Origin of the sequence: Salmonella sp. SAL04162 (genome assembly GCF_046551535.1) — a bacterium.
GTDB lineage: Bacteria > Pseudomonadota > Gammaproteobacteria > Enterobacterales > Enterobacteriaceae > Salmonella > Salmonella enterica.
Map to the genome: position 1 here is coordinate 15697 of NZ_JBGDVX010000019.1, position 51660 is coordinate 67356.

Genomic DNA, 51660 nt, shown 5'->3' on the forward strand with positions numbered 1-51660 from the left:
GCTGTTGCGGCTGTTGCGGCTGTTGCGGCTGTTGCGGCTGTTGCGGCTGTTGCGGCTGTTGCGGCTGTTGCGGCTGTTGCGGCTGTTCAGCCTGCGCTTCTGCTGCTGTCGGCGCAACCGCTTCTGTATCCGGTTCAAACAGGCTGGACATCTGACGTCCCTCGGCTTCCCTTGCAGCCAGAACGGCGCTCAGACGGGCTTCCGCCTCCGGATTCATTTCCCGGGGAATAAACTCCGGCGCCACTTTGGGACGTTCCTGGTATTTCAGGGACAGCTTCACTGCCGGATAGGGTCCGGGCAGCGTGACATAACAGGTCAGGTCGGGCAGTGACTGAATATCGGAGTAGCTGACCAGTGTGACACGCTCCATCTCCTTACCGGTCGACACCCCGTCACGAACGGGATCGGCACCATAGGAATACTGCTCACTGGCTTTCAGGATCTCTTTTTCACCAATCTCATGGGCGACATAGTCGGCAATCTTATAACTGGGTGAGCGGAAAAAGGCCCTTGTGTTCATCACATCCAGCAGGGTTGCCGCCGCTTTCTCGCCATAGATATCCTCCATCTGTGTACTGGACTGAATACCAAAGACATAGCAGCCCCCGAATTTACGGGCTTCCGGGACAATTTCTACGAGGTCGGGCAGCTTGTGCAGCGTGGGCAACTCATCACAGAAGAACCACACCCGACGGTTACGGTTCTCTCCCATCGCCAGCAGGCCCCGGATGGCAATGGACAGCCACATGGAAATAACCGGCTTCAGGGAAGAATGTGTGTCAGCGTTTGAAGAAATAAACAGCCAGCCGTTTTTTTGATCCTCCCGGACGCCACGCATCCAGTCACGGATGGTGAACGGTTCACCGTTACGCTCGATCCCCTGAAGATAGCGGACGGCTTTTACATAGTTGGTCAGCACAGCCCGGATGGAAATGGCCGTCTTCTCGATTTTTTCTTCCACCAGGTTGGCCGCCGGGGAATCACGCAGGTAGGTTCGCAGTTTTTCAATCTTGATTGAGAGCAGAGTGTCAACCAGCTTGCTGTAGCTGCGATCGCTGTCATTACGCATCAGGTATGCCGCTTCAGCAAAAATGGTCCGTCCGGAACCCTGCCAGAACGGATCTTCCTTCGTGCCCATCGGGATCAGGGTATTCGCCGCATTATCAAAATCCGGCAGGGTGAGGCATTCCCGCCATAAATCCCATGCGGCACACCGCGCGTCACAGGGGTTGAGAATTTTATCGATGGACGGGTCGTAGTAGCTTTTGACAAACTCACAGGAACGATCGTACATCACCACCATGTCGCCGCGCTGACGGGCATAGTTAGCCAGCCGACGAATTATTTCAGACTTACCGGTACTGACTGTCCCGTGGAGCAAAAAGTTCTGAATCTCTGAATCCTTAATGATTGGCAAATCGCCAATCAGGATATCGGACGCTTTTCCGTCTTTTTTCAGCATCCGGGCAACGTCTTTCGGGTTGTCGGTAAGCTGGCGTCCTCCGGTAACATCATCCTCACTCTGCTGTTTTCCCTGACGTCCCAGAATCCATGTGGCCATAAAAAATGTAATCAGGCAGATAACCAGCGCCACACAGGCGGCCAGAACAAAGGCCGACCACAGTTGCTCCCCACACCAGACCGTGTATTTGTCCTGCAGAACCTGGGCGGCGTTCATCCGGAATGTCTGGCCGTAATACCGGATCTCATAGACAGGCTGGGATTTAATTAAATCCCGCATCCCTTCAAGCGTGGTACACCACCAGTAAATACAGCCATTCACAAACGTCTGCCAGCTGAGTTTTACCCATAACACCAGGCCGACGAGTATCCAGAAGAAAATAAACAGACAGTAGAAAATAATATTGGCGATCTGGCTGAACATGCGAATACGCATGCTGGCAATCTGACCACCCTGGGTCATATCCTTCGCACTAAAGCTCATAGATGTTATTCCAAAGAAAGATTATCAGTCCGGACGGGGGATTATTTTGAACAAATGACTAACCGTTACTTTCGCTTTTGCAGAAAATAAAGAACAGCAGCACAGACTGCCACCACAGCAAACAGCCAGAAAAACGGATTGCCGTTAGTCATGTGACAAAGAAGTTCTGATAATGGCATTCCGTACCCTTATTATTCCCGCTTCGCGGCAACACTTCACGGTCGCACAAAGAATTTGCACAACCGCTCAGTGTTTTCATATTTATTTCGGAAACGCCGGAGAGAAATGAAATTTATTTCATTACTTTCCGGGCCTGGACAACGAGCAAAGCGAGGCGTCAGTCAGGAGGCCAGTCAGACCGGCCTCCTGAAGATGATTAAAGAATATTTGCAATTGATTTGGCCAGTTGTTCTTCCAGAACTGGTTTTGCCTCTTCAAACTTCAGGTTAACCTTGTTGGCATTCGATACCACACGGGTCTGGTATTTATGCTGATTACCGGTTTCGGTGCTGGTCTGGATTTTGGCACCCGAGGTTCCCTGGCGAAGTGCGGCCACGTTATCGGTTGTGACCGTCGCTTTTGTCCGTTCGGCAATCTGCACATCCGTAATCATGGTGTAGTTGACATCCTCAACCAGTGCATCGGCAGCCATACCCGCCAGCCCGGCAGCAAGCCCTACCCCCAGAGTGGCACCTGCTGAGTTAGAGTTATACGCTGTGATACCGGCCCCGAGCGCTGCCCCGGAGAGCGCACCTTCATAACCACGGTTCAGCCATCCCTGGGACTCACGCAAATCCATCTTGTCGGCTTTCAGCACGTTGGCCTGAATCCAGTAGTATGCCTTATCCGGCGAGTTCACTACGGTATAGCCTTTCGCCTGAATATCTTTTGCAATCAGGCTCTGCAGGTCACTCATATCCTTATCGGAGGTGTTTTTCACCTGCAGATACACCGTCCGTTCACTGGACGGGTCAAGCCAGATGGTCTGGCTCATCTGGGTTTTCACTTCAAGATTACGCTTTTTGATTGCTGTGCTCATCGCACCACACCCTGACAGGGCCAGAGTGGAACTGACCAGTGTAACCATCATTATTTTTTTCATTTTCATCAAGATTTCCTTTTCATTTCATCAGTTACCTTTCTTATTTTTAAATGACTCAATCAATGAAGTCAGGGCTGACAGTTGATATCGACCGAAGTCAACATTCATTATAATGGCCATTATCACCATAAGAATCATTGAGAGGGCTATAAACCATATAACCGAAAAGTAAATAGAGCTAATATATACGGCCAGCATGGCATATAACGCAGCATAACTAATCAGATATATCCACACTTTCCTCCCCCAGAAAGCATATAGTTTTGAGTTACGCCTGAATTTTCTAGGAACAGAGAGAAACAAAGCTCTTGCATTACCGATTGATGCAAAAAAAACAACACTCAAAAAACAACCAAAAACATTTACTGCAATTAAGTCAATGTCATCCGTATAAATATCATGAGAAAACAGAAAAAAAGGAACACCAGTAAAAATTAGAGCAAAAAATATAGCAGGCCATATACAACTAAAAAAAGATGGTATTTCCAATTCATTTAATATCAAATTTTTCCTTAAATCTTCAATTTCTTTTTTTATGACTTCATTTGTTATCATGAATCCCCCTTACCACCCCTATGTTTTTTCTGCATATCCTCCGCCATCCTGGTTAATTCCTCTTTAGAATAACCTCCTGGTATATGTCCTTGGCTCTCCATTTTCTCATTATACATTTTTTCATGTTTATTTTTTTCTAAATTATACTGTTTTTCCAGCTCAGAGTTCTGATTTTTAATGTCACTTGACTGATTGGTGATCTGAGTTTTATCAGCATCATGGCGCTGTTGGTTTTGGTCGATAATATTATCTACCTCACCACTGATATCACTCCTTATACCTGATGTCCGAGTATGGTGATCTATCACACCTGAATTGGTAGTATAATCGTTTACGACATCGCTACGGGTACCACCATTCGAGCTTGTAGGCATTCCCATACCAATATTCTCATTAGCGCCACTATACGCACTATCTACTCCAGGTTGAACTTGTTCCTGAACAAATGCCCAGGCCATTGCCCGACGTCTTTCCGCCACGTCAGGGGAATTTGTGTTCGTCAGTATGGATTCTGCGTCATTAGGCGCATGTTTCTGTACATAATTCACAAACTGCTGTGACAAATCTTCACTCATCTGTCCACTCATGCTTTCAGTCCGGGACGCCATTTCAGCATATTCATGACTGCGGGTGAGGTTTGTCGTGTACTGATCATAACTCTGCTTAGCATTATTAAGTGATGCTGAAAGCTGATCCACACGAGACTCTGCATTATTATCTGTATGGCTGGCTGACTGGCTGGTTTTACGACTACTAAAATAGTCCAAGCTCTCTTTGAAATCCCGAGCTGTCTGAGCGCTGGTATTATGTTGATTGTCATGAGTTTCACGCCCTGATTCACTCGTCGAGTCAGTCGAACCAGAACTACCACTCAGGCTACCCGAAAATTTTGCACCGCCACTAATACTGGCTCCCGTTGCCCATTTACCCAATTTTCCAGCCAGTTGATCCCCGGAATCCCATTTTCCTCCAACATATACTTCCCCTGAAGCTGATCCGCGACGAGTTTTATCCATAAGGTTCTGATAGGATTCATCGTTTGAAATATTGTTAGCTTTAGCATTACTGACTACAGCATTCCACATTTTGTTTATCATGGTAGAGTCTTGTGACGATTGAGTATTATCAGCACCACTGATCTTGGATGAACTGTGTCCTATATTAGCTCCGTACTGACTCAGGGTATTCCAGGCACTGGCAATACTGCTGCTATACCCGTGCAGGGCATTTTCTGCCTGCGTGCTGGCCTCCCGCGCCATCTCCTGCTGTGCCGCCGCTATTTGCCGGGTCGCGTTGATATTCACCGGCAGTCTGGACTGCGCACCGCTGGCATCCATGACCATATTGCCGTCCCGGGTCTGCGTGGCGGTTGCTCCGCTACCGGTCTGGTAAGTCATCTGGCCAAATGACGTCGTACTGTTGGTACTCCAGCTGAAGCCATTGACGTTCTCTGTCTGCATGTTGCCGTAGGAGTAATTGCCGTCCACCACGCCGGCAGCCGCACTGGCTGTCGGGCTGATCGCCGAAGAGGCAAAATGGCTGTACACCCCGGAGAATCCCGCTCCGAGTCCTTTCACCATCGCCCACGACAACGGTGGGATCATCATCGAGATATACCCTGCTGTCGTGGCCAGATCGGAGTATTTCAGCTGTATCTGTGACATTTCAGACAATACCACCGGTACACCGTTCTGCCTGGCATAAAAGGTCATGGCGCTGTTCAGAATGGCATACAGCAACGGCCAGCTCTGCAGCCACATCAGGGCAAACACATACCCTTTCAGCACTGACAGCGTCAGTTTATTAAAGACAGCGGCCAGAACCAGCAACGGGAAAATCCCGATGGCTATCCCCAGCAGAATGGTCTGTGTCATTGGCAGGGTACGCATCGCCACCTGCCCGATGCTGGCATGCGCCAGACGCTGTTTTTCCATTGAAGATGTGGTGGCCAGGTTCATCAGGCTGGCCGTATCACCACTCCGGGCGGCATAACTGGTTATTCCATCCCTTAAGGCGTTAATCGTGACGTTCTGGCGGATAATCTGGCTGGCTGACTGGCTGGAGCCGTAGAAATAGCTGTAACTGTCCCCGAGCATCGTACTGAACAGCAGGTTCGGGTCCGGACGTCCACCAAATAACTGTTGTACATAATAATGCCAGGTCCTGCCTCCTGTATTTGTATCAAGATTCAGTTTGTCTTTCAGCGTGACCGACGCATCCTTACAGGTGAGAAAATGATTATTTTTGTCAAAGACACCCCGTAATGGACTGGGATTTGAAAAAATCAGCGTATAGGGATCACCGGATTCCATCAGTTCTTCCAGGGAATATTTGTGATTGAGGTAAATATCGCCCATCACACAGTTCTGGACATAGTCCTGAAAAAGGCCGGTAATTTCCGGATTGCGTGACAGAAAGTCGGTACTTTTCGTCACCAGCCCCGCGCCGAACAGCATACCTGTCTTGCTGTAGGTGACGCTGTCAGGCTGGGCAAAAATCATCTCATAGCTGGCCACCATCGCATGCCCGATCCGGGTTGTCAGCGAAAGGGGAAGGGCCAGACCGACCGGCACATTATCCACCCGGTAAACCCTCACCAGATCGCTGTTATCAATTATCTGTACCGATGTCCGTATGGTCACCAGAAGTGATATCAGCACAAACACCGCCACCCAGCCCAGCAGATCCATCACGTTATGTCGCTGTACCCACATAACGGCCACCGCGAGAACGGACAGGGTCAGCGCAATTTTCTCAATGGAGTCCCACGTCCGGCTGCTCATGAAGGCCGCAATGGCGTTCAGGTTATTACTCAGCCATTCTCCGCCGGCAATGACATAGACCTCGTTCACTGCGCACCTCCGCCAAAATGATAGTTGTTCTGGTAACGGCTGAGCATGCGGGCTGACAGCTCCTGGCGCATGTAGCTCATCTGACGGTCGACAACCAGCAGCGCATCCTGCTGCACCTGGACCTGCGCCTGGAAGGACGCTATCTGCCGGGTCGCGTCATTCATGTTGTCGGTGATGTGTTCAATAACCGCCTCGTCATAATTCCCTGTGGCCACCATCGCCCGGGCCTGCTGGATCAGTTCCTGGATATACTGCAGCAGGATGTCGTACCCGATATAATCCGTCAGCTGATAAATCATGCTGGTTGACACGCCGAGCATCTGCGGGTCAACCAGGTATTTGAAGACCGGGATGGTGGTGCTGGAGATAAACCCTTTTTCCTTATTATCCAGGGGAGTGTCGCTGACAGCTTTGTTCTGAATACTGGTCAGCAGCTTCGTAATCTGTGATTTGAGCGCGTTGTCGCGGCTGATGGTTACCGGCGTGTCGGCCACCACCTTCAGGCATTTATCCGAATCATTGCAGTGGTATATCTTCGCCGTTCCGCCTTCCATTAATGCCCGGACAATAGCCCGGTCGGTGGTTCTGGCAGGCAGGGGCGTGATTTCGCCGTTGGGTCCAAAAACCAGTGAACCGGTCAGCGTCATCACGAACTCTTTCAGCTCTTTGTTGCCGTCAAACATCCTGTTTTTGGACAAAGCATTCCACATGATGTTGATATTTTTGGTCACCCGCTCCTTATCCCTGTCACTGGCTTTATCCCTGACGCTGTCGGATTGCCCGCCCACAGTACATCCCTGCCGGGACGCCGCCCAGTCGGCAAAGATGTTGCTCTCACCGGCAATGTCCTGGCAGACCTTCTGTTGGGAAACCTGAGTCCGGGGAAAAAGCCCCCCGACAATTCCCTGTGCCGCCTGGCAGGAGCTGAGGTTCATGCTGTTAATGTCGGAGGCCATTTTCTGCAGAAAATCCTTTGCCGTTTTGATTTCCGGTACTGTCGTCTGCAGCGCAAGGTCAAAAAAGTACCCTGCGGCGTTACTCATAATCTGCTTCACAAAACGCTGCAGCTGCTCGCCGTTAATGAAACTGAATGAGCCGAGATAGGCATCGATGCCCCCGCAACCGGCATTGATATCCGGCAGGGTCATGGAGACCAGCTGGACATTTTTTACCTGTGTTCTGGCGTATAAAGAACCGCCGGAGGCATATCCTGCCGCCTGTCCCTGCCAGACGGAGGGCTGTGTGGTATTGGCAGCAAAGCCCAGCTTATTGAAGAACTGGTTCATGTCGCTGTTCACATCGGCAGAGACGGCGGGGGCGACGGTCAGCAACGCCGCACATAATATGAAAAGCGGTTTAATTCGCGTTTTACCCTGCATGTTTTTCTCCGTACATCTGCAGAACGGTATCCACCCGGGCCATAAAACCGGCGGCGTCGGTGGCCCCCTGCAAAAGAGGTAATGCTTCAAGTGTGTTCACGTTAACCAGAAATGTTGTCGGGGTGGCGACGGGAATGTTGGGGAAGAAGGTCTGCATCACTTCCGGCGGTGCCGGCAGCGCCTCCGGAAACGCGGCATCCCCCTGACCGTCCAGGGTGTAAGGGAATACCGAAAATCCATACTGCTGCGCCACCTGCTTCAGTACCGGGTCAAACTGGTGGCACCAGGGGCAGCTTCTTTGCATGAACAACACCACTTTCCAGTTGGCGAGGTTAACCGTTTTACCATTGCTGAGACGAAACCAGCGGGGTGCCGGCGTTACCTTCTGCAAGCCCTGTTTATCTGCAGGCAGTACCTGCTCAGGCTGTACGGACTGTGTGGCCATCCCGTGCGGGTTATACAGTCGTTCAATCTCTTCCCGCGTGGAAGCATCAGCACCCGCTCCCACCAGGAGCAACATAAACAGCAGAGTTTTACTGAGAGACATGTGGTTCATCCCCGTCATCCTCTTTTTCTGCGGCCAGAATGGCAGCCTGGCGGGCTTCCAGCGCTTCCCGCTCTTCCCGGCTGACGCGGGCTATCCAGGCATCGAGTACCTGATAAGCGCCGGCCAGCACCAGAATGACGGCAATCAGCTCTGCGAGGAAAAACGCCATCCGGGGACTGCGGTAAACCAGCCGCCCGACAATGTGAAACCAGACGCCCAGGGAGAAAACCCATACTCCCGTAATATCCAGCCCGGGTAAAAAGAATCTGTGTTTACTTATCATGTTAAACTCCGGTTATGATTTACATGAAAGTATTCATGTCTGTAATATTCGTGTTCCTGTAAAATTAATCAGAAGTACAAATGGGAAAACTTTCTTTTAAAGAAAAACGGGGAATAATCAGGAATATAATAAGAAAGTCGTCACCGGGAAATGCGGCAATTATTGCTCTGATATATGCAGCATCACATTCATTACCGGTTGATAACACCCCTGACTATCCTGTAATGATTTTATTAAGTATCGCGGCAGGCATTGTTGTATTATGGTTGTTTTTAATCACCTGTATTTATTTTTGTGAACTGTTCAGAAGTCACTGGGTTGCGGCATGGTTTATTATCTGGCCTTCAGTAATTAACCTCATTATTGTGTACGGTTTTTATGAGAACTTTACAGCACCTGCCCTTTCACAAGTGTTTTTATAAAAAACCACATCACTCCGGACCATACTGGATACCTGTAAACACATTCAAATAATACGCACTCATAAATATAATCCCGATTAGAAATTCGGTTTAAAATCTTCTGAAACATTCAGGAACTGTTTTGCCAGGTCGTCCTGCGTAATAAACCCGTATGATAACGGACGGACACTGCCCTGTTTCGGGTCTACCAGCATCATGGCCGGGAAATATTTCACGCCAAGACGCTGCGCCTGCCCCTGGTCAGGACGCGTATCCGGCAGCATCGGGTTAATCACCCCGTCCACGGTCACCGGGATAACGCTCAGACCGTAAGTGGCACGGAAGCCATTAATCACCTGCGCCAGCTGGCCGTCAATGGGGTCCTGCCCCCGGTAAAAGAACATGATACCGTAGTGTTCAGCCAGCTTTGATATGGCCTGCCGTTGCTGAGCCTGGTCTGCGGCCAGCTGGTTACGTACTGTGCCGTTGTAGTGGCTGTACTGCAGGTTATAGTCCAGCTCCGGATGCGCCAGCATGGCTTTTTTGGCGCTCATGCTGAAAAGACCCGCCTGCTGCGTCCAGTAATTCTGCAGCCGGAAATATTTCACAAAATTATCCACGCCGGGATACAGAATGGCTTCATAAAGCGCCCGCTTTGTTGCGGTCTGCAGCGCAGATAATTTCTGCATAATATCCGGCTCCTGATGTGGTACAGCAGCAGGTTTTTCCGTCATTCCGGGTTCGGGTAATTTTACCGGGTCGTTATACCACTGCCATCCGGCATCTTTCCCGTATGCGGTCAGGTGGCCACAGAGTAACGCTGCCACCCATACGGTCTGTATTTTTCGCATCATGCGCCCCCTTCAACTGGATTCATTATCATGCTGCAGTAGTTTCGCCAGTGCATTCACGAAACAGAACAGCAGCGTGAACATCAGACCGTAAGCGGAAATAATGAGTACCGCCAGCATGATATCGTCCGCTGTGGTTGTGCTTACCGCATCCCACGACCAGTACACCACCGGGGATATCACAATAAGCGTCACCACCACCCGAACCAGAAAAGACATTATATTCATCTGACTGTCCTTATTTCCCGGCCTGCCTGAGTTGGTCTGCAGTTTGTTCTTTCACTTTCTCCGTCAGCGCGCCACTGTCCGGGATTTTCTGGTTATTCATCAGGTCTTCGTAGAAGTTCGTGAAGTCCAGCTGGTCGAATTTAATCTGCTGCAGTTCGTCCACGGTGATACCCCGGCAGTCAGGATGTTTTGAACTGCCGAAACTGATATGCAGCTGGCCGTTACGCCCCTGCTGCTGCACTATCTGCGCCAGTTTCGAATCAAACTGGCAGTAGCTGCGTTTCTTCTCCAGACAGACACCCAGAACCTTTTTCGAACAGAATTCCCCGACACTGACCGTCAGCTTATTCGTTTTTGCTTTGGCCAGAGCTTTTTCGTCACTACTGCATTTAGCCAGACCGATATCCTGCCCCCAGCCGCTGTCCTTACAGCAGTTGCTGTACCCGGCTGCGGCCTTCTTACAGAATTTCGCCTGGCCGGTGAATGCACGGACGTCAATGCCGTTCAGGGCCGCGACATCTTTACCTGCCGCCGCCAGCGCCGCCAGTTGTGATACCGCCTCGCCAAAATCATTGCTCTTTCCGCTCTGCGCCTTATCGCATTCCCCATCGAGACAGAACACATCACCGCCGCAAACCATGACCTTCCCGGCGGTTTTAGACTCACAGGAGTACGTGGCGTATTCATGCAGGCAGGTGCCCTCACCGGAATAAAACGCGCACTGTCGGGCGGCAAGAGTACAGGCCGGATTATCGACATACGCCTGACAGGTGCCGTTGTCCGCAGACTGGGTGACATATTTATCGCGGTATGCCCAGCAGGCTTCCGTCAGGCTCCAGGGTTTTCCTTCCATCACCCCGGTTTTCGTTCCCCCGGGTTCGGTACATTCGGTATTTTTCAGAACACCATCCACCTTATTGAACGGGCAGCTTTCCATCCACTCCACCCGCGGTATCCACTCCCGGTCCTTAACCTGCATCACCAGTGTCAGCGTGAACTTCGCCCTCCCGCTGGTCAGCTCGTTAAAAATGCGGTCATCCAGCGACCCGGTACAGCTACCGTTCCCGCTGCAGCTTGTCCCGCTCAGAATCTGGCCTTTGCTCAGCATCATTCCTGTCGCGCCACCCAATGTAATGGTACTGCCCCACGTCATGTTGAAGGTGGTATTCATAAAGCCGGCGCGGGAGTTCCACAGATAATTCTGTGTGGTCACATTCAGGCTGGCGCTGCTTATCGTACCCGCTTCCGGCACGGTCACGCTGAAAACGATCTGCTTACCGGAACGGCTGAAACTAAAGGCGGTCAGGGTGTACGTTTTTATCTCCGTTGTCTCTCTCCAGTCGCCGGTGATGTTGGCCGTCCGGGTACAGTATTCCTCCACCGTGGTGTCACGCTCACAGGTGTGGTTTGTGAACTCACTGCGGTTGATCTCCTGCGCACTGCACTGCTGACCGGTGTTGCCGACAATACTGTCTGCCCGGTTCACCACATCCCTGCCGGTCTGAATAAACGGCGCATCCGGTGACAGAATATCTTTGGGCTTGTTCATGAACGATTCTGTAATGGTTTTACCGGTTTCGCCTGTGGCCCACTGCATCGTGCCGTCATTCTTCAGACCACTGTCGCCGCCGGCGGTCACGCCACCGTAATACTTCGTTTCATCCGGATTCGCGTTATAGCCGGGAATACTTTCCTGCGGATTAAAACTCTGGATACTGCCGGTGCCCTGGCCTTTAATCTGATGGGAAAAATCTGAACCCGCACGATAATCACTGTTACTGTCAGCCTGTGCCTGGCCGGCTGCCAGAAGCAGAAACAGAGGTAACACACGTTTCATTCATTCTCCCCCTCGTATTGCTCAAACCAGAAAACAACCGGTTTATTCACCACACTAATCAGCCCAAAACGCTCTGCCGTCCGGAAGTTAACGCTGCTCCGGCGCCCCCGCTCAACCTGCAGGGACACCTGTTTTCTGAACATCTCCAGCGAATATGTCGTTTTCAGCCTGAAAATGCCCTTTTCAGCCGCCTTCATGCACTGCTCTGATTTGCGGAGTACTGCCTGAATGTGGTCGGCATGCCAGCCCTTCTCCGGCAGTTCACAGCCACAGTAAGCACAGCGACCGCCGAATTTCATACGCAGTTTTTCCCGCTGTTTTCTGGTCAGCGCCATAACATCTCCCCCCTGCTGTTTATTCCCGCAGGGAATGTCATTCTGGTTTATCTCCGGCACCATCAAGTAATCCTGCCGCCACCTGCCTGCAGTCTCCGTCAGTGGCCACTTTCTCCAGCGCCTGTTTCACCCGCAGATTGCCCCGGATAACGTCATATCCCTGGCGGCAGTACACCACCAGAGCCGGTACGCTGCGGATGCCATATGTCGTGAACAGCGTCGGGTCAATCTGCACACCGTCGGTCACGCCGTCCTTCACCAGGGACAGAACGGCATCTGCCGTGGCCTTCAGGTCGTTATCCCGCATCCCCCGCAGCGTGGCCGGAATACCGTAGCGACGGGTTTCGCCCAGCATGCGCTTCAGTCCCTCTTCCGGAATGGAAAACGAGATAAAGTACACCGCGCCCTGCTCCGGTTTATCCGCCTGAGAAGTCTGCTGCTTTCGGGCAAGGTCATCCAGGAAATGCCGGTCTGACTGTACCAGGGGGTTCGCCTGTACCTGCTGCTCTGTCCAGGCTTTCAGTTGATGGTCCGGTTTTTCACGCAACTGCCTGCTTAAATTTTCCTGCTGCTTCAGGAACTGGCGGTTTTCAGGGGTATTAGCGACTCCGCCGGCTGATACCGTCCCGCTTATGACCATAATCAGAATGGTCAGGTATTTTATTTTCCTGCGCATCGCTTTCCCCGGTACATAAATAAAAGAGAAGAAGACGCGAGGGACAGCATAAATGTTGCTTCCAGGTAAAGTTTAATGAGCGATATTTTTCCGGACGTGTCTGTTTCCATCCACGAATTAACAACATCAGAGATGATACGCTCCGGAAGAAAATAAAACGCCATCAGTGCAAACATCATCAGCGCAAACGGAAACAGCTTTACGCTGTTATTCAGTATCTGCACTGCCGTCACTGAAACACTCCATATCACGGGTGAGTAATTCTGCCCCTTATAAATAAAGCGCATAAACAGTCCCTCCTCGTATATCGTTTTATAAAAATACACAGTTGCGTTTACGCCACATCAGGTAACCGAAATTTTTCTTTGTGTTGGGCGGATTTTTTCCGGTTTCCCAGCGCATCACACTGCGTCCGAACGGGTGGCACTGCCCGCTGTCCGGGTACATATTCACCATCTGATAACGCCAGCGCTCTTTAGGGAGAATGGGCGACGGATATTCATTACAGACAGCGTTATTTTTCCCGATGGTTTCCATAATCATGCCCTGACGGTGAAGCTTGAAGGCCATCCGCTCACTGACCAGCAGGGAGGACTGCAGCGGACTGGATTCGTTACTCACCCAGCCGTTAAACGGATACATGGAGCCCTGGGAGCCTGCACACCAGAACAGGACATCCAGCGGTTTATTGAAGGCGCTGGCAATGGCATCTGCCGCGCACGCCCCCTGAGCTATAGGATTGGCAAAAATTACCGCTTCCGGATTGAGAATGGTGGTCAGGCTGCTGTCCGTCCACGTGGGGTCGATTTCGGAGAGGTACGCAATGTCCAGGTCACCGCCCTCCAGACACCCCAGCGAGGTGATGATATTCAGCCAGTACGTCAGTGGGTATTTGTACCAGTGAACATGGTAGAACGCCCCGTTCACCTGTTTATCCTCCTTCTTCGCCGTACCCTGTGCCGTTTTCCCGAAGGCCGGCAGGCTGAACCCCAGATTCACCATGCAGCCCGGAGAGCGGGTGACGTCCGTCAGCGCCATTGGCTCCCAGTAGCCAATCGCCAGTCCGGGACGCTTAAAAATGGGCGGCGGCGCCGGACAGAACTGGAGCGGCATTGAGGGATTGGCCGTATCCGGCAGCTTTCCCTGGCTCACTTTTGTACTGCCCAGCGACAGCGGAAAAAGACAGCTCCAGCAGATATCCGTGATCGGGTTTACAAAACGACTTTCACAGGCCGCATCAGCCGATACCGTGGGGACATGACCAGCCAGCAGAATCAATAAACACAGCCACAGACACCGTTTCATTTTCTGCCGTTCTCCGCCGGAATAAACTCCACTTTCAGGAAACGCCCGTCTGTTGCGGCCGTCACCCTTACCGGAACCTGGTCGATCCCGAGGCGCTGACACAGCACCCCGTTCTGGTCAAAGTAAATCCGGCTGTCCAGCGCCTTCTCCATCTCAGGGATACTGCCCTGCACCAGAATAATTTTGCTCTCCAGCGTCGGCGGCGTCTGGCGTTTCATCCACGACACCTGTTCCGGATCATCGCCGTTAATGAAATACAGCGTCTGGTTAAAGGGCACATACTGCAGCGGATTCATCACCTCCCCCTGACGGGCAAACACCCGCCCTTCGTTATCCCGGATATCGGCCGCCAGTCTGACCGACGGATCAAACAGCCGGCTGCGGTATTTCTCCGCGCGCACGATACCCGGCACCGCCGGTGGCCGCAGACTGTTGTGGATCACCCGTTCCTTAAAGGCCTCCATCCGGCGCCCCATCTCACCGGACTGCTGCAGGGCTTCCAGCCGGTGCATAATCACCGCCAGCATGTCCGGTTCCTGTACCGGCCACAGATCGCCCCAGGTACCCAGGTCTGCGGCCGCCACGCTCTGCCCCCATATCAGCAGGGCTGTCAGCCCCCGCCATTTCACGGCTCTGCCCTCATCCGCCGGGCAATATCCTGCTGGATCTCCCGGGTGATATCCGGCGCGCCCTGTACCACCGCCGGTGAAACCAGAATGACGGCATGGTGATCCCGCTGCCACGCCTGCAGGCTGGCTTCCAGGGCCGCATTAAAGCGCCCGGACAACGCTTTCGACTGCGCTTCCGTCAGTTTTTTTTGACCGGCGCTGTCAAAAAACGCATCCACGGTCTGTTTCATGTTGAATGCCACCGTCACCGGCGTGTTCAGCCGGGCTATCCCGTAACTGATGGCGGCGTTAAGTACCACCATCCCCAGGCATCCCGGTATCATCCACAGCCCGTCACGCTTACGCACTCCCGTGCCGTCAGTCTGTTTCTGCTCTGTACTCATACGCCCCCCCTGAATGTCTCATGCTCCTGCAGCCAGGCCTCCAGCGAGGCCATCTCCGGTCCTGACTTTTTCCACGCCAGTTGCCAGACCGCCTCGTGAATACTCAGCCCCTCTTTCCGCTTCTGCTGTACAAACTCAAAGTCCGGACCGTCTGAGCTGTACATGGCGCGGCTGAGCGGGTCGACAAACAGACGGTGCCAGGAGGAATGGTTTTCCACCTGCAGCAGGAACGAGCTGAACCACTGGTCTTTCGCGGCGCCGAATTTCTCAATCATCTCCCGGTGTAGCTGCGGGAACTGATCCGGATACAGCTGGTTGTATTTCGCGAATTCTTTGGCGCTCTGTTTGAGGATAATTTTGTAGGAAGAGTTACCCCATGCCGCGCGGGCGGCGCTGGACGCCTTGTCGGAGTCAAAGTCGACGATATTCTGCGTGATGGTGATATACGCGCCGGTGTGACGGCGGGCAGTACGGTAGCCCTTCTCGATGAAGTCCCCGACCTTGCGGTTTTTGAAGTCCAGCAGACGCCAGCCTTCGTCGATCACGTTCAGCTTTTTGAGGTTACGCGGCGTGCGGTACATCCGGTTTTCGATGTAGATAATCAGGCTGAACATCACCGCAACCAGCAGGGACGGGCGGTCTTCCAGGCCACCCAGCTCCAGCACCACCATCCTGGCATCATCGCGCAGGGAGGGTTCATCGGAGTTGAAGTATCTGCCGTAAGTGCCTGCTGCCGTGTACTGGTTCAGCAGGACAATCATTTCATCCAGGCGGCTGCGGATAGTGGGTGACTCCGCATACTGTTCGCTCGTGCGGGCGTTTTCCAGAAAATCCACCACGTCATCAATACGCGCCCGGTTCTTTTTTGTCAGCCAGGCTGCCCTGACCGCCTGCAGCAACAGGCCCTCATGGACTTCGTCAAGGTTGCCGTTGGGGCTGGCCATCACCGACAACTGGTCGCGGATACGTTCGGCCGACTGGTCAATATTGGTGATATTGGCGAAGGGGTTAAAACGCAGGGTCTCCCCGTCCAGGTACACCCCGCCCATATTTTCGCACAGGGACTTGTACCCGTCCCCCATGTCAAACACCACCGCAAAGCCGCCGGAATCCAGCACGCTGCGGATAAGCGGCTGTATCAGCCCGGTCTTGCCCGCCCCGGAAGTTCCGCAGACCGCCATGTTGTAGTTGGTGTTGTTCATTCCCCGGAAGAAAATATCAATAAAGGCCAGCTGGTTACGGTAGGTCGGAGCCAGCAGCCCGGCAGGCGTCAGCGGGTTATCCGCCACCAGGGGCATCAGGTTGGCCACATTGAAACTCTCCGCCCGCTGCACCACACCGGCTTCCTTCAACTGCTTAAACAGCCCCTTCCCGGCCATAAACGGCAGGCAGGCCAGGAAATTACGCATATGGTTAAAACGCGGCGAAATCAGCTCAAAACCGTTCTTGCGGAAACTGTTCAGGATATCCTGCTCCGTTTCCAGCGCCGTTTCCTTGTTGTCGCGGCAGAACGCCGTGATATTGAAAAAGTAAGACACCACCGAGGACTGGTTCGACGCCAGGCGCTGGCGCAGGTCTCCCCACTCCTTCGCTTCCTTCTCCACGGACGGGAACCATTTGGCGTAGGAGGTCTTCGACTTCTTCTCCAGGTCCATGTATTTCAGGTTGGCTTCGCTGTGGGTCTTCACCTGATCTTCCACCACCAGGGTCAGCGTCAGAATGAACGGGCAGGAGATGGACAACTCCGGGTTCAGCAGATTGCTGTAATTATCTGCTGTATTCCACAGGAAGGCGATTTCCGGGTTACGGGCCAGATGAAAATTCATGATGCGCGCGGTACTGTTTTTCCCGTGATCGCGCAGTCCCAGCGTCAGGTAATCCTGCCTGACCTTCAGGTCAAAGGAGTCGTCCACGCACTGGTAGTTCAGGTCGGAATACGGGTCCAGCCGGCGCCGGGTCGGATGGAGGGATTCCGGATTGTGATTAATCATCTCCCCGACAATATTAATAAACGCCGGCGCATCCACGGTCTGTGTGCTGATGTATGCCCCCTGCAGGGAGGCCCGGATAATCTTCACCAGGTTTTCCATCTCCAGGATATCAGCCCGGCTTTTTTTTCTGGACGGCGCGCAGTATGAGATGAACACCCGGTAATGGCGCAGGGTCAGCGGCAGGTTCATTCCTTCCGGCAACGGAAAGTGAGTCTCTGCAGCTTTCATGTAGTAGGCGCGGGTGATGGCGTTGAACCGCTCCGCCTGCTCACCGGACCAGGAGAACTCCCGCAGCCCGTACTCAATACGCTCCCCAACCAGCTGGCTGGACATCAGGTGGATACACAGGGGTATCCCGCGGGGCAGTTTGGTACGCAGCAGATGGTCAAGGGAGAGCGCAATGGTTTCGTTAGCGCCGTTGACTGGCGTGGCTTCCAGCATAAAGCCCATCGTGGCGTCATTCATGAACAGGCCGGACTCCTGGTTATAGTCCCGGTACGGCAGCAGACGGCTGAACTGCGGGAAACTCATCTCGCCGAGGATCTGATTGGCCTGTGCCGATTCATCCGGCAGCTTCAGCGCGGTCAGCAGCGAGTTGGCCGCCTGAGTGACAATATCAAACAGGTTTTTCACGTGGTCACCATGACGAATAGATAAATACAACGGCAGGAAGAACGACAAGCGAGAACGAGAAGGCCCCACCCTGCCACTGCAGAAGGCACTGGCCGTCCCATTGCCACTGATAAAACAGCCAGACGGAAGGGAGTAACAGGGCCAGAACATGCAGTATCAGCATGACCAGCAGCATCACCTGTGCGGTCTCCTGTCTGACACTGGCATCAAGAACAAACAACCGGCCAGCCGTTATTACCAGCGAAGCAGTCACCAGCAGAGCCAGAAGCCTTATCCCCTGCCATGCGTCAGCGGACAGTGGATGTTTGTTCAGTAAATACTCAGTCGTAAACGACAGGCTCCAGTACAGGAATAACTGACTGACAATGCCAGCGTTGTACCGCAGAAAAGGCATCTTCATCCTCACTTTTCTTCCTCCACAAATTTCCGGATGGCATCCTGTTCACGCTGACGGGTTGCAGGCGCCTCCACTTCATTACTGCTCTCCCACCAGAGACGCAGGATGTCGTTTTCATCCCGTACGGTCAGCGTTTTCCCGGACAGCAGGCGGCGGAGCAGTTCCCGGCGAACGTCTGCGGTGTCTTCCACCCGGCGCATCAGCCACAGCAGTGTCTGGCGACTGAGCACGATATACCTGTCCAGGCAGAAGAACATGAAAACCAGATACATCAGACAAACACATATCACGACACACAGCGTGTATTTAAGGAGCAGGGAGGTACTGAATAACGCAGTGATCACACTCAGCACACCGGTAACGAATGAAAGAACACCCAGTCTGTTAAACAGACTGAACTGTCGCCGGTATATCCGGTCATGCTTATCAATAATGGATTCAATTTTTTCTGCGTCTGATTTATGCATAATGTCTGCCCTGTTTTTCCAGAAAAGACTGGCATTCGACACACAACGTCACGCCAGGAAATATTTTTCGCCGCGCTTCCGGAATGGGATTACCGCATGCCTCACACCGGTAAACCGGAATACCTTTACGGTTTACTTTCTGCCGTATCCGGTTAATTCCCGTCACGGTCAGTTGTTCTGTCACTGAATATGCCTCATCGGCTTCATCGCTCATGGAATATGTCTCCCGACACGTTCTGACACGCTACCGCCCGTCCCTTTTCACGCACAGGGCACTCGTTTTACAGGCAGGTTTTGAATACAGAAAGCCGGCCGGCATTGCCGGCTGATATCCGACTGACGCATCAGTTAATTAATCCGTGGCTTTCCCCACGCAGACGGTTTAATGACAAAAAATACGCCGGACGGCTGATGGTAAATATCCTGGCTGTCAATATAAGGAGCTATCCATAACGCCGCCGTCTGCTCCCCGGTTCTCAGTGGACGGGGCGGTACCACAGGAGAGACCGTACTGACAGGCACCACCGGTTTCACCTTCCGGGCAGCCGTAAACAACGGGCGTGGAGCCGGCAGCGTCTGAGCCGGGGGGCGCATCACGGGTTTAGCGACCACAGGCAAAACAGGACTTTCCGCCCGTGCTGAAACCGTGCGGAAGTTACCGTCAGCCAGGCGCGGCAGTGATGCCGCAACCGGCTTTACCGCCTCCGTCTGCTCCAGTCTTTTCGCTTTTTCATTGGCCTGCTCCATCGTCATACAGGTGTCTGACGTGGTGGCGGTACATTCAAAGTCGGAGTTCGTTCCGGCGCATCCGGACAGCAGAAGCACGCCGCAGAAAGGGATCAGGTATGAAACCCGGTTCATGATTTTGCCCCTTTCTTATTCTCACGCAGCAGCTTTTTGATTAATTCAGACAGAACAAATGTTTTCCCTGCGCCAGGCATTCCGGTAACTGAAAAATTATATTCCTGTCGTGAGAAGTTATATTCACGGTGACCGGAGAGTATTATTTTTGTAGTGCAGTTACTGATAACAGATTTCACAAAATCATCCTGCACGGGTTCATCAGGAACTGAAATAACATTACGTATGTTCATTTTTATCACCCTCTTTTTCAGCCTCTTTATTTCCGGAATAAATAACCTGCCCGTTTGTATTTTCTTTTAAAGTCCGGATTTCGTTTTCTTTATCAATATGCTTCAGGTTGTTTGTCGCCGTGTCATACGCATATGTCCGTGGATTGTGACGGTACGGCCGGTTTCCGGTCATGACAGCCACCGCGGTATACAACAGCGCCAGCATCCCCCATAACAGCCATCCCGTTTGTGACAGGGACTGGTCTATATTTGCCGCGTATTCTTCCGCGCTGATTATTTTCAGCGGACAGTTTTCCGTCAGATTTGGCGGTACAGGCGATGACTCCGTGAAAAACGGTTCGGGGCAGTCCCGGACCGGAAACATCCCGGACGGGGCCATTGCCCTCACCCGTTCGATTTCCTGCGCCATCTGTTGTCCCGGCGTGGTATCACCCGTCCGGAAGAGCAGAATGACAACGATGGCTGTAGTGGCCAGCGGCCAGATAACGGCATATTTCACGCCCCATATCAGCCAGCGCAGAAGACCGGCAAGACGATATAAAACGGCACGTCCTTTCAGGCTGTTCAGCCGGTTATTTCCCATTTGTATGCTCTCCCTGGCTGCCGGACATAAACTGCTGTGGATTCAGATCACCCAGTTGTTTCAGCATCTGGTCGGTGTTAAAGCCGTTCATATGGCTGTCGACTGGAGGTACGGGCACCGGGCCTTCCGCATTCTCATCCTCCTTCCGTTGGCGGACCTGCTCCAGAGCCATTTCGTCCACAGTTTTCAGCTGAAAACCGTCCTGAAACACTACGGTCACTTCATTACCGGCGCCAATCGGGATCACCGGGTGATACTGCTCGGCACGTTTGATGTAATAATCACTGAGTGTCTGTGCCGCTTTCGATGCACCACCACCAATCCCCATTCTGAACACATCGCCCGCGCCATAAGCCGCCGTTGCCCCCAGCCCCACCGCCGGCTGGGATGCCCGCTCCATCCCCTGGCCGATACCGTCCACAAAACCGGCACCCCACGCCCAGCCGAGAATTTTGCCGTTACGCATCACCACTTCACCTTTGATGCCGTTCTTTCCACGGAAGCTGACATGTCCTTTAACCGGCATGTCGATGGTTTTGCCGTCCTTAATGCAGCTGATATTACGGGTACGTACTATCGCGCGTTCACTGGACACATCCCCCCAGGCTTCCAGGCCCACAAAGCAGCCTGTCATGTCATATGTTTTACTGTTTGGCATCTCCACCGGGCCGGTAATGCGCAGCTGCATGGGGACCGTCGATTCATTACCGGTGACGGAGGCATTAGCGTCCGCCCCTTCGATCAGCATGGTTTTTGCAAAACTCCCGGACGGGATATACGGCAGCGAGGGACCTTTTTTCACGGCGGCGTCATAGCTGAACGTTTTACGCTCTATACGGTTCGGCACCGGCACGGACTGGTATGTCACCTGTGGCGGAGGCGTGACGCCATTCCCCGGATAAAAAGCGGTTGGCGGAGGAACGGTCCCCTGTGGCGGGAAGGTCACCGGCGTATTACCCGGCTGTGGTTCACCTTCCGGACCGGGAGGTGAACCAGGCGTATGCGGCACGGGCTCTCCTGTGGTCGTCACCGGGTTCGCTCCCAGGGCCTTCACCTGTTCGGCCAGCGCGGCGTTGTCCTGCCCCAGCTTCTCAATACGACGCTGGTCGTCACCGCGCTGCTTATTCAGAACATCCAGCTCATGGCGGATTTCGTCGTACTGTTTCTGCATCTGCGCCGCCGTCACCTGCATTTCCGTGGTGGCATGCTGACGAACTTTGTCATCAAAGGTCGTGTCCACCACCCCGGTCATATCCGGTACCGGCTCCTGCTCTGCAGCCGTCCCGTTGCCACTCATGTCGACGTCAGACAGGTAAAGGCCTCCGCCAATGGCAGCGGCAGCACCCACCGCAACAATCCCCAGCCAGATGTACTGTTTACGCTTTACAACCGTATTGATGCTCGCCATCAACTGCCCTCCCCGTCACGGATGACGTACACGTCCATTCGTGCGCCGGCCAGTATCTGACTGACGGGCTGGCTGAACATCACGGCGCGGGTTCCGGGCTGCCAGAAATCACTTTCCCTGATGTTCAGGGCAGACAGCGTTTTATTTTCCACAGCAAACCGTACCAGTTTCAGATGATTGCCGGTCCACACGGCGTCAGCCCGGGCAGACAGACCGGCCGGGGCCTGTAGCGCTTCTTTCGTGACGGGGATCTGATACCAGCCGGCAGGCAGCGTACCTCCACGTACAGCCTGGCTGACGGCAACCAGCAGGGATTCATAGGGCGTGGCCGTTTCCCATGCGCCAGCCTCCTCCCCGGTTCCGCGCAGGTCGCTGACCAGTTGTACGGTGCGCCCGGCACCGACCCGGGGGACGGCCCGGACGGAGAAGTTCAGGCCGCGTTCTGTCTCCAGAATGAAGGTGAACGGTTTTTTACTGACCGTGGCCACCACCACGCCGCCTGTGCCTGTCTGCTCACTGTTCGTCAGCATGCCGTCCAGACCGCTGACCGCAGTGATACGGTCACCCGGCACAGTAAACAGGTTCGGGTCGGTGTTGCTGACAGCAATGTTCGCCTGACCGCCGTTAGCCAGGGACACCACCACCGGGGCCAGCGTACCGGAGCCCGATGCCATCACCAGACCGGAAAATAACCATCCGGCCGCCAGTAAAAATGGCTTATACGGCTTATTTTTTCGCATCGTCTGTTTCCCCGAAATTATCCAGCCAGGTCACGCCGTTTTCCCGTTTCAGAATAAGAATGTAATGTTTGATGTCGGTAAACGGTTTTGAATCTCCAATCCAGGTTTTCAGCACACCGCGAATTTCCACGCGGCCATACTGTGGCCAGACCCTGACACTGGTCTGGAAAAAAGCGGAGTTAACGTTGTCGGCCTTAATTCGTCTCGCTTCTTCTGCCAGAATGACTTTCATTTCATTCTGTGCGCCCGGACGAATATATTGCAGAAGTGCCTGGTGTGACGCGTCGACGGTTTCTGACGACACATTCAGACGCAGGGCAATAAACGACAGCGCCATCTGCTGTAAATAAGAGGCATCGGCACTGTTCTGTGACACCGCAAAGGGCGCGTTAAATCCCATAGGAGTGACCGCCGTGCGTTGCTCATTCTGCAGCCGGTAGTTATTAATACCCTGAATGACATTCACGGCCAGACTGAGCACAATCAGCAGGGCCATAAAAATAAAACTTATCGCCAGTACGCGGCTGGTACTTAAACGGGCGCCGTGTTCCATATACTCATCCCGGAATAATGATTACTTAATCCACTGCCGGAAACACGAATCGGGAACGTTATGAAAAATACCGCGAAGAAGGGCTGTCGGCATATACCAGTAAATCAGGTCACGCAGCCAGGAGCTTCCCCGCCCTTTTTTCAGTTTTCTTATCCCGAAATAAACCAGAACCGCGGCGCTGATGCCGAAAATTTGTTTTGATGTCATTAATCCCCAGCCAATACAGACAGCAGCAGGAATTAATTCATCCACCGGCAGGCCGAACCAGCGGCTCTGGTTGGTCAGTGTTTCCGGGAAACGATATTTCCTGAGTTTATTCTCGTCTCCCGACATGGTCTTATTTCCTGTCAGAGGCCGACAACAGCCATACCCACGGCAATAAAGACCGAGATGATGGCAAACCCCGCCAGAAACTTGATGTTTTTGGTCGTCATGTACATCACGGCACCGACCAGCACTTCCGCCAGGATAACCCACTTGACGGCGCTGGAATCCTTACCGAATGTTGCTTTTACCGTACCGTTACCGGTTGCCATCAGATCCTGCGAGCCGCCGGAAGCCATTGCCAGTTGCGGGAAAAAGAACATCAGCACTGCCGCCGGGATCACTGCGCGGGCAAGTTTCAGCAGGTTCAGACGTGTGAACGTAGAAAAAAACGATTTCTTTTTAACGGGCGCAGAAGCACCCTGAACACTTACAACAGCGCTCATTAAGTATCTCCTTTAAAAATAAGAATCAGATCACAATTTAAACTGATGAATTATCCTTATCCGTCACCCCCTTGCAGTATTCAGAATTATAAAAATCTGGATATCTTAAAAGATGATCTCTCAACCGCATAACCATCTCTATAGTCTTACTTCTTCCACTCCTGTTTTTTGCATTAATAAGAAGCCTGTTCGTTTCATCATCCAGCCTTGCATAGACAACATTTCCGGCAGCACTCCTTGAATTTTTCTGTCTCACGCCCCCTCCTTCTGAAATTACATATTAAAATATATTCAAACAAATAATTAAAAATCAACCCCAGACCGAAAATAATTATATAATGACAAAATGTCATCGTGATTTTCACACAGATATAACATATATAAATTAGACTCTGCTTATCCTGTAAACACTTTCACTAATAATATATTCAACCTCTCTGGCTACAGAAAAAAACAAACCACTTGCGATAAATATAATTACCAGTTCATCACGATTTTTAACCTGAAAAAATGAATGTATTTTAGTTATTACATTTCTGGAAGATCCATTTTTAATACCTAAAACATCAGATATAACACGATGACTAAAACCCAAAGTATGAAGAATCAAAACTCTCCAGTGAAGTTCATTTTCATTTATTCTGAACTGATTAATTAATTTTTCTTTTCCTTTACATATAAAACCAACTATTTCAATTTTTTTGACGTGTTTTACTAATTCAATAAATTGCCATAATATGTATTTTTCATTTTCACAGTCAAATAGCTGAATAAAAATATTATATGTAATTTTATTTATAACCACACATTCAATAATACAAATCGTTTCTTCACAATTAAGGACTGTCAATTCTGCTGATGCTATCTGCTCTTTTAAAGTAAAGGGTAATTCAGAAAACCATAATTCAATGGAACGAAAAGGCTCCTGAATGTCAATAGAAAAATGTGAATTATAAAATTCAAAGGTTCCTGAATCATTTCTGACACAAACAGAGTGAGGTATAAATCTAATTAGTGTATCAATACACTGGTAGAATTTTGTTTGACGATTGTATATCTTTTGACTACGATCACGCGGATACATAGGAACCTCCTTAAAGGATTCTATGGGTAGTCGATGCAGGGAGTGTCCGCTCTCTGCATCGGCGATTTAACTTAATTTTTTAACGTAGCGTTAACTACAAAGACACTATATTGTTTTCAGCCTTAATTTGTCACTATATTTTTATAGATCAATATACTTTTATTTAAACTAAATCAGGATTTAATCTCGCTATTATTCGTCATTTTCATGAAAAAATCTTTCCATTTCTAAAGATACTTTTTCTTTGATATCTTCAACCATATTTGCATATTCAAACTTTGGATTTCCGGCCACATGAGGGCTGAGAGATCCTATACCTAAAATTTTGGCTACGGATGACTGTGTTTTAAGTATATTTTCAAGTAATACTTTATTGAACTCTGTCTGATTGAATGCCGACTCTTTACGCTCCATTTGTGCTTCATAGACACGAAGCCCTAATTCCAGCAACATCGACGATGTACCAGAAAAACTGATATCTTTATCTCTCGCTCCTTCCTGGCGTCGTTTTTCCACAATGGCAGTTATTTTATTGTGTACCTCATTACTTATATATACATTGACTTTAGCCATTCACTATTACCTTTTTTCCGCAACGAATAAAAACATTATAAAATCCGGATTCAGGAGCACTCTGTAAAGGATTACACCCCTGGCAGCGCCCCCAGGGGTGTCACTTAAAAACAGGCACAGCGACGCTAGCAGCGCCCCTGATATAATGCAATGTTTTTTATAAAAATAGTCAGTACCACCCCTGTATAGCGTCGTCATAGCGGTGCCAGCGATGCGTTTGCACCGCTATTTTCACTTGCAAAATGCAATAAAATGCAATTTTCAAAGAGTAATTTATTGATATAAAAACAAAATCAGCAAAATTTTAATTTTGCGTGGGGTGTGGTGCTTTTGGTGGTGAGGACGGCAAATTTGTTGAGTCTGGAGCTGGAGTGGGTTAAGTTATTACCGGATGACAACGCAAGAGGCAAATTAATGTATAAATGGCTCCTGTCTGTCCTACTGGTATTAATGAGCACGGTAGTCCATGCTGCTGATTGTTTTGATCTGGCCGGGAGAGACTATAAAATAGATCCGGATCTACTGCGGGCGATTTCATGGAAGGAATCCCGTAACCGGGTTAATGCCATCGGTATTAATCCGGTTACGGGATATGGCTCGGGGTTAATGCAGGTTGACTCTCAACACTTTAACGAACTGGCTCGTTATGGAATAAAACCGGAACAACTTGTCTCCGATCCCTGCCTGAATATTTACACCGGAGCTTATTATCTGGCAATCGCATTCAGAAAGTGGGGGGTATCCTGGACAGCAGTCGGAGCGTACAACGCCGGATTTAAAAAGACTCCCCTTCAGGATGCGCGTCGTCTGGACTATGCGAATGATGTACATCGGATCTGGATCGCGATCAAACAAAGTAAAACCAGGCAGACTCCCGCCCGATGATCCCCTTTTTGTATCCGGCAAGCAGAAGAAGGGATAATATTATCAACCGGAACCCATATATTTTTTATGCCGCATAGCAGAATGGAATAAACACAGAAATGTAATACTGACTGCCTGGAATCCCGCGAAACGGGAACCCGTTATCATACTCCTGGAAAACTTCTTCCACTCTGCCAGATCCGTTTTTATCGCTGGCACATAAATGACAGAAAACGATGAGGTCTGTTGATTAAAATGGGATATGACAGACAACCTGACAATGCCCGGGAATAATAACATAAGTAAAGCCCCGAAAAATTTTTCGGGGCTTTACTTATGTTATTATGACTTACACTCACGAAACTGTTCAGCAATCATCCACAGCGCTTTGTTTAACCGGATATCACCATCAATACCGGTAACTGCCTTGGTTAGGGTATTTTTTCCGGAGGCACTCCTGCCGGGTAAACCACCCTTCATCATATTCTCCTGTACACGCTGATATGTTGTTCACAGGTCATTTTGTTTATCCTCCCGACGACGTGGAGTAATTATTTGTTCAGGCGAAACAGGTATTTTATTTTCGTCCTCATATCTGACAGTCAGTGCCGCTTTACCAAACAGATACTGCTCATCCTGATTAAGGATCACTGATTTCATGGACTCCATATTTTCGGTTACTTTATCGAAAATCCCCATAACCTCATAAGCCCCCTCAATCACCTGCCCGACAATATCTCCCTTTTGTGGCACACGTATTTCACCAAAATGATTTCCGCATACCAGTCCATTTGTACAGACAAATCTGAACAGCCCGGGAACCATCTGATAACTTGACGAACCGTCATGAGAATTGAGCAAAATAATTTCCGGAACCTCTTTCCCATCAATCTGTCCTTCACGACGAAGACGCAGCATATGTTTACTGTATTCCCGGCGACTTAAATCACGTACACGACTCTGGCAGGCAAAGAACGGCTGAAATCCTTCCTCACGTAACCTGTTGATGATATTAATGGTTGGAATATAAGTATAACGTTCGCTCCGGGATTCATGTTTGTCTCCGGAAAAAACTGAAGGCACAGTCTGCATTAATTCAGCGTCAGTCAAAGGACGCTCACGACGAATGGAATTATGTCTGCCAAAACGGGAAGCGAGTCTCATAACGCACTCCTTATATAATTAATGAAAAAAAATTCTGAAGAAAAAGCAGTGACCGGAGACACCGCCTTTTCCGTTAACATTCAAGTAACAAAAGCGGATATTATTCAGCAACGCTCCCCTTTAATCCCCTCGGTAAAGCCGGTGATCCAGTCAAGTACAGACCGGATAAAACTATACTGAATACCGTAATGATCTGCGGCTTCCTGACCATATGCGACACTCATGGCCGCACGATCAGCAGCGGCTACCAGCTGGCTTTTTATTTTTTTCCACCATCTTTCAGTAGATTCAAAGTTACGCATGATATCTCCTTGCGATAACGGGGCGGGGATATTCCCCGCCATCCGAGTCACTTCCTTAGTTCAGTTCCGGCAAACTGCGCCATCAGGTGAAGCATCTGTGCTATTTCATCCACTTTTTGCTGCAATGCCGGCGTGGCCACTGGGATGAGCCGGATTTGTACCTCCAGCTGGTCCATCAGCCGGGCGGTCTGCGTTTCCAGACGGGCTTTATCAGGGGAGCGCTGATAATCCAGCAATGCATTACTGACGCTCATCTGCAGCGAGTTAAGGGAATCCAGGGCTTTTTCATCCCATCTTTCAGTAGATTCAGAAGCGGCGGTTTTGACGTTGACGTTCTGTGTGTTCATTCTGGTTATCTCCTCTTCAGGTTAGTTTCCATCTTGTATCTCGAAAATTAGTTACTATCTGGATGGTTGAATTTGGCAAAGTTCATGCAGCCTGTATCCATCTGGGGCTACATCTGTAAGCCCGCCTGAGAGCTTTCGGCGCATGGGCTGAGCCACTCACCGGAAACCCGAACAGTTGTCGGAGTGTCATCTCGTATATGCAAGAAGGGGTAATGATGGGTCTGCCAAATTCACTTTGTGTCGGAATTGATGTTTCAAAAATGTCGCTGGATATTGCGTCTAATCAAACGATTAGACCATTTTCTGCCAGTAATGATGTCGATGGTTTTGATGCCATCATTGCTGAGCTGAAACAGCATTCGATTGCACTTGTGTTAATGGAAGCGACAGGAGGTTTGGAAGCAGCAGTAGCCTGTTCTCTTCAGGCTCAAGGATTTGATGTTGCTGTAATTAATCCGAGGCAGGCTCGTGACTTTGCGCGCTCAATGGGATACCTGGCGAAAACGGATCGCGTAGATGCAGCCATGTTGGCCCAGTTGGCCGAAGTTATTAACCGCCATCCTGAACGAGCGCGGTTTATTCGAAACTTACCTGATGCTGAGCGAGAGGTGCTGAATGCTATGGTTGTTCGTCGGCGTCAATTGATCACCATGCTAACTGCTGAGCGAAATCGACTTTATCCCTCTCACCCTCAAAGCCGAAAAAGTATCTCAACGATCATTGGTGTATTGCAGGACGAACTTAAGCGCATCAACAAAAGTATGGAAGTCCACATCAGCACACATTTCAAAACACTGGCTGAGCTCCTTGGTGGAGTAAAAGGTATTGGCGCAGCAACTATAGCGACATTGTTGGCTGAGGTTCCGGAACTAGGTCACCTTTCACGCAGGGAAATTAGCGCACTTATCGGTCTTGCTCCATTTAATCGGGACTCAGGCAACATGCGCGGCCGCCGAACAATTTTTGGCGGAAGAGCCAATGTTCGCTCGGCGCTATATATGGCCACCATCGTTGCTACTGGCCACAATCCAGTAATCAAGCAATTCTACAATCGCCTTGTCGAATCAGGAAAGGCTAAAAAAGTCGCACTGGTAGCTTGTATGCGCAAACTCCTGACAATCCTGAATGCGATGATAAAGAAAAATGAACCGTGGGATCCATCTCACCATTATCTGTCGCAATAAAAAGCATCGATTGGCTATTTGGTTCATGAGTTTCAGCGCTGGTGAAATCGCTGCAATCATTGTACAATAACAAGTACATTGAAGGAGGTTTTTATGCGCACTATTAGTTATAGCGAAGCCCGGCAGAATTTATCAGCAACCATGGTGAAAACTGTAGAGGATCATGCCCCGATTTTGATCACCCGGCAGAACGGTGAATCATGCGTTCTTATGTCACTTGAAGAATATAACTCACTGGAAGAAACAGCTTATCTTCTACGTTCACCTTCAAATGCCAGAAGGCTCGCGGATTCAATCGAAAGTCTGAAATCCGGGCGAGGTATTGAAAAGGATATCATCGAGTGAAACTCACCTGGTCTGAAGAAGCCTGGGATGACTATCTTTATTGGCAGGAAACTGATAAGCGTATGGTCAAAAGAATCAACGAGCTAATCAAAGATGTTCGCAGAACGCCCTTTGATGGCAAGGGGAAACCTGAGCCATTAAAATACAACCTGTCCGGTTTTTGGTCCAGGCGCATAACTGAGGAACATCGACTGGTATATGCAATTACCGCCGACACTATCCAGATAGCGGCGTGTCGTTATCACTATTAGTCTTTGAAAAAATTATCGATCAAAACAGTTGCTCTCAGTGAGTTCGTCGCGGCGAAGGGCAATGGAGCAACGGCGAAGGCGGAGCGCAGGGGGCGGAGACGAAAAGTTTTTGCGGTCCCTGGCAAAAAGTTTTTGTCGGAGTTCATACACCCCTTACGTGACGACAAGCCGGTGCTACAGACAGCCCTCCGCGAAGAATCACTGAGAGAGGGAAACCCCTGCTGCGGACAGAATGAACACACCCGACACGACGGAACGGCGTGGCGCCATCAGAATGCCGGCGGTCTTATCGCCGGCATGGTGAAAGCCGCGTGACCGGAACGGTCACTGCCGGCGTGTCGTTGGCTTCTGCGCAAGGGATGGAAGCCCATCAGGGCGGAGACAACCCCGCTGGCTCCGTTCACGACAGTCCGGTCACCGCCAGGGGATGCGCCCGCGTTTGGCCGGGACGCAGCAGCAGGATGAAGAACGGCAGGAAAAATCAGAACTGCCATTACAGGGAACCGGGTATCCGTCACAGCAGTCCCGGTCAGCAGAAAAAGTGAATGAGAATGCGGAGCAGTGCGTCAGCACTGCCCTGCATTCTGTTTTCGGGGTTTATCGGCGTGTCATCCCGCACAGGCGTCCGGGATGATAAAATCAGTGGCGAAGGTTTCTCAGGTCATCGTCAGACAGGCCGGTCAGTTTCATGACGGTATGGCGATCCATACCGCTGGCCAGCATCTGTTGCGCCACTTCCAGCTTACCTTCCAGTTTACCTTCCAGTTTACCTTCCAGCTTACCTTCTTCACGGCCTTCCATCCTGCCCTCGAGCCGCCCTTCCTCACGGAGTCGTTGTGCCACGGTCATAATAGTTTCCCTCTGTTGCGGTAATCGCTGTGCCAGCGTATTGATAAAACGGTGATAATCGTCAGTATCACCATCACGGACGGCGTAATTAATCGCCGCCAGCAGGGTCTTTTCCGTAGTGTAGCCTGACTCCAGCTGGCTGACCAGCAGGTCGGTGAGCGTGTCCGTCAGCTCCATCAGGTCACGGCGGATAATATTTTTAAGCAGAAACTCCATCAGCGCCACGCGGCGGTGCCGGAGGATCTCATCATCCGGCACGCGGGTGATATCAACCAGCGGAAAATCCCGGCAGTACAGCGCGGCAGCCATCTCAGGATCATCAAACGCGTCCAGCCAGTTCATGGAGAACGGATACGGGCTGCGTTTCCCGGCATAGAACAGCACCGGGATCACCAGCGGCAGGGTTTTATGCACATCCAGATGACGCTGCATGGCGGCCACAGAGTACCTTAACATTCTGAAAGTAATATATTTTTCAGGTTTGCTTTGATGCTCGATAAGTGCGTATACGTACCCGCTCCCCCGGGTGGTCTCCACTGACCAGAGGATATCACTGATATACGGTTTCAGGTCGGCGTCAACAAACGAGGTGGACTCCAGTTGCAGGGTGTCCAGATCGCAAATCGCCAGCAGGGCCGGAGGCAGGTGCAGGTTAAGGAAGTCGCGGGCGGCCTCCGGCTGAGACATAACGATTTTGAAAAAAGCGTCGTGCGCGTGTGACGTACCTGAATTATCCATAACGGTCTGTGACGGGTGAATAATGCGTAATCCTACCATAAAAGAGCGCGGGCGGGCCGCTTCACAACGAACAAACCATCCCGTGAATGAAACGATGATGACAACGACCCGCTCACGCCAGCCGGATTATATATCATCGTTTTCGCGGATAAGATCTTTTTCCTCCAGAACATAACGCAACTGTTTATCCGCCTCATCAATACTGTCGCAGATACGGTTGAGCGCCTCCATCACGCTGTAATCAATATCGCCCCATTCGGCGGCCAGACCGGTGATTTTTCTTTTCAGGGCAGACAGTGAACGTCGCTGCCCTGCTGCCAGACGTTTTTCACTCACCGGACACCTCCCGCAGCTTGTTCGGCACCATCCAGCGTTCAAGCTCACGGACATGCGCAGACGCCTCCCGTCCCGACAATCCGGCTTCGTGCACTACCCGCCAAAGTGGAACGTCCTGCCACAGTCCCCGCTCAAATCCGGCCAGTGACGGAAAACGTTCGCTCCAGCGCCAGAACTGACTCTCCAGCTCGTAATCCGGTACGTCACTGCCCGACCAGCGCGACAGCCAGCTGCCTACTGTTGCCGGGGTATGAAAGGCCAGTTCGATTTCAGCCTGCCCGACACGCGCCTGGTACGCCCTTGCCCGGCTCACCGCCTCGCGGTACAACTGGCGGGAGTATTTCTGCTCCTTCAGCAACATTTTCTGGCGATCTCTTTCACCGGCACGGAACCGCACGGAAGGAAAAAGCCGGTCTCCCGCATCAGACGGCAGCGGCAGGCAACAGATTTCGCCCCGGCTTTCAATCAGCATATCAACAGCATTCAGCCACTGCGACCGGCTGCCGCGCAGCGCGTCCGCCGTCAGCGTAGGGGAGAACAGGCGAAGTTCATCCAGGCTCACACGGCGGCGACCGCTGAGAAAGCGGAAAAAGGCCGTCGCATACGGGTACGTGGCCAGCCTTCTCCCGCGCTGGCGGCGGTTTTCCGTCTCCGTGGCGGCTTTCAGGGCAGCCTGACACACCGGACTGAGCGGCACCAGGGCGCGACATTCACTCGTCATTCGCCGTCCTCCTCTGCCAGAATGCTGATAATATCGGCAAACGAATACCCGTCATCATCCAGGCGGGCGACCAGCCGCAACGTATGATTAATCTGTACGGGACAGAATGATGCCAGGGTGCAGATGACGGAAAAGGGACAACCCCGGCCTGTCATGAAAATAACCAGCCACTCCGGACTGACATCACCGGGGCTGCATACGGCGATATGGAAGTTGCCGTGTGATGGCGTGAAGCGAACCTGTACCGGAAAAAAGCCACCGAACTCACTCCGGTATTCACCATTCATGTCCCAGTCAGCCGGGCAGGTCAGATCGCGCATGACGGCATGGGTCAGTTCGCGGCGCAAATCTTCACCCGCCTCGCGCCAGTCTTCAAATTCCTGGGGGATCATAGTTTTCAGTACGTCGGGAGTAATAATGTTTCGCATAATGGTCTCCTTATCGCCGCCCCGGGGGGCGGCCTCCGTTATCAGGCTGCATCGGGCAGGGTGTGGTGGCTGTCTGCATCAGCACTGCCGTTTTCGGTATCAGATACGTCGTTTTCTGCATCAGACGGGGATTTTTCTGCATCAGGGGCGCGCATCCAGACAGGCACCCAACGGTTGTCACGCATTTTGTCCTCTGCCAGTTCAGCCGCATCACCCTTCTTCATCTTCTCCGCGTCCCGCGCCGCGCCTGTCAGTCCGGCCTCATTCAGCGCGGCGATGATTTGCGGCTTTTTAAGGCTGCCGAAGAAATTCTCCTTCGTCGGTTGCCACCAGTCGCGCATATGGAATCCGAGGGCGGTTTCCAGCCTGTCCAGCGGGCTGCGGGTGGTGCCTCCTGTGCCGCGCGTCTGCATACCGTCCAGACTGCATGCGGTGCAGAAACTGAGCAGGGCGGTAAGGTCTGTGGCGCTGAGGGTGAAGAAGGTGGTGAAGTCCTGTGTCCAGCCCTCCGGCAGCAGTTTTTCAAGGAGTTTCCCTTCCTGCATCAGGGTCAGAAATGCCATGCCCTCTTTACCGGACGGGGCGGTATTCGTCAGGGAGTAGTGCTTACAGTCCAGGGAAATTTGCGCGGGTCGGTTATACGCGCCGCTACCGAACACGTTCAGGCAGAGAGTCCATGCCAGAAGCGCCAGGGATTTTTCCGGCTGCTGCATCAGTGCCGCCTGGACTGCCAGCGTCCGCTCCGCACACATTCTGGTCAGCAGGGGTACACTGATTTCGTCCACAGGCTCCGGCTGCCGCTCATATACCGGAACCTGAGCGGGTTTATCTTCCGTTTCAGACGGTTCACGCAGCATCACCCCGCGCTGGACATAGATGTCACCGTGACGCCAGGACACCACCACGCCACTTTCCGCGCGCATCTCCGGCGTCCATGCCCGGAGTTGTGCCGCGCATTCGATGGCCTCCATCTCTGACTCCATCGCGTCGGTTTCATCGCTGGCGGTCTGGTTTTCGTCGTACCGTTCCTGCAACTCGTCCAGGCGCTGCTGTTCCTGCTCCGTGTAAACCTCATCAGGCTCGTCCTGAATGCGGTACACTGCGGCATCCTCACCACAGCGGCTGACAGGCTCCATCCGTCCCGCGCACCACGCCCAGCCCTCGGCCTCTTTCAGGCACTCCGCCACCCACTGAATCTTTTCCAGCAGGGCGGTATCCAGCGCCAGCCTGTCCACAAAACCGCCCTGCTCGTCGCTGAACAAATCTGCACGAACTTCATCCGCTGAAAATGCCGCTTCCCCGACAAACCGGAACTTACTGTTATTGTGGATGGGGACTTCGCTTTCGGTGATCAGATTGCGGATCACCCGTACCTCCGGCTTATTGTTCCAGCTCTCACGACAGGCGGCCTCGTACACCTGCACCTGACGGTCAGGATTGTCTTCCAGCGCCAGCGCCTGACAGTGCTCCGTGGTGATTTTGTCCGCAGCCAGCGCTTCCAGGATAACCGGAGCCAGCCCCGCGAGTTTCAGCATCCGCTGTACGTGGCGGGGCGAATAGCCCAGCAGATCGCCTGTCTGCGCGGGGGTTTTACCTTCCGCTGCCATCGCGCGGAATCCCGAAATCTGTTCGGCAGGGTGCATTTCCAGATGCTGCCCGTTCTCGGTCAGTGAAGCGGCGGTCGCCAGATCATCCGGCACCACCTTCACGCGGACAGGCCAGTCCGGGGTGATCGTGTTCTCAGTGACCAGCAGATTCATCGCCGCCAGACGGCGACCGCCAGCGGCAACGCCGTACAGGTTGTCAGGGAGGGCGTGAACAACCAGATTCTGGAGAAGCCCGATACCTTTAATGGAATCCGCCAGTTCGCGGACGCTCTCTGCGGAATACGGCACGATACGCACGTTCTGCGGGGATTTGACCAGGGCAGACAGCGGTACGTGCTGCTCTTCGGTCTGCGCCAGCACCGCAGACAATACGGTGTCACTGGCGCTGACGGCGTTTTTCACCTTACGGCTGGTTTTTCCTGCGGGTTTTGCTTTAGAATTGGTAACTGACATTATTGATACTCCTTCATGATATTAATGATTGTCTGCCGGATGCTCGTACATCCGGCACCTCTTACGGCTTACTGCGTTTTACGGATACCGTAGCTTTCGATACAGCGGTTGAGCCAGTACTCGCCTCCCGGTTCAAAATTCCATGTACGCCAGACCATTTCGCCGTCCTTACGCACAACCAGGCGAAAGTGCGTCCCCTGATCGTCTTCAATGGCGACATTCTGATACTGTGCTGCCACCGCTTCGGCCTGTTCGCGGGTGAACGTGCCGTCTGGCAGTGACTGAAGGGGCGGTATAACGTTGCTGGTCATGTCTTTCTCCTTTTCCTGCCCCGCAGGTTGCGGGGCGTTTTCATCATGCTGGTCAAAACGGGGCATCATCATCCATCGGCGGATAATCGTCCGGTAACGGCTGCGGTGCCTGCTGAGACGGCGCGGTACTCTGACGGGGTTTTCTGCCGCCTTTCGCTTTCGGGGATTTTTCAGGGGAGCCAGCAGGTTGTGCCGGAGCGGCAGGACTCTGCGGTTGTGCGGGTTGCTGCGGAGCAGTGTTCTGTGGCTGACCGCCGTCACGACGCCCGCCCAGCATCTGCATAGTGCCGTTCTGTCCGACAACGATTTCAGTGACATAGCGCGTTACGCCGCTGTCGTCCTGCCAGTTGCGGGTACGTAACTGCCCTTCGACGTACACCTGAGCGCCCTTGCGCAGATACTCGCTGGCCACTTCCGCGAGCTTGCCAAACAGCACCACGCGATGCCATTCAGTGTTTTCGCGCATCTCTCCGGTCTGTTTATCGCGCCAGGACTCCGAGGTGGCGAGGCTGAGATTAGCGACCGCGCCGCCATTGGGCATATAACGGATTTCCGGGTCCTGGCCCAGATTACCCACGATGATGACTTTGTTGATGCCGCGTACTGTCATGATGAATCTCCTTCCGTTTTTTTGCTTTTAAAAACCATCACCCGTTGAGTTGCCGGGGCCGCGGTTTTGACGTTTTGCGGGGACCTGCTGAACGCGCCCGCTGGTTGTTACCTTCACCCGTTTGAGAGCCGTTCGCCGCAAGGGCATAGACGCCACGGCCTGACGCATCTGTCCGGGGCAGAACGCAAAAGTTTTTGCGGCCCCATGCAAAAAGTTTTGTGGGCTGTTCATTACACCCTGGACAGCCAATGCGACAGGTTGTGGCTCTATAAGCCCCGGCGAAAGGACTCAAAAGGGTGAAAAAACCAGGCAAGGAATGAGCAGGAACCCGCCGCAACGACGGAAAGCGCGGGCGCGAAACGGCGTTGCGCCTTACAGCCCGGCAGCCTTACCGCCGGGGTGCGAAAAGCGCAGGAAACGGCGCGTAAAAAGGGCGGCGTGACCGGAACGGTCGCAGCAAGCCTGCCTTTGACTTTCGCCATCAGACCCTAGCCGTATGGCCCGAAACCCGCAGGGGTTCGGCGGAGACTGGCAGGTGCGCAGCAGCTGCCCTGGCGAAGTGGGGCTCGACGACTGGACAGCGCCAGCTGGTCAGGAGCCGAAGGGGGCCGTGCGACAGGAAGTCGTTTAACATATTGTTTTACATTGATAAAACCAGCTATTCCATTAGCTGTAGCCTACCGGAACAGGCGTTGCTGGCAACGGCGGGGTCTGAAGCTTCCGGGACAACGAGATCGGGCGTCAGCCCGGAGAGGGTCCCGTGAGGGAGCCTCTCCTGCTGCAAGCATCATGCGGCTGGATTGCAAGGCTGGTCAGAAGGGTTAACACATGTGAACTGTTGATAAACACCGTTATCGGCAACAGGCCAAAGATGCTGAAAGGCCTGAACCAAAAGGGTATGAGATCGGGTTGCTCCAAGGGCCCCCCGGAGCACATGGACACAGAGATCTCCGGTGAATAGACAGAACCCGTCCTGACCTTTTGTATGTTAAGCGGAACCTGGTAAACCCGTATCGCTGCCTGATGGCAGGTGAACCGTGAGGAACACTGTTGGCGGTGCGGGCAGAGGAGGACGGAAAAAGCGAATGCCTGATGGTAATCATCAGGATACGGAGCAGGTCATACTCCGGCGCGAAAGCGGGCAGACTTCCGTCTGGTCTTTAACTGCATGAGATACTGTAAAACTTTCAACAGGATATCAGCGAGATGAATACACACGACAGTGTGTCCACGATACCCCGCCCGGCAGGCTGGCACGCCATTGACTGGCGAGCCTGCCATGCACGGGTGCGAAAGCTACAGCTGAGGATTGCAGAGGCAACCCGGCAGCAACAATGGCGGCGAGTCAGGGAACTGCAGCGCATTCTCACGCGCTCGTTCTCCGGCAAAGCCGTTGCTGTCAAACGTGTGACTGAAAACACCGGGAAAAGGACGCCCGGCGTGGATGGCAAAACATGGGGCACCCCGGATGAAAAATGGAAAGGGATGGTCAGTCTGAGCCCACGGGGCTACAAACCACTGCCGCTCAGGCGCATACACATCCCAAAACCGAATGGCAAAAAGCGCCCGCTGGGCATTCCTGTTATGCGTGACAGAGCCATGCAGGCACTGTGGCTGCTGGCACTGGAGCCTGTGGCAGAAACCACGGCTGACAATAACAGCTATGGTTTCAGACCCATGCGCAGTACGCATGATGCCATCGAGTCCATATTTCACCGCATGAGCCAGAAAGTATCCCCGAAATGGGTACTTGAAGGTGACATAAAAGGATGCTTCGACAATATCAGCCATGACTGGTTGCTGTCCCATATTCCCATGGACAGAAAACTGCTCAGAAAATGGCTGAAAGCCGGATATATGGAAAAAGGCGTCTTCTATCACACTGAAAGCGGCACTCCGCAGGGAGGCATTATCTCCCCTCTCCTCGCCAATATGGCTCTCGACGGGCTGGAGGGAGAACTAATGCGTACATTCAGGAAGAGCAGGCATTACGGGGCAAAACATCAGGTGAACTATGTGCGCTATGCCGACGACTTCATCTGCTCCGGGAGCTCCCGCGAGCTGCTGGAGAATGAGGTCAAACCCCTGATAGCAGAGTTTATGCAAAAACGGGGGCTCGCGCTGTCTGAGGAAAAAACAGCGATAACGCACATCGAAGAAGGCTTCGACTTTCTGGGGCAGAACGTCAGAAAATATGGCGGCAAGATGCTGATCAAGCCTGCCAAAAAGAATCTGAAAAACTTCCTGAGCAAAGTCAGAAGATTAATTAAGGGTAATCCGACGCTTCCGGCATGGAAACTGATAAACCTGCTCAATCCCGTGATCCGTGGATGGGCGACTTATCATCGGCATGTCGTGGCCAAAGATATCTTCAATTACGTCGATACCCAAATCTGGCGGGCAATATGGCAGTGGTGCAAACGGCGGCATACACGTAAAAGCCGACGCTGGGTTGCAGAAAAGTATTTCACGTTCGGGGAGAAACGCTGGCTGTTCAGCGCAGCGACCCCGGAAGGTAAAATACTGCACCTCACCCGCGCGATGGATACCCCCATCAAACGCCATATCAAGATCAGGGGCGACGCAACACCTTACTCGCCCGGCATGGAAATCTACTTCGAGCGTCGTCTGGATCTGATCTGGATCGGAAAGCTGAAGAAGATGAAAACCGTGGCGGCATTGTGGAAGCGCCAGGGTAAGTGCTGCCCGCGCTGCAGACAACTCATCACCAACCAGACAGGCTGGAATATACACCACCGGGTCAGGAAGGTCATGGGCGGCAGCGACGACATGTCCAATCTTGAACTGCTACATCCCAACTGCCACCGTCAGTTACACAACAGGGAGGCCGGTGCCCACAAAGGGTATTTATAGAGGCTTGAGCGGTATGCGGGGAAACCTGCACGTACCGTTCTCAGGGGGCGGCGGCGCAGTAATGCGCTGCTGCTACCCGACAGCACCCTGACATTTTAGATTTTAAAAACACAGGGAAGCAGGAACAGGAACAGGAACAGGAACAGGAACAGGCAGCGTATTATCACCGGCAGGAAGAAAACCTCACACACAGGCCAGAAAAAACCATCACCCGATATGAGAAAAATCCGGCCAGCGACAGGCAGAATGCATCAGTAATGGCGTTATTTTTTAACCTCATCCTCTTTTCTGGCATATTCCGGGGCATTTTTGTCCGGGAGCTGCGCACTGACCTGACGATAGTGCTCCAGCCGCGTCCGGAAATACTCTCTCAAATGTTCAGGCTGTTCCCTGATAACAAGTTCGGCGACCACCGGCATCGCCAGCCTTTCTTTATACGCCACACCGGAAGCGAGCAGGTCAATGGCCACCTTATCCTGCTCTTCTTTCGATTTTGCCGCGAGATTCAGTCCGGACATTATATCCTCCGACAGAAAGGGAAACCTGCCATGATTGTACGCCATCAGAGGCAGAGGGGGAAAAGGGCGGGGAGCGGCGCGAAGCGCGGCCCCTGTCCTTCCCCCCGCAGGCGCCAGCCTGCGGGGTTTTTCGCGCGGGCTGACAGGCGCCCTCCCCGCCTGCCATCATGCCTGGCTGCTTTTTCCGCCCTGTAAGAGGAAGTGACCACCGGTGTACACGGCTAATATCTGTCAGTAGTTTCCTTCGGTCAGGTTATGCGCCGGGATATTTGTGGAAAGCAGGTATCGCAACGTATCCAGCGCGGTTTCTTCTTCAGCGGCCCTGTCCTGCGTCTGGTAACGAGGAAGGTTCATTCCGGCTTCCATCAGGGGTAAAAGTGTGTGCAGCACATCTTCAGGTACAGCAATCTGGCGCGGTGGGCGCAGTGCGACTAACTCGCGTAATACGCCCTCAACAAAATTCTGGCCAATACCATCACGCCAGAGCGCATCACTGTCCGACTCGCCAATGGCGCGCAGTACGGACTGTATGTCATCAGCAGTCGGATTAAACTCCGCCCCCATTTCCCGCACATCGACTTCACACCAGATGATGACAGCGATTTTTTCGTGATTCTCATACGCTTTCAGTAAGTCGCAGCAGATGGTGCTGACGGTTCCGTACATAACAGACTCCTCTTAAATCAATGAATGACGGTTACAGCGGGGCGGCATCGCCGCCCCGTCGGTTAATCAGTCGAGCGCGGCGTAAATAGCGTTGCATTCAGGGTGAAACGTAATGTGATTCCAGAGCTGGGTATCACGCAGCATATACAGGTGAGTGAGCGCAGCGTTGCCGCAGTCGTGATGCGTCCAGCAACGGCGGTTAATGGCGAGCGAAGTCAGAATAATTCCGGCAGCGTCGGCGCTGACGGTACGATCAAACCAGTTTTCACCGTTGATCATGTGTACCCGATCGCAGTCGGGCATCATGTATCCGCCGCCTTCCGGCAGACGGATGAAATGCCAGAAACCACCGTTGTATTCAGGCATCCATTTTTTCGCCAGGGCATATACCTGTAATTCAGCCAGCATAAAATCGTTGCCGAACATGTACGGCAGGAAAGACAGGCGGTCGGATTCTTCAACGTTAATAACACGCGCACGTTGCTGATTTGAATACTGCATAAAACCTCCGTAATCACATATTCTGCGACACCGGGCGGTGCCGTGCATCCATACCAGTCGGGCGATCAGTCGTGGATGCAAGGGCGCAAGGGAAGCCGCAGCCTGACGCGCACGGAAGACGGGAGCTGAAGGGTGAGACCGTGAAACCTGAGCGGTCGAACGACCGGAAGATCGCGGCAGACGTGAAGGAAGGACCGGGTGACCGCCGCGTGCATTTTACCCTTGTATCCACGACAGCCCGACTACGATGGATGCACGGCACAGCCCGCACACGACACAGGACTGTCAGAGTGGAAAACCACAAGGCGACGGCCGGCAGGCCTGAGCCGGGTGAATGCGGAGCCGGAAAGGCGACATCCTTTTTGCCTGTTGTCCCCGGCATCGTCGCAGTCGCCGGCTGAAAAACTGAAAAAAGAGAAGGAGACCTCCCCTTCTCTTTTCTTTCTCGTTACCGTTTACAGCTTATCGTTCACCGCACACAGCTTATTTAACGGATGCAGCCTGGCTGATACTCCGGGCTTCGTTCACCACATCCCGGAGTACGCGGCGGTCAAGCCAGCGGCGGACCGGTTCCCCCGGGAAGCGCAGAATATCAGTCATCACGCCGCAACCTTCGATATCTTCCTCCGGCTCATTAATCAGAGTCAGCAGCACCGGGCAGAAACGGGCGTTATGGATCATAATGGCATCCAGCACCTTATCCAGTCCGGCCCCGTCCTCTTCGTCAAGCCAGTTATCATGGTCGTATTCGTCCGCTACCAGCCGCCAGTTCCCGATGCGTTTTTCCATCAGGCGGGGCTCGCCGGACGGTGCCAGCGCCGCCGCGATGCACTTCGTATCCTGGCGGACAATGTCACATACCCGGTCAGCGGACGCTTTCAGGAACGCCAGCAGGTCGGCGTATTCGTCCGCGGTCAGCCATTCCTGAGCATACGGCAGGCGGATTTCAGTGCATTCGCGTACCGTGGCAGGGTGCGGGTATGCCTGTACCGGGTACAGATGTAACCGGACTGGCGTCCCCGCCAGCCGCTGCGCGCTGGCCGTCAGCAGTTGCGCCCGTCCATAATTAAGGGACTGACAAAGATGCGTCGTCAGGGCCAGGATTTCATCTGCACTGAGCATACCGCAGACGGCCAGCCAGCCGGGCACCACACCGGGGGCCACCTGCGTCACGCCGACGGTTTCGGGCCAGCCGGACCGGCGTAACAGATTATCTCCGTGGCGCACTATCAGCGTACTGAGCGTGTTATTTCTCATTGTGTTGTTCCTCTTCGTGTTCATACAGTTGTGATTGATACCCCGCCCGTCACCCGGTGCGGGGTGGTACGTTACGCCGCCAGCGCCAGTTGCCTGAGCCGCGCAATATCGGCCTGGGCATCGGCAACGCCGGGGTACTGCCGGCATACAAGAGGCCAGGCCTGAGCGTCCTCCGTATCCAGCGCCCGCCCGGCAATGTCCGTCACCCTTGCCAGCAGGTCAGCGGGAACACTGACGGTCGGGATTTCAGTCCGTAATCCGGCGTACAGCGCCTGTACCGTGCTGTCTGAAATACCGTCTCCGGTATGTTCGCCCGTACCTTTCCGGCCAATCTCACGCAAAATCGCATCGGCCTCCACTTCGGTCATCCCCTGAGCCAGTGACATAACGTCCTGTTTCGTCCAGACCAGCAGGGCAAAACGCTCGTCGCTGCCAAACATGCGTTTCAACTTTTTGTTCAATTCCTTACGTGTGCCATACATCATGATTTTCTCCGTTGGTTCAGTGGGGCGGCACCGCCGCCCGTGGTCTCGTCATCTGTCAGTCTTTAAAACACTCATTGAGCATCAGGCTTTCGTTGTACGCTTCATCCAGCAGGGTGTTGATACGCCGCAGACTCTGCCCGGCCAGTCGTTCAGTAAGTCCGTGACGCTGCCAGTGATAACGTTCTTCCAGCACTTTCAGGGTGGCGCGCAGGTCGCACATGCTGTTGGCCAGCGCCGCCACTTCTGCGCGGAGTTTTTCGTGTCCGGAATAGTTCATTACGCGGCCTCCGGATAAAAGACGTCGTTGGCGGCCGGGCGTTGCATGGCGCGCTGAACGGTGGCCAGTCGTTGCTGCCCTGCCCTGTGGTACTGCTCCATCAGTTCGATACCGATATATCTGCGTCCCGCCTGTAACGCGGCAACGCAGGTGGAGGCGGAGCCACAGAAGGGGTCCAGCACAATCGCGCCGGGATGTGTGAAGCTTTCAATCAGCGGTTGCAGGCTGGTAACGGGCTTTTCGGTCGGGTGGTGGCGGTTGCCGGAATACTTCCAGCCGAGCACATCCGGCAGCGGGTTCTGTGGCAGAGCCGGACGGCCTTTCGCCAGCACGTAAGCGCATTCATGGCGATAGCCGACATACGCGGACTTGGACGAGTAGGTTTTGGTGAAGACCAGATGTCCGACGACGCTGAACCCGGCACTTTTCCAGGCCGCCATGAAGCGGTCCACGCGGTTCCAGCCGTAGAAACTGACCAGCAGCGCATCTTTTTTGAGTACGCGGTACATCTGGTTACAGGCGGGTTGCAGCCACTCGTCGGTTCTGTCACCGGCAATACTGCGGCCGGAACGGTCACGGAATCCGACAAGGTAAGGCGGGTCGGTCAGAATGAAATCGACGGCGCGGTCCGGAAAGCCGGACATAATATCGACACAGTTCCCCAGGATTAAACGGGACATAGAGATTCCTCGCGGTTACAGGAGGCACCGGGAGGGCGTCCCTGTGACGCACGTTCCCCGCTGCCTGTGGGCTGTTCACCGCGTCCGGTAACGGGTCAGGCCGACCGTGGAATAACGAGCCGACAGTCCTCATCGTCGGTGAGTTTATGCCGCGAAAGCGGCTTGAAGGGCGTTCATCAGAAGGCGAGTGCCGGGCGCATAATAGCGAAAGCGCCCGGCAGGAGCAGAAAAATCGCCCGTCCCGTGCCCGGCCGGACGCGGGATACTGACCACAGGCAGCGTGACTCCCGCGCCGCCGGCGCTGGCGCCGAAAAAAGAGGAGCTGCGCGACATCATTATTCATTCAGGAAGTACCGGGCAGACGTTCTGCCCGGCAGATTGTCAGCGGGTGATATCCCGCCAGTCATTCCCCCACTCATCGCGCAGTACCGGCGCATCCGTTGAGCCGGTCACTGTCCACGCATCGGGGAACTTCAGCCCGTGCAGGATAACGTTCTCGACGTCATCGAGCAGAATGATGCTGTTAAACCAGACCACGCCTTCGGGGTACTCCCAGCGATGTCGGTCATCCTCGCGTTGCAACGATGGCCACCAGGTGCGCCCCATTTCCAGAACACCCGCTTCGGCATGCTCCAGGTCAGTCGCGGAAACCAGGTAATGCACCATCATTTCAGTGCCATTGACGTCGACACTCAGGCCAACAAGCCAGGTATCATTAATGTTTGAATTATTATCCACCGCGCTTCACCTCATCGATTGCCCATTGCAGGTGGCTCCAGTTGAACCCGTCATTCGCATCATGGCAGTGCTGTGCCAGCTCCATCGCCGCATCGATATCGTCTTCCGTGAGCGAACTGTCCAGCGCCAGAAAATCACTGGCCAGCCAGAACGTACCGCAGCACAGCGCATCATCAGGAAACCGGGAAAGACGCTGTTTAAACGCAGCGACTGTCATATTGCGGGACAGCGTGATACAGGCCGGAAAAACACTGTCGGCCACATCGTTCCAGCTCCACTCATCACTGTCTGGTACTGGTCGCTCCACGGTTTCCGTGGTCACACCAGGCAGACGGGATAAACGTTCCAGAATATCCCCCAGGTACAGCTTCTCGCCGCTGCCGTCTTCACTGGACAGATAATGTCCGTTGATATAAAGCGCAAACTCGCCATTTTCCAGGTCGATACAGGTCACTCTGAACATAAGATTTTCCTCAACATCCGGCAGGAGGCATCACCGCGATACCGTTCCCTGCCGCACGCTGCCTGTTCGTCGCGTCCGGTAGCGGGTCAACGCCGACCGTGGAATAACGAGCCGACAATTCTCATCGTCGGCGAGCTTATGCCGCGAAAGCGGCTTGAAGGGCGCCCTTAAACTGGCGAGGGTATGCAACGACGCCAGGCCTGAGCGATAAAGACGCCCGTCCCGTGACAGGCCGGACGCGGCACACTGGCAGCGGGTGGCAGTCAGCATCAGGTGTGCAGGAATGGCCGGGGTGACAACAGGAGCTGAAGGGAAACACCAGAGGAGGACAGATGACATACCAACAGTTCTGCGTCGCTCCTCCACAGGGTTATTAACTGATTCTGTGGATAACCTGACATCTGTTTTTCCAGGCAGAACAGTTATCTGACGGGAAACAGTAAAATTTCACTTGCAGGACAGAAAATATCTTAAATAATACTGTATATAAAAACAGGTATTTTAAGAGGTATGCCATGTTACTGCTTGTAGCACCCGAACAGGAGCCGGTGCAGTCCACTGCCCCGCTGTTCACCGAACGTTGCCCGGCGGGGTTTCCGTCGCCGGCTGCCGATTACACGGAGGAGGAACTGGATCTGAATGCCTACTGTATACGGCGTCCGGCTGCAACGTTCTTCGTCAGGGCTATCGGGGATTCGATGAAAGAAATGGGTCTGCATTCCGGCGATTTAATGGTTGTCGACAAAGCTGAGAAACCCATGCAGGGGGATATTGTTATCGCGGAAACAGATGGCGAGTTCACCGTTAAGCGTCTGCAGTTGAAGCCCCGTATCGCCCTGCTGCCGATGAATCCGGCCTACCCCACGCTTTATCCGGAAGAACTGCAGATTTTCGGGGTGGTGACGGCTTTTATACACAAAACCCGGAGCACAGACTGATGTTCGCTTTGGCTGACGTTAACAGCTTTTACGCGAGCTGCGAGAAAGTATTTCGTCCTGATTTGCGTGACAGGCCTGTGGTGGTCCTGAGTAATAACGATGGTTGTGTAATCGCGCGCAGCGCTGAAGCAAAAAAACTGGGCATAAAAATGGGGGTGCCGTGGTTTCAACTGAGGTCGGTGAAATTTCCGGAGCCGGTTATCGCGTTCTCCAGTAATTACGCCCTATACGCATCAATGTCGAACAGGGTCATGGTTCACCTGGAAGAGCTGGCGCCACGCGTTGAGCAGTACTCCATTGACGAGATGTTTCTGGATATTCGCGGTATAGACAGTTGCATCGATTTCGAGGATTTCGGACGACAACTGCGTGAGCACGTTCGTTCCGGCACGGGGCTGACCATCGGCGTCGGAATGGGTCCCACGAAAACGCTGGCAAAGTCCGCACAATGGGCTTCCAAAGAGTGGCCACAGTTTGGTGGCGTACTGGCGTTAACGCCGGGCAATCCCCGCCGTACGGAAAAACTGCTGTCACTGCAGCCAGTGGACGAAATATGGGGTGTGGGTCGCAGGATCTCAAAGAAGCTGAACACAATGGGGATCGCTACTGCACTGCAGCTGGCCCGCGCAAATCCGACTTTCATCCGGAAAAACTTCAATGTGGTTCTGGAGAGAACGGCCCGGGAACTCAATGGGGAAAGCTGTATTTCTCTTGAAGAAGTCCCGCCGCCGAAACAGCAGATTGTCTGCAGTAGGTCCTTTGGGGAGCGTGTCACGACATATGAAGCGATGCAGCAGGCAGTCTGTCAGCACGCTGAACGTGCCGCCGAAAAGCTACGTGGGGAACGGCAGTTCTGCAGGCATATTGCCGTGTTTGTGAAAACATCGCCGTTCGCCGTAACTGAGCCCTACTATGGTAATCTGGCCAGTGAAAAACTGCTCATCCCCACGCAGGATACACGGGACATCATTGCCGCTGCCGTCAGAGCTCTGGACAGGATCTGGGTGGATGGTCACCGTTACGCAAAGGCAGGCTGTATGCTGAACGATTTCACACCAACCGGGGTATCGCAGCTGAATTTGTTTGATGAAGTACAGCCGCGGGAACGGAGCGAGCAGCTGATGCAAGTCCTGGATAGTATTAACCATTCAGGACTTGGGAAAGTCTGGTTTGCAGGACGAGGCATTGCTCCTGAGTGGCAGATGAAAAGGGAACTACTTTCGCCATCTTATACGACACGCTGGGCAGATATTCCTGCAGCGAAATTGACTTGAAATTGTGGCGATTTCACCTTGAAATTCTCAACATAAATAGATTAATTACAATAAGTTAGATGTGAAATCGCCGTGGCGAAATTATTGACTCAAATTTCTATCAAGGACCTCGTTGATAGCTTTGTCCAGTTCATCCTGAACCACTTTTGACATACGGCTAAACTCATAAGTCAACGTACGCCCTTTCACACGCTTGCGCGCAAACTTGTCCTTTTCTTCAAAGGTCCAGAGTGCGGAAATTACTGACTTTTCTTTAGGAGGCGGAGCTATCAATGCCTGAGAGGCCTGAGAAATCAATTTCAGTATACTAGCTTTCTGTTCGTCTTCTGGTCGCTCGTAGTCACTCAAAATTACATCATGCTGATCTGAGACAGACTGAATGAGCCCTTCAGACGTTAAGCCCTTTTCACTGAGTTTTTCATTAACCTCTAACAGAATTTTATAGTCACTAAACGACAGCTCAGACTGAACCGGGAACAGAGCAATCAATTCTTGCGGTACTGCTGCCGCCTGTAGTGCCCTAGTGACCTTAGCCTGGGATAACCCCTCCAGTTCAGCAATTTCCTTTTGATTGAATCCAGACTCTTTCAGAGCCATTAATCTTAAGCCGATCTCCCGAAGGTTATGCTCTTTAGCTGTCTGGATATCTTTAGCCAGATGGCGAGCTTCATCAGCTGATAAAAGTTCATCGGTAACCATTACATCAAGGCCTGTACGGATATAAATCGCTGCGGCTCGCCGTCTTGAACCATCCAGTATCTCAATCCTTTCACCTTGCTGAATGCCAATACAGGGGAAGAACTGCTGAAACTTAATCGTCTGTATAATAGATTTCAGGGACTTCCTGGTCAGAGCAAGTTGATCTCTTCCGTTGGTTTCCTGGTTTACGAATGTCTTACTTTCAACGTCCGATTCAGGTACCCGAACAAACCTGAACGTTATCTTCCTGCCGGTTTTTAGGGTAAATACCTGACTTCTTTGGGTGTCAGTCATCTCGACCATTGACGCCTGGGTATTTAACTGTCTGCCAATGGTTTTTCTTCTCTCATTCGACATCACATACCTCCGTTAGTACGAATGAACTCAATGCGATCAAATACGGCCTTCGCAAAGTCTTCCGCTGCTGATTTTGCGCTTTTAAGCGCCTCGGTGCTTCCATCATAGGTTGCTGGATTTGCGGAAATAACTGTGTCAAAAGTCTCCCCGCAGCGCTCGAATCCATCCAACCTCGGCAGAACCATGTCGAGCATATCGGCACCGAATACCTCTTTGGCCTGACTATGGCAAATTTTGTGATCAGACTTGTTCAGGATTTTGGACATAAAACCGACATTTCCGATGAGATTGCAGGTGTGTCCATCCTGTTCGATCGAATCAATAAGCGCAGGAAGGCTGGCAACAAACTTCAGGGAAGAATGAAAATCAACCGTTGCCGGTGGAAGAGGGGTCAACATCAGGTCTGCCGCTCCGATGCAGTTTTTCAGGAACGCATCGAGGTGAGGACCACTATCAAGGAAGATAAAGTCGTAGTCATACCGGAGCTTGTCGATAATGTTATCTTTAAGCACTGCATGAATATTTTGCCCTGGCAGATGTTCCTCACATAATCCCTTCCAGCCTTCAGCAAGGAATGCATCGTCAATGGAAGCGGGAATAACATCAACGCCCGGGATAATTGACGGTACGATGAAATCGGAAAGTAATTCTTCACGAGACACGTTCTGGAGCATGGCCTGAGCAGCCGTATTTTCAACCAGGCCCACTGAATTCTCATGGCTCAGGAACATTGTCAGAGATGCCTGCGGATCGAAATCGATAGCCAGAATACGCAGGTCTTCGAACAGAAGCTGAGGATGAGCCCGAAAAGCATGGGATAATGAAGCGGTAGAAACTGTCTTGGAACCGCCACCTTTAAGGTTACATACAAAAATAGTGAAGGCTTTATCGAAGCGATCTCTGTACTTGGGTACTTTACGATGGAAATACAGATCGATGACGTTCTGAATCGTCATCGCGTACTTCATCGTATTGCCGGAAGGTTTCTTTTTAAAAATGTAGCCACTGGCTTCCATTTCGGCCACAGCATATTCAACACTCCCTTTGCTGAGCTTAGGCAGCTTATATAGGGCGGCTTTGCTGTATTCCTGATAGAACTCGGTAAGCTTCAATTCCTCTTTTTGCTGGCGGATACTTTCGCTCAAGGATGTCAGAAGTTTACCTGCACGTGTGGCGACTTTCCGTAACTGCTCAATATTTTCCATTTATCACCTCATGACGTTTTTTGTCATTTTGAACAAAAATAATCATGTTGCAAGCAATAATTCATAATATTTTGATTTTGCTTTCACAGGAGGCACCGAAAATTAAATGGAGAAGAGGGCACTACGTCCACAATAATTTTGTTGACCCACAGCGCAAACCGTGAGTCTGTTCAGAACTTGCTTCTGGACAGGCGAGGGGTTGGGCAAGCCCGCAGGGCGCGTCAGCCAGTCACATTCAGGTATACCTCTGCGGGACCATAAATTGATACACTGGATCTTATCAATATGACCATATAAATGATACCATCTGCTATATTACCATTTAAACGTGACCACATGGGTAAAAAATGCTCATTTTTGGCTATCTGCGTGCATCAACATCCGGGCAGGATGCAACCCGTGCAAAAAATGCCCTGAAACTATTCGTCCGTCAGCATGGTCATCGTATCGCCGGCTGGTACGTGGATAATGTCACAGGTACCACGATGAACCGTCCTGAACTGATTCGACTTCTTGATGATGCAGAACCCGGCGACATTATCCTTATTGAACAGGTCGACCGGCTCTCCCGTCTGAATGATGCCGGCTGGGAAATACTGAGAAAGCAAATCACCGACAAGCAACTGGCCATCGTCAGTCTTGATCTGCCAACCAGTCATCTGGCGCTGACCAGTATCGCCAGCGATGAATTCACCCGCAGCATGCTGAAGGCCGTGAACGGCATGCTGCTGGATATGCTGGCCGCCATTGCCAGAAAAGATTACGAGGACAGGCGACGTCGTCAGGCTGAAGGTATCAGTAAAGCAAAATCAGAGGGGAAATACCGGGGCAGGGTGGCCGATGCTCAGAAACATGAACTGATACGCACTCTGCGCCTCGCCCACGGAAAATCACTGCGTGAAACTGCACGTCTGGCTGGCGTATCTAAAATGACGGTAATTCGCGTCTGCAACAAAGAAGAAGGGTAACCGCCTCCCCGGCACGATTGCTGAAGGAATGGCAATTCCGTTCTCCACCAATATTAGCTTTTTCCGGACTGTGATAACATATCCGGGTCATTTTTCAGAGCCAGGGCTGATGAAGAAAAAAAGCAGCACACCCACTCCCCACGATGCCACGTTCAGGCAGTTTCTGACACAACCTGACATTGCCAGGGATTTTATGGCGTTGCATCTGCCGGCAGAACTGCGCGCTGTCTGCGATCTCGGTACGCTGAAACTGGAATCCGGCTCGTTCGTTGAGGATGATCTCCGCCAGTATTTCAGTGACGTGCTCTACAGCCTGAAAACCACCGCCGGTGATGGATATGTTCACGTACTCATAGAACATCAGTCCTCCCCGGATAAACATATGGCTTCCAGGATGTTTCGCTATGCTATAGCTGCGATGCAGCGCCACCTTGACGCTGGCCATAAGAAATTACCACTGGTAATACCTGTGTTATTCTATGCTGGGAAGCGCAGCCCGTATCCATACTCAACCCGATGGCTGGATGAGTTTGACGATCCGGCGCTGGCAGGCAAACTCTACAGCAGTGCTTTCCCGCTGGTAGACATTACCGTCATTCCGGATGATGAAATAGCGAAACACCGCAGTATGGCCGCTCTGACTCTGCTTCAGAAACATATTCACCAGCGGGACCTGGCAGAACTGGTTGACCGACTGGCACCCATTTTGCTGGCCGGATATCTGTCTTCATCGCAGGTAATATCGCTGGTACACTATATAGTGCAGGCTGGCGAAACATCCGACGCTGAAGCCTTTGTACGCGAACTGGCACAGCGTGTGCCGCAACACGGAGACGCACTCATGACCATCGCACAACAGCTTGAACAAAAGGGTATCCAGAAGGGTATCCAGCTAGGCAGGCAGGAAGGTCGCAACGAAGGCAAGCTGGAAGGCAAGCTGGAAGTTGCCCGAACCATGCTGCAGAACGGTATCGACCGCAATACGGTCATGAAAATGACCGGTCTTTCCGAAGACGATTTGGCGCAAATTCGCCACTGAGTATCTCAACGACTGGCACCCGCCAGTCGTTCTATTTCTCTTGTGGTGGCACGACCATAAACGGCTGACCTTTAGCCTGGCGAACCGCTTCTTTCATCACCCGCAGTAATAACGCATCATTCCAGTTAGCATCAATATGAATAACCGGTTTGCCCACTGCAAAGCGCGCGGCGATTAATTCACGCAGCGTATCTTCAGCCATGAGGTATGCGGAGGTTTTGACCGGTTCAGACTTCACTGTATGAGCAACAGGCAATTGTGATAAACGTAAACCACGACGCGTCATCGATACTCTCCCGTTAATAAAAACATTGTTAAACATCCTCTCCGGGTGCCTCTTGCTGAACTCCGGGGAACACGCTACCCGATGTCGGGTGTTACATCGTGATAAAAAGGTTTTCCTGTGCCGGCGAGATAACGCCAGCTTCCTGCCTGGCCAGCGCAGGCTTTACCAGATCGCACCACGCCAGATGGCCCGATTTTCATCAGGGTTGAGTCCGTCAAGTTGGTGTAAATTCAGTTCCAGCCTTCCGGTCCGGTAATGTGCCTGTTATGCGCTGAGTGGCAGCGCTTCGATTACTCCAGTTTCAGTAGCCTGGTCTATCTCCGCCATAGTGTGTTGTGGCAGATAACGGTTCTGAAGCAGCCATTCCTCGTTCTGTTCCGTCAG

General features: G+C 52.5%; 62 protein-coding genes and 4 pseudogenes. 12 read left to right on the top strand and 54 right to left on the bottom strand.

Translation table 11 applies throughout. The features are described from left to right. From traD to traQ, 7 genes and pseudogenes are all read right to left on the bottom strand, one after another. Window positions 1-1945: pseudogene (traD, locus tag ACLJRH_RS24385) on the bottom strand (type IV conjugative transfer system coupling protein TraD); the annotation flags it as partial. Between the two features lie 376 nt (window positions 1946-2321). Further along, complete coding sequence (gene traT / locus ACLJRH_RS24390; RefSeq protein WP_410958182.1) at window positions 2322-3053, bottom strand: complement resistance protein TraT; 732 nt, start codon at window positions 3051-3053, stop codon at window positions 2322-2324. A 21-nt stretch (window positions 3054-3074) separates the two neighbouring features. Then, window positions 3075-3602, bottom strand: coding sequence for a hypothetical protein (locus ACLJRH_RS24395; protein WP_410958183.1), 528 nt, complete (start codon window positions 3600-3602; stop codon window positions 3075-3077). After that, the gene (traG, locus tag ACLJRH_RS24400; protein WP_410958184.1) at window positions 3599-6454 is read right to left on the bottom strand and encodes a conjugal transfer mating-pair stabilization protein TraG; all 2856 of its coding nucleotides are present in this window, start codon (window positions 6452-6454) and stop codon (window positions 3599-3601) included. Before traG ends, ACLJRH_RS24395 begins: the two co-directional genes overlap by 4 nt. Then, window positions 6451-7833, bottom strand: coding sequence for a conjugal transfer pilus assembly protein TraH (gene traH, locus ACLJRH_RS24405; RefSeq protein ID WP_410958185.1), 1383 nt, complete (start codon window positions 7831-7833; stop codon window positions 6451-6453). Before traH ends, traG begins: the two co-directional genes overlap by 4 nt. After that, a complete protein-coding gene (gene trbB / locus ACLJRH_RS24410) occupies window positions 7823-8380 on the bottom strand; it encodes a type-F conjugative transfer system pilin assembly thiol-disulfide isomerase TrbB (RefSeq protein ID WP_410958186.1) in 558 nt (185 codons plus the stop codon). The genes traH and trbB overlap by 11 nt, the downstream gene beginning before the upstream one ends. After that, entirely contained in the window at window positions 8367-8663 is a 297-nt protein-coding gene (traQ, locus tag ACLJRH_RS24415) for a type-F conjugative transfer system pilin chaperone TraQ (protein ID WP_410958187.1), read from the bottom strand. The genes trbB and traQ overlap by 14 nt, the downstream gene beginning before the upstream one ends. 80 nt (window positions 8664-8743) lie before the next feature. Between traQ and ACLJRH_RS24420 the strand changes: the two genes are divergently transcribed. Next, window positions 8744-9085, top strand: coding sequence for a toxin ArtA (locus ACLJRH_RS24420; protein ID WP_410958188.1), 342 nt, complete (start codon window positions 8744-8746; stop codon window positions 9083-9085). Window positions 9086-9162: 77 nt separating this feature from the next. Here the strand turns inward: ACLJRH_RS24420 and traF are convergent, their stop codons facing one another. From traF to traM, 24 genes and pseudogenes are all read right to left on the bottom strand, one after another. Further along, on the bottom strand, window positions 9163-9915 hold the full coding sequence (traF, locus tag ACLJRH_RS24425; RefSeq protein ID WP_410958226.1) for a type-F conjugative transfer system pilin assembly protein TraF: 753 nt from the start codon (window positions 9913-9915) through the stop codon (window positions 9163-9165). Window positions 9916-9927: 12 nt separating this feature from the next. Then, window positions 9928-10143: a conjugal transfer protein TrbE gene (trbE, locus tag ACLJRH_RS24430; protein WP_410958189.1), complete on the bottom strand. Its 216-nt coding sequence runs from the start codon at window positions 10141-10143 to the stop codon at window positions 9928-9930. 10 nt (window positions 10144-10153) lie between these two features. Then, window positions 10154-11980 (bottom strand): type-F conjugative transfer system mating-pair stabilization protein TraN, encoded by a 1827-nt coding sequence (gene traN / locus ACLJRH_RS24435; RefSeq protein WP_410958190.1) that lies wholly within the window; start codon window positions 11978-11980, stop codon window positions 10154-10156. Beyond that, window positions 11977-12315, bottom strand: coding sequence for an HNH endonuclease (locus ACLJRH_RS24440; protein WP_410958227.1), 339 nt, complete (start codon window positions 12313-12315; stop codon window positions 11977-11979). Before ACLJRH_RS24440 ends, traN begins: the two co-directional genes overlap by 4 nt. A gap of 37 nt (window positions 12316-12352) precedes the next feature. Continuing rightward, window positions 12353-12991, bottom strand: coding sequence for a type-F conjugative transfer system pilin assembly protein TrbC (trbC, locus tag ACLJRH_RS24445; RefSeq protein ID WP_410958191.1), 639 nt, complete (start codon window positions 12989-12991; stop codon window positions 12353-12355). Beyond that, entirely contained in the window at window positions 12976-13284 is a 309-nt protein-coding gene (locus ACLJRH_RS24450; RefSeq protein WP_410958228.1) for a hypothetical protein, read from the bottom strand. Before ACLJRH_RS24450 ends, trbC begins: the two co-directional genes overlap by 16 nt. A 19-nt stretch (window positions 13285-13303) precedes the next feature. Further along, a complete protein-coding gene (traU, locus tag ACLJRH_RS24455; protein WP_410958192.1) occupies window positions 13304-14296 on the bottom strand; it encodes a conjugal transfer pilus assembly protein TraU in 993 nt (330 codons plus the stop codon). Further along, entirely contained in the window at window positions 14293-14925 is a 633-nt protein-coding gene (gene traW / locus ACLJRH_RS24460; RefSeq protein WP_410958193.1) for a type-F conjugative transfer system protein TraW, read from the bottom strand. The genes traU and traW overlap by 4 nt, the downstream gene beginning before the upstream one ends. Then, entirely contained in the window at window positions 14922-15308 is a 387-nt protein-coding gene (trbI, locus tag ACLJRH_RS24465) for a type-F conjugative transfer system protein TrbI (RefSeq protein ID WP_410958194.1), read from the bottom strand. Before trbI ends, traW begins: the two co-directional genes overlap by 4 nt. Then, window positions 15283-17932 (bottom strand): annotated as a pseudogene (gene traC / locus ACLJRH_RS24470) (type IV secretion system protein TraC). The gene trbI and the pseudogene traC overlap by 26 nt, the downstream one beginning before the upstream one ends. Before the next feature lie 4 nt (window positions 17933-17936). Then, window positions 17937-18332, bottom strand: coding sequence for a hypothetical protein (locus ACLJRH_RS24475; protein ID WP_410958195.1), 396 nt, complete (start codon window positions 18330-18332; stop codon window positions 17937-17939). Window positions 18333-18334: 2 nt separating this feature from the next. Further along, window positions 18335-18796: a hypothetical protein gene (locus ACLJRH_RS24480; RefSeq protein ID WP_410958196.1), complete on the bottom strand. Its 462-nt coding sequence runs from the start codon at window positions 18794-18796 to the stop codon at window positions 18335-18337. Next, the gene (gene traR, locus ACLJRH_RS24485; protein ID WP_001278699.1) at window positions 18789-19010 is read right to left on the bottom strand and encodes a conjugal transfer protein TraR; all 222 of its coding nucleotides are present in this window, start codon (window positions 19008-19010) and stop codon (window positions 18789-18791) included. The genes ACLJRH_RS24480 and traR overlap by 8 nt, the downstream gene beginning before the upstream one ends. Before the next feature lie 134 nt (window positions 19011-19144). Continuing rightward, window positions 19145-19657, bottom strand: a complete 513-nt coding sequence (gene traV / locus ACLJRH_RS24490) for a type IV conjugative transfer system lipoprotein TraV (RefSeq protein ID WP_410958197.1) — start codon at window positions 19655-19657, stop codon at window positions 19145-19147. Then, window positions 19654-19899, bottom strand: coding sequence for a DUF2689 domain-containing protein (locus ACLJRH_RS24495; RefSeq protein WP_410958198.1), 246 nt, complete (start codon window positions 19897-19899; stop codon window positions 19654-19656). Before ACLJRH_RS24495 ends, traV begins: the two co-directional genes overlap by 4 nt. Beyond that, window positions 19877-20473, bottom strand: coding sequence for a conjugal transfer pilus-stabilizing protein TraP (gene traP, locus ACLJRH_RS24500; RefSeq protein WP_410958199.1), 597 nt, complete (start codon window positions 20471-20473; stop codon window positions 19877-19879). Before traP ends, ACLJRH_RS24495 begins: the two co-directional genes overlap by 23 nt. Then, the gene (gene traB, locus ACLJRH_RS24505) at window positions 20463-21881 is read right to left on the bottom strand and encodes an F-type conjugal transfer pilus assembly protein TraB (protein WP_410958200.1); all 1419 of its coding nucleotides are present in this window, start codon (window positions 21879-21881) and stop codon (window positions 20463-20465) included. The genes traP and traB overlap by 11 nt, the downstream gene beginning before the upstream one ends. After that, window positions 21881-22621 carry a type-F conjugative transfer system secretin TraK gene (traK, locus tag ACLJRH_RS24510; protein ID WP_410958201.1) on the bottom strand — a complete coding sequence of 247 codons (741 nt, stop codon included), beginning with the start codon at window positions 22619-22621 and terminating at the stop codon, window positions 21881-21883. Before traK ends, traB begins: the two co-directional genes overlap by 1 nt. Further along, window positions 22608-23174: a type IV conjugative transfer system protein TraE gene (gene traE, locus ACLJRH_RS24515; RefSeq protein ID WP_000399760.1), complete on the bottom strand. Its 567-nt coding sequence runs from the start codon at window positions 23172-23174 to the stop codon at window positions 22608-22610. The genes traK and traE overlap by 14 nt, the downstream gene beginning before the upstream one ends. 21 nt (window positions 23175-23195) lie before the next feature. Beyond that, window positions 23196-23507, bottom strand: a complete 312-nt coding sequence (gene traL, locus ACLJRH_RS24520) for a type IV conjugative transfer system protein TraL (RefSeq protein ID WP_410958202.1) — start codon at window positions 23505-23507, stop codon at window positions 23196-23198. Window positions 23508-23521: 14 nt separating this feature from the next. Next, window positions 23522-23884 carry a type IV conjugative transfer system pilin TraA gene (gene traA / locus ACLJRH_RS24525; RefSeq protein WP_410958203.1) on the bottom strand — a complete coding sequence of 121 codons (363 nt, stop codon included), beginning with the start codon at window positions 23882-23884 and terminating at the stop codon, window positions 23522-23524. A gap of 37 nt (window positions 23885-23921) precedes the next feature. Further along, window positions 23922-24140 (bottom strand): TraY domain-containing protein, encoded by a 219-nt coding sequence (locus ACLJRH_RS24530; protein ID WP_073998956.1) that lies wholly within the window; start codon window positions 24138-24140, stop codon window positions 23922-23924. A gap of 129 nt (window positions 24141-24269) precedes the next feature. Further along, on the bottom strand, window positions 24270-24968 hold the full coding sequence (locus ACLJRH_RS24535) for a hypothetical protein (protein ID WP_410958204.1): 699 nt from the start codon (window positions 24966-24968) through the stop codon (window positions 24270-24272). A 192-nt stretch (window positions 24969-25160) separates the two neighbouring features. After that, window positions 25161-25541 carry a conjugal transfer relaxosome DNA-binding protein TraM gene (gene traM / locus ACLJRH_RS24540; protein WP_410958205.1) on the bottom strand — a complete coding sequence of 127 codons (381 nt, stop codon included), beginning with the start codon at window positions 25539-25541 and terminating at the stop codon, window positions 25161-25163. Window positions 25542-25955: 414 nt separating this feature from the next. On the opposite strand from traM, the gene ACLJRH_RS24545 reads away from it, so the two are divergent. Continuing rightward, entirely contained in the window at window positions 25956-26426 is a 471-nt protein-coding gene (locus tag ACLJRH_RS24545; protein WP_410958206.1) for a transglycosylase SLT domain-containing protein, read from the top strand. A 321-nt stretch (window positions 26427-26747) separates the two neighbouring features. Here ACLJRH_RS24545 and ACLJRH_RS24550 read toward each other — a convergent pair. The 3 genes and pseudogenes from ACLJRH_RS24550 to ACLJRH_RS24560 all read right to left on the bottom strand — a co-directional run bounded on the left by ACLJRH_RS24550 (window position 26748) and on the right by ACLJRH_RS24560 (window position 28218). Then, window positions 26748-27569: pseudogene (locus tag ACLJRH_RS24550) on the bottom strand (DUF932 domain-containing protein). A gap of 104 nt (window positions 27570-27673) precedes the next feature. Further along, window positions 27674-27871: a hypothetical protein gene (locus tag ACLJRH_RS24555; protein WP_058108492.1), complete on the bottom strand. Its 198-nt coding sequence runs from the start codon at window positions 27869-27871 to the stop codon at window positions 27674-27676. Between the two features lie 47 nt (window positions 27872-27918). Beyond that, on the bottom strand, window positions 27919-28218 hold the full coding sequence (locus tag ACLJRH_RS24560) for a hypothetical protein (protein WP_079814156.1): 300 nt from the start codon (window positions 28216-28218) through the stop codon (window positions 27919-27921). Between the two features lie 215 nt (window positions 28219-28433). On the opposite strand from ACLJRH_RS24560, the gene ACLJRH_RS24565 reads away from it, so the two are divergent. From ACLJRH_RS24565 to ACLJRH_RS24580, 4 genes are all read left to right on the top strand, one after another. Then, window positions 28434-29402: an IS110 family transposase gene (locus ACLJRH_RS24565; RefSeq protein ID WP_410958229.1), complete on the top strand. Its 969-nt coding sequence runs from the start codon at window positions 28434-28436 to the stop codon at window positions 29400-29402. Between the two features lie 93 nt (window positions 29403-29495). Then, complete coding sequence (gene yefM / locus ACLJRH_RS24570) at window positions 29496-29747, top strand: type II toxin-antitoxin system Phd/YefM family antitoxin (protein WP_410958207.1); 252 nt, start codon at window positions 29496-29498, stop codon at window positions 29745-29747. Next, the gene (locus tag ACLJRH_RS24575; protein ID WP_079899879.1) at window positions 29744-29998 is read left to right on the top strand and encodes a Txe/YoeB family addiction module toxin; all 255 of its coding nucleotides are present in this window, start codon (window positions 29744-29746) and stop codon (window positions 29996-29998) included. The genes yefM and ACLJRH_RS24575 overlap by 4 nt, the downstream gene beginning before the upstream one ends. 311 nt (window positions 29999-30309) lie before the next feature. Further along, on the top strand, window positions 30310-30543 hold the full coding sequence (locus ACLJRH_RS24580; RefSeq protein ID WP_410958208.1) for a hypothetical protein: 234 nt from the start codon (window positions 30310-30312) through the stop codon (window positions 30541-30543). A 94-nt stretch (window positions 30544-30637) separates the two neighbouring features. Here the strand turns inward: ACLJRH_RS24580 and ACLJRH_RS24585 are convergent, their stop codons facing one another. From ACLJRH_RS24585 to ACLJRH_RS24620, 8 genes are all read right to left on the bottom strand, one after another. Then, window positions 30638-31585, bottom strand: a complete 948-nt coding sequence (locus ACLJRH_RS24585) for an Rpn family recombination-promoting nuclease/putative transposase (protein ID WP_410958230.1) — start codon at window positions 31583-31585, stop codon at window positions 30638-30640. A gap of 126 nt (window positions 31586-31711) precedes the next feature. Next, on the bottom strand, window positions 31712-31921 hold the full coding sequence (locus ACLJRH_RS24590; protein WP_058108400.1) for a hypothetical protein: 210 nt from the start codon (window positions 31919-31921) through the stop codon (window positions 31712-31714). Continuing rightward, window positions 31914-32642: a plasmid SOS inhibition protein A gene (locus ACLJRH_RS24595; RefSeq protein ID WP_410958209.1), complete on the bottom strand. Its 729-nt coding sequence runs from the start codon at window positions 32640-32642 to the stop codon at window positions 31914-31916. The genes ACLJRH_RS24590 and ACLJRH_RS24595 overlap by 8 nt, the downstream gene beginning before the upstream one ends. Beyond that, window positions 32639-33073, bottom strand: coding sequence for a conjugation system SOS inhibitor PsiB (psiB, locus tag ACLJRH_RS24600; RefSeq protein ID WP_410958231.1), 435 nt, complete (start codon window positions 33071-33073; stop codon window positions 32639-32641). The genes ACLJRH_RS24595 and psiB overlap by 4 nt, the downstream gene beginning before the upstream one ends. Window positions 33074-33111: 38 nt before the next feature. After that, on the bottom strand, window positions 33112-35130 hold the full coding sequence (locus tag ACLJRH_RS24605) for a ParB/RepB/Spo0J family partition protein (RefSeq protein WP_410958210.1): 2019 nt from the start codon (window positions 35128-35130) through the stop codon (window positions 33112-33114). Between the two features lie 68 nt (window positions 35131-35198). Then, window positions 35199-35441 carry a DUF905 domain-containing protein gene (locus tag ACLJRH_RS24610; RefSeq protein WP_058108491.1) on the bottom strand — a complete coding sequence of 81 codons (243 nt, stop codon included), beginning with the start codon at window positions 35439-35441 and terminating at the stop codon, window positions 35199-35201. A gap of 52 nt (window positions 35442-35493) precedes the next feature. Next, a complete protein-coding gene (locus tag ACLJRH_RS24615) occupies window positions 35494-36051 on the bottom strand; it encodes a single-stranded DNA-binding protein (RefSeq protein ID WP_082328296.1) in 558 nt (185 codons plus the stop codon). 266 nt (window positions 36052-36317) lie between these two features. After that, the gene (locus tag ACLJRH_RS24620; protein ID WP_058108394.1) at window positions 36318-36533 is read right to left on the bottom strand and encodes a hypothetical protein; all 216 of its coding nucleotides are present in this window, start codon (window positions 36531-36533) and stop codon (window positions 36318-36320) included. Between the two features lie 724 nt (window positions 36534-37257). Between ACLJRH_RS24620 and ltrA the strand changes: the two genes are divergently transcribed. Beyond that, a complete protein-coding gene (gene ltrA / locus ACLJRH_RS24625) occupies window positions 37258-38925 on the top strand; it encodes a group II intron reverse transcriptase/maturase (RefSeq protein WP_410958211.1) in 1668 nt (555 codons plus the stop codon). Window positions 38926-39088: 163 nt separating this feature from the next. On the opposite strand, the pseudogene ACLJRH_RS24630 reads toward ltrA, so the two are convergent. The 7 genes and pseudogenes from ACLJRH_RS24630 to ACLJRH_RS24660 form a co-directional block, all read right to left on the bottom strand. Beyond that, a pseudogene (locus ACLJRH_RS24630) lies at window positions 39089-39443 on the bottom strand (DNA polymerase III subunit theta). A gap of 231 nt (window positions 39444-39674) precedes the next feature. After that, window positions 39675-40109 (bottom strand): hypothetical protein, encoded by a 435-nt coding sequence (locus ACLJRH_RS24635; RefSeq protein ID WP_410958212.1) that lies wholly within the window; start codon window positions 40107-40109, stop codon window positions 39675-39677. 66 nt (window positions 40110-40175) lie between these two features. After that, window positions 40176-40610 (bottom strand): antirestriction protein, encoded by a 435-nt coding sequence (locus ACLJRH_RS24640; RefSeq protein WP_410958213.1) that lies wholly within the window; start codon window positions 40608-40610, stop codon window positions 40176-40178. Between the two features lie 483 nt (window positions 40611-41093). After that, a complete protein-coding gene (locus ACLJRH_RS24645) occupies window positions 41094-41867 on the bottom strand; it encodes a hypothetical protein (protein ID WP_410958214.1) in 774 nt (257 codons plus the stop codon). A gap of 71 nt (window positions 41868-41938) precedes the next feature. Then, the gene (locus tag ACLJRH_RS24650) at window positions 41939-42352 is read right to left on the bottom strand and encodes a DUF1380 family protein (RefSeq protein WP_410958215.1); all 414 of its coding nucleotides are present in this window, start codon (window positions 42350-42352) and stop codon (window positions 41939-41941) included. 55 nt (window positions 42353-42407) lie between these two features. Continuing rightward, entirely contained in the window at window positions 42408-42629 is a 222-nt protein-coding gene (locus tag ACLJRH_RS24655) for a hypothetical protein (RefSeq protein ID WP_001109588.1), read from the bottom strand. Then, a complete protein-coding gene (locus ACLJRH_RS24660) occupies window positions 42629-43309 on the bottom strand; it encodes a DNA methylase (protein WP_410958216.1) in 681 nt (226 codons plus the stop codon). The genes ACLJRH_RS24655 and ACLJRH_RS24660 overlap by 1 nt, the downstream gene beginning before the upstream one ends. A 162-nt stretch (window positions 43310-43471) precedes the next feature. Here ACLJRH_RS24660 and ACLJRH_RS24665 point away from each other — a divergent pair, with 162 nt between their 5' ends. Further along, window positions 43472-43753: a hypothetical protein gene (locus ACLJRH_RS24665; RefSeq protein ID WP_410958232.1), complete on the top strand. Its 282-nt coding sequence runs from the start codon at window positions 43472-43474 to the stop codon at window positions 43751-43753. On the opposite strand, the gene ACLJRH_RS24670 is transcribed toward ACLJRH_RS24665, so the two are convergent. Together ACLJRH_RS24670 and ACLJRH_RS24675 are read right to left on the bottom strand one after the other, a co-directional pair. After that, window positions 43691-44047, bottom strand: coding sequence for a hypothetical protein (locus tag ACLJRH_RS24670; protein WP_410958217.1), 357 nt, complete (start codon window positions 44045-44047; stop codon window positions 43691-43693). The genes ACLJRH_RS24665 and ACLJRH_RS24670 overlap by 63 nt on opposite strands. Next, window positions 44040-44510, bottom strand: a complete 471-nt coding sequence (locus ACLJRH_RS24675; protein ID WP_000490265.1) for a hypothetical protein — start codon at window positions 44508-44510, stop codon at window positions 44040-44042. The genes ACLJRH_RS24670 and ACLJRH_RS24675 overlap by 8 nt, the downstream gene beginning before the upstream one ends. 515 nt (window positions 44511-45025) lie before the next feature. On the opposite strand from ACLJRH_RS24675, the gene umuD reads away from it, so the two are divergent. Together umuD and ACLJRH_RS24685 are read left to right on the top strand one after the other, a co-directional pair. After that, window positions 45026-45448: a translesion error-prone DNA polymerase V autoproteolytic subunit gene (gene umuD / locus ACLJRH_RS24680; RefSeq protein ID WP_044127552.1), complete on the top strand. Its 423-nt coding sequence runs from the start codon at window positions 45026-45028 to the stop codon at window positions 45446-45448. Then, window positions 45448-46722, top strand: coding sequence for a Y-family DNA polymerase (locus ACLJRH_RS24685; RefSeq protein ID WP_410958218.1), 1275 nt, complete (start codon window positions 45448-45450; stop codon window positions 46720-46722). Before umuD ends, ACLJRH_RS24685 begins: the two co-directional genes overlap by 1 nt. Window positions 46723-46803: 81 nt before the next feature. Here ACLJRH_RS24685 and ACLJRH_RS24690 read toward each other — a convergent pair whose 3' ends face one another. Both ACLJRH_RS24690 and ACLJRH_RS24695 read right to left on the bottom strand, forming a co-directional pair. Next, entirely contained in the window at window positions 46804-47778 is a 975-nt protein-coding gene (locus ACLJRH_RS24690; protein WP_410958219.1) for a ParB family protein, read from the bottom strand. Further along, a complete protein-coding gene (locus tag ACLJRH_RS24695) occupies window positions 47778-48983 on the bottom strand; it encodes an AAA family ATPase (protein ID WP_410958220.1) in 1206 nt (401 codons plus the stop codon). The genes ACLJRH_RS24690 and ACLJRH_RS24695 overlap by 1 nt, the downstream gene beginning before the upstream one ends. Window positions 48984-49330: 347 nt before the next feature. On the opposite strand from ACLJRH_RS24695, the gene ACLJRH_RS24700 reads away from it, so the two are divergent. Together ACLJRH_RS24700 and ACLJRH_RS24705 are read left to right on the top strand one after the other, a co-directional pair. Then, complete coding sequence (locus ACLJRH_RS24700; protein ID WP_410958221.1) at window positions 49331-49951, top strand: recombinase family protein; 621 nt, start codon at window positions 49331-49333, stop codon at window positions 49949-49951. A gap of 109 nt (window positions 49952-50060) precedes the next feature. Then, window positions 50061-50990 (top strand): Rpn family recombination-promoting nuclease/putative transposase, encoded by a 930-nt coding sequence (locus tag ACLJRH_RS24705; RefSeq protein WP_410958222.1) that lies wholly within the window; start codon window positions 50061-50063, stop codon window positions 50988-50990. Window positions 50991-51021: 31 nt separating this feature from the next. Here the strand turns inward: ACLJRH_RS24705 and ACLJRH_RS24710 are convergent, their stop codons facing one another. Then, on the bottom strand, window positions 51022-51276 hold the full coding sequence (locus tag ACLJRH_RS24710) for a hypothetical protein (RefSeq protein WP_410958223.1): 255 nt from the start codon (window positions 51274-51276) through the stop codon (window positions 51022-51024). Between the last annotated feature and the right edge of the window lie 384 nt (window positions 51277-51660).

What these genes read in the sequence shown, in the direction of transcription:
- traU (WP_410958192.1), bottom strand. Translation starts at nt 14,296, where the DNA reads ATGAAACGGTGTCTGTGGCTGTGTTTATTGATTCTGCTGGCTGGTCAT.
- traM (WP_410958205.1), bottom strand. Translation starts at nt 25,541, where the DNA reads ATGGCTAAAGTCAATGTATATATAAGTAATGAGGTACACAATAAAATA.
- traV (WP_410958197.1), bottom strand. Translation starts at nt 19,657, where the DNA reads ATGAACCGGGTTTCATACCTGATCCCTTTCTGCGGCGTGCTTCTGCTG.
- ACLJRH_RS24635 (WP_410958212.1), bottom strand. Translation starts at nt 40,109, where the DNA reads ATGTACGGAACCGTCAGCACCATCTGCTGCGACTTACTGAAAGCGTAT.
- ACLJRH_RS24675 (WP_000490265.1), bottom strand. Translation starts at nt 44,510, where the DNA reads ATGTTCAGAGTGACCTGTATCGACCTGGAAAATGGCGAGTTTGCGCTT.
- ACLJRH_RS24475 (WP_410958195.1), bottom strand. Translation starts at nt 18,332, where the DNA reads ATGAAGATGCCTTTTCTGCGGTACAACGCTGGCATTGTCAGTCAGTTA.
- ACLJRH_RS24640 (WP_410958213.1), bottom strand. Translation starts at nt 40,610, where the DNA reads ATGCAGTATTCAAATCAGCAACGTGCGCGTGTTATTAACGTTGAAGAA.
- ACLJRH_RS24655 (WP_001109588.1), bottom strand. Translation starts at nt 42,629, where the DNA reads ATGAACTATTCCGGACACGAAAAACTCCGCGCAGAAGTGGCGGCGCTG.
- ACLJRH_RS24645 (WP_410958214.1), bottom strand. Translation starts at nt 41,867, where the DNA reads ATGAGAAATAACACGCTCAGTACGCTGATAGTGCGCCACGGAGATAAT.
- ACLJRH_RS24690 (WP_410958219.1), bottom strand. Translation starts at nt 47,778, where the DNA reads ATGTCGAATGAGAGAAGAAAAACCATTGGCAGACAGTTAAATACCCAG.
- ACLJRH_RS24700 (WP_410958221.1), top strand. Translation starts at nt 49,331, where the DNA reads ATGCTCATTTTTGGCTATCTGCGTGCATCAACATCCGGGCAGGATGCA.
- umuD (WP_044127552.1), top strand. Translation starts at nt 45,026, where the DNA reads ATGTTACTGCTTGTAGCACCCGAACAGGAGCCGGTGCAGTCCACTGCC.
- traB (WP_410958200.1), bottom strand. Translation starts at nt 21,881, where the DNA reads ATGGCGAGCATCAATACGGTTGTAAAGCGTAAACAGTACATCTGGCTG.
- ACLJRH_RS24395 (WP_410958183.1), bottom strand. Translation starts at nt 3,602, where the DNA reads ATGATAACAAATGAAGTCATAAAAAAAGAAATTGAAGATTTAAGGAAA.
- traH (WP_410958185.1), bottom strand. Translation starts at nt 7,833, where the DNA reads ATGCAGGGTAAAACGCGAATTAAACCGCTTTTCATATTATGTGCGGCG.
- traT (WP_410958182.1), bottom strand. Translation starts at nt 3,053, where the DNA reads ATGAAAATGAAAAAAATAATGATGGTTACACTGGTCAGTTCCACTCTG.
- ACLJRH_RS24650 (WP_410958215.1), bottom strand. Translation starts at nt 42,352, where the DNA reads ATGATGTATGGCACACGTAAGGAATTGAACAAAAAGTTGAAACGCATG.
- ACLJRH_RS24710 (WP_410958223.1), bottom strand. Translation starts at nt 51,276, where the DNA reads ATGACGCGTCGTGGTTTACGTTTATCACAATTGCCTGTTGCTCATACA.
- ACLJRH_RS24535 (WP_410958204.1), bottom strand. Translation starts at nt 24,968, where the DNA reads ATGTATCCGCGTGATCGTAGTCAAAAGATATACAATCGTCAAACAAAA.
- ACLJRH_RS24420 (WP_410958188.1), top strand. Translation starts at nt 8,744, where the DNA reads ATGGGAAAACTTTCTTTTAAAGAAAAACGGGGAATAATCAGGAATATA.
- ACLJRH_RS24660 (WP_410958216.1), bottom strand. Translation starts at nt 43,309, where the DNA reads ATGTCCCGTTTAATCCTGGGGAACTGTGTCGATATTATGTCCGGCTTT.
- traN (WP_410958190.1), bottom strand. Translation starts at nt 11,980, where the DNA reads ATGAAACGTGTGTTACCTCTGTTTCTGCTTCTGGCAGCCGGCCAGGCA.
- ACLJRH_RS24620 (WP_058108394.1), bottom strand. Translation starts at nt 36,533, where the DNA reads ATGGCGAAAGTCAAAGGCAGGCTTGCTGCGACCGTTCCGGTCACGCCG.
- traP (WP_410958199.1), bottom strand. Translation starts at nt 20,473, where the DNA reads ATGGGAAATAACCGGCTGAACAGCCTGAAAGGACGTGCCGTTTTATAT.
- ACLJRH_RS24685 (WP_410958218.1), top strand. Translation starts at nt 45,448, where the DNA reads ATGTTCGCTTTGGCTGACGTTAACAGCTTTTACGCGAGCTGCGAGAAA.
- traF (WP_410958226.1), bottom strand. Translation starts at nt 9,915, where the DNA reads ATGCGAAAAATACAGACCGTATGGGTGGCAGCGTTACTCTGTGGCCAC.
- trbC (WP_410958191.1), bottom strand. Translation starts at nt 12,991, where the DNA reads ATGCGCAGGAAAATAAAATACCTGACCATTCTGATTATGGTCATAAGC.
- trbE (WP_410958189.1), bottom strand. Translation starts at nt 10,143, where the DNA reads ATGAATATAATGTCTTTTCTGGTTCGGGTGGTGGTGACGCTTATTGTG.
- ACLJRH_RS24585 (WP_410958230.1), bottom strand. Translation starts at nt 31,585, where the DNA reads ATGGATAATTCAGGTACGTCACACGCGCACGACGCTTTTTTCAAAATC.
- yefM (WP_410958207.1), top strand. Translation starts at nt 29,496, where the DNA reads ATGCGCACTATTAGTTATAGCGAAGCCCGGCAGAATTTATCAGCAACC.
- traQ (WP_410958187.1), bottom strand. Translation starts at nt 8,663, where the DNA reads ATGATAAGTAAACACAGATTCTTTTTACCCGGGCTGGATATTACGGGA.
- traR (WP_001278699.1), bottom strand. Translation starts at nt 19,010, where the DNA reads ATGAGCGATGAAGCCGATGAGGCATATTCAGTGACAGAACAACTGACC.
- ACLJRH_RS24605 (WP_410958210.1), bottom strand. Translation starts at nt 35,130, where the DNA reads ATGTCAGTTACCAATTCTAAAGCAAAACCCGCAGGAAAAACCAGCCGT.
- ACLJRH_RS24565 (WP_410958229.1), top strand. Translation starts at nt 28,434, where the DNA reads ATGGGTCTGCCAAATTCACTTTGTGTCGGAATTGATGTTTCAAAAATG.
- traE (WP_000399760.1), bottom strand. Translation starts at nt 23,174, where the DNA reads ATGGAACACGGCGCCCGTTTAAGTACCAGCCGCGTACTGGCGATAAGT.
- ACLJRH_RS24615 (WP_082328296.1), bottom strand. Translation starts at nt 36,051, where the DNA reads ATGACAGTACGCGGCATCAACAAAGTCATCATCGTGGGTAATCTGGGC.
- ACLJRH_RS24480 (WP_410958196.1), bottom strand. Translation starts at nt 18,796, where the DNA reads ATGCATAAATCAGACGCAGAAAAAATTGAATCCATTATTGATAAGCAT.
- trbB (WP_410958186.1), bottom strand. Translation starts at nt 8,380, where the DNA reads ATGTCTCTCAGTAAAACTCTGCTGTTTATGTTGCTCCTGGTGGGAGCG.
- ltrA (WP_410958211.1), top strand. Translation starts at nt 37,258, where the DNA reads ATGAATACACACGACAGTGTGTCCACGATACCCCGCCCGGCAGGCTGG.
- ACLJRH_RS24695 (WP_410958220.1), bottom strand. Translation starts at nt 48,983, where the DNA reads ATGGAAAATATTGAGCAGTTACGGAAAGTCGCCACACGTGCAGGTAAA.
- traA (WP_410958203.1), bottom strand. Translation starts at nt 23,884, where the DNA reads ATGAGCGCTGTTGTAAGTGTTCAGGGTGCTTCTGCGCCCGTTAAAAAG.
- ACLJRH_RS24560 (WP_079814156.1), bottom strand. Translation starts at nt 28,218, where the DNA reads ATGAACACACAGAACGTCAACGTCAAAACCGCCGCTTCTGAATCTACT.
- traK (WP_410958201.1), bottom strand. Translation starts at nt 22,621, where the DNA reads ATGCGAAAAAATAAGCCGTATAAGCCATTTTTACTGGCGGCCGGATGG.
- ACLJRH_RS24705 (WP_410958222.1), top strand. Translation starts at nt 50,061, where the DNA reads ATGAAGAAAAAAAGCAGCACACCCACTCCCCACGATGCCACGTTCAGG.
- ACLJRH_RS24595 (WP_410958209.1), bottom strand. Translation starts at nt 32,642, where the DNA reads ATGACGAGTGAATGTCGCGCCCTGGTGCCGCTCAGTCCGGTGTGTCAG.
- trbI (WP_410958194.1), bottom strand. Translation starts at nt 15,308, where the DNA reads ATGAGTACAGAGCAGAAACAGACTGACGGCACGGGAGTGCGTAAGCGT.
- ACLJRH_RS24440 (WP_410958227.1), bottom strand. Translation starts at nt 12,315, where the DNA reads ATGGCGCTGACCAGAAAACAGCGGGAAAAACTGCGTATGAAATTCGGC.
- ACLJRH_RS24555 (WP_058108492.1), bottom strand. Translation starts at nt 27,871, where the DNA reads ATGCGTAACTTTGAATCTACTGAAAGATGGTGGAAAAAAATAAAAAGC.
- ACLJRH_RS24545 (WP_410958206.1), top strand. Translation starts at nt 25,956, where the DNA reads ATGTATAAATGGCTCCTGTCTGTCCTACTGGTATTAATGAGCACGGTA.
- ACLJRH_RS24610 (WP_058108491.1), bottom strand. Translation starts at nt 35,441, where the DNA reads ATGACCAGCAACGTTATACCGCCCCTTCAGTCACTGCCAGACGGCACG.
- traL (WP_410958202.1), bottom strand. Translation starts at nt 23,507, where the DNA reads ATGTCGGGAGACGAGAATAAACTCAGGAAATATCGTTTCCCGGAAACA.